General features: G+C 68.8%; 53 protein-coding genes and 7 pseudogenes (1 of these 60 running past the window's edge). 36 read left to right on the forward strand and 24 right to left on the reverse strand.

Annotated features, from left to right (window positions below):
- Positions 1–188 precede the first annotated feature (188 nt).
- A complete protein-coding gene (locus ACFWRV_RS06645) occupies positions 189–2,360 on the reverse strand; it encodes an MMPL family transporter (protein ID WP_384329194.1) in 2,172 nt (723 codons plus the stop codon).
- Positions 2,361–2,865: 505 nt separating this feature from the next.
- Positions 2,866–3,294 carry an ester cyclase gene (locus ACFWRV_RS06650; RefSeq protein WP_384329197.1) on the reverse strand — a complete coding sequence of 143 codons (429 nt, stop codon included), beginning with the start codon at positions 3,292–3,294 and terminating at the stop codon, positions 2,866–2,868.
- 201 nt (positions 3,295–3,495) lie between these two features.
- On the opposite strand from ACFWRV_RS06650, the gene ACFWRV_RS06655 reads away from it, so the two are divergent.
- The gene (locus ACFWRV_RS06655; RefSeq protein WP_384329200.1) at positions 3,496–4,245 is read left to right on the forward strand and encodes a MerR family transcriptional regulator; all 750 of its coding nucleotides are present in this window, start codon (positions 3,496–3,498) and stop codon (positions 4,243–4,245) included.
- Positions 4,242–5,186 carry a hypothetical protein gene (locus ACFWRV_RS06660; RefSeq protein WP_384329203.1) on the forward strand — a complete coding sequence of 315 codons (945 nt, stop codon included), beginning with the start codon at positions 4,242–4,244 and terminating at the stop codon, positions 5,184–5,186. Before ACFWRV_RS06655 ends, ACFWRV_RS06660 begins: the two co-directional genes overlap by 4 nt.
- A 108-nt stretch (positions 5,187–5,294) precedes the next feature.
- Here ACFWRV_RS06660 and ACFWRV_RS06665 read toward each other — a convergent pair whose 3' ends face one another.
- From ACFWRV_RS06665 to ACFWRV_RS06675, 3 genes are read right to left on the reverse strand one after another with little or no spacing between them, the layout of a single operon-like run.
- Positions 5,295–5,927 (reverse strand): FMN-dependent NADH-azoreductase, encoded by a 633-nt coding sequence (locus tag ACFWRV_RS06665; protein WP_384329207.1) that lies wholly within the window; start codon positions 5,925–5,927, stop codon positions 5,295–5,297.
- Positions 5,928–5,980: 53 nt separating this feature from the next.
- Positions 5,981–6,802, reverse strand: coding sequence for an ABC transporter permease (locus tag ACFWRV_RS06670; RefSeq protein ID WP_384329210.1), 822 nt, complete (start codon positions 6,800–6,802; stop codon positions 5,981–5,983).
- Entirely contained in the window at positions 6,802–7,776 is a 975-nt protein-coding gene (locus ACFWRV_RS06675; protein ID WP_384329213.1) for an ATP-binding cassette domain-containing protein, read from the reverse strand. Before ACFWRV_RS06675 ends, ACFWRV_RS06670 begins: the two co-directional genes overlap by 1 nt.
- A 53-nt stretch (positions 7,777–7,829) precedes the next feature.
- Between ACFWRV_RS06675 and ACFWRV_RS06680 the strand changes: the two genes are divergently transcribed.
- Entirely contained in the window at positions 7,830–8,606 is a 777-nt protein-coding gene (locus ACFWRV_RS06680; RefSeq protein WP_384329216.1) for a TetR/AcrR family transcriptional regulator, read from the forward strand.
- 100 nt (positions 8,607–8,706) lie between these two features.
- On the opposite strand, the gene ACFWRV_RS06685 is transcribed toward ACFWRV_RS06680, so the two are convergent.
- From ACFWRV_RS06685 to ACFWRV_RS06695, 3 genes are read right to left on the reverse strand one after another with little or no spacing between them, the layout of a single operon-like run.
- The gene (locus ACFWRV_RS06685) at positions 8,707–9,339 is read right to left on the reverse strand and encodes a TetR/AcrR family transcriptional regulator (RefSeq protein ID WP_384329218.1); all 633 of its coding nucleotides are present in this window, start codon (positions 9,337–9,339) and stop codon (positions 8,707–8,709) included.
- Between the two features lie 49 nt (positions 9,340–9,388).
- On the reverse strand, positions 9,389–9,994 hold the full coding sequence (locus tag ACFWRV_RS06690) for a hypothetical protein (RefSeq protein ID WP_384329221.1): 606 nt from the start codon (positions 9,992–9,994) through the stop codon (positions 9,389–9,391).
- A complete protein-coding gene (locus ACFWRV_RS06695; protein WP_384329223.1) occupies positions 9,991–10,581 on the reverse strand; it encodes a hypothetical protein in 591 nt (196 codons plus the stop codon). The genes ACFWRV_RS06690 and ACFWRV_RS06695 overlap by 4 nt, the downstream gene beginning before the upstream one ends.
- Positions 10,582–11,083: 502 nt before the next feature.
- Between ACFWRV_RS06695 and ACFWRV_RS06700 the strand changes: the two genes are divergently transcribed.
- The 3 genes and pseudogenes from ACFWRV_RS06700 to ACFWRV_RS06710 all read left to right on the forward strand — a co-directional run.
- Positions 11,084–12,166 carry a TniB family NTP-binding protein gene (locus tag ACFWRV_RS06700; RefSeq protein ID WP_384329226.1) on the forward strand — a complete coding sequence of 361 codons (1,083 nt, stop codon included), beginning with the start codon at positions 11,084–11,086 and terminating at the stop codon, positions 12,164–12,166.
- Positions 12,166–13,218, forward strand: a complete 1,053-nt coding sequence (locus ACFWRV_RS06705) for a hypothetical protein (protein ID WP_384329229.1) — start codon at positions 12,166–12,168, stop codon at positions 13,216–13,218. The genes ACFWRV_RS06700 and ACFWRV_RS06705 overlap by 1 nt, the downstream gene beginning before the upstream one ends.
- Positions 13,219–13,374: 156 nt before the next feature.
- Positions 13,375–13,706: pseudogene (locus ACFWRV_RS06710) on the forward strand (transposase); the annotation flags it as partial.
- A 39-nt stretch (positions 13,707–13,745) separates the two neighbouring features.
- Here ACFWRV_RS06710 and ACFWRV_RS06715 read toward each other — a convergent pair.
- Positions 13,746–14,714, reverse strand: a complete 969-nt coding sequence (locus tag ACFWRV_RS06715) for a MerR family transcriptional regulator (RefSeq protein ID WP_384329232.1) — start codon at positions 14,712–14,714, stop codon at positions 13,746–13,748.
- A 433-nt stretch (positions 14,715–15,147) separates the two neighbouring features.
- Between ACFWRV_RS06715 and ACFWRV_RS06720 the strand changes: the two genes are divergently transcribed.
- The gene (locus ACFWRV_RS06720) at positions 15,148–15,693 is read left to right on the forward strand and encodes a hypothetical protein (protein WP_384329235.1); all 546 of its coding nucleotides are present in this window, start codon (positions 15,148–15,150) and stop codon (positions 15,691–15,693) included.
- A gap of 53 nt (positions 15,694–15,746) precedes the next feature.
- Here ACFWRV_RS06720 and ACFWRV_RS06725 read toward each other — a convergent pair whose 3' ends face one another.
- From ACFWRV_RS06725 to ACFWRV_RS06745, 5 genes are all read right to left on the reverse strand, one after another.
- Complete coding sequence (locus ACFWRV_RS06725) at positions 15,747–16,181, reverse strand: hypothetical protein (RefSeq protein WP_384329238.1); 435 nt, start codon at positions 16,179–16,181, stop codon at positions 15,747–15,749.
- On the reverse strand, positions 16,178–17,638 hold the full coding sequence (locus ACFWRV_RS06730) for a hypothetical protein (RefSeq protein WP_384329241.1): 1,461 nt from the start codon (positions 17,636–17,638) through the stop codon (positions 16,178–16,180). Before ACFWRV_RS06730 ends, ACFWRV_RS06725 begins: the two co-directional genes overlap by 4 nt.
- Entirely contained in the window at positions 17,635–18,300 is a 666-nt protein-coding gene (locus ACFWRV_RS06735) for a hypothetical protein (RefSeq protein WP_384329243.1), read from the reverse strand. The genes ACFWRV_RS06730 and ACFWRV_RS06735 overlap by 4 nt, the downstream gene beginning before the upstream one ends.
- A 485-nt stretch (positions 18,301–18,785) precedes the next feature.
- On the reverse strand, positions 18,786–20,534 hold the full coding sequence (locus tag ACFWRV_RS06740; RefSeq protein ID WP_384329246.1) for a pentapeptide repeat-containing protein: 1,749 nt from the start codon (positions 20,532–20,534) through the stop codon (positions 18,786–18,788).
- 951 nt (positions 20,535–21,485) lie between these two features.
- On the reverse strand, positions 21,486–22,286 hold the full coding sequence (locus ACFWRV_RS06745) for a hypothetical protein (RefSeq protein ID WP_384329249.1): 801 nt from the start codon (positions 22,284–22,286) through the stop codon (positions 21,486–21,488).
- A 126-nt stretch (positions 22,287–22,412) separates the two neighbouring features.
- On the opposite strand from ACFWRV_RS06745, the gene ACFWRV_RS06750 reads away from it, so the two are divergent.
- Positions 22,413–22,649: a hypothetical protein gene (locus ACFWRV_RS06750; RefSeq protein WP_384329252.1), complete on the forward strand. Its 237-nt coding sequence runs from the start codon at positions 22,413–22,415 to the stop codon at positions 22,647–22,649.
- 179 nt (positions 22,650–22,828) lie between these two features.
- On the opposite strand, the gene ACFWRV_RS06755 is transcribed toward ACFWRV_RS06750, so the two are convergent.
- Positions 22,829–22,984: a DUF6308 family protein gene (locus ACFWRV_RS06755; protein WP_384329792.1), complete on the reverse strand. Its 156-nt coding sequence runs from the start codon at positions 22,982–22,984 to the stop codon at positions 22,829–22,831.
- 79 nt (positions 22,985–23,063) lie between these two features.
- On the opposite strand from ACFWRV_RS06755, the gene istB reads away from it, so the two are divergent.
- Positions 23,064–23,834, forward strand: a complete 771-nt coding sequence (gene istB, locus ACFWRV_RS06760) for an IS21-like element helper ATPase IstB (RefSeq protein ID WP_384329255.1) — start codon at positions 23,064–23,066, stop codon at positions 23,832–23,834.
- Positions 23,835–23,868: 34 nt separating this feature from the next.
- Here istB and ACFWRV_RS06765 read toward each other — a convergent pair whose 3' ends face one another.
- Positions 23,869–24,243, reverse strand: coding sequence for a hypothetical protein (locus ACFWRV_RS06765; protein WP_384329258.1), 375 nt, complete (start codon positions 24,241–24,243; stop codon positions 23,869–23,871).
- A 7-nt stretch (positions 24,244–24,250) separates the two neighbouring features.
- On the opposite strand from ACFWRV_RS06765, the gene ACFWRV_RS06770 reads away from it, so the two are divergent.
- The 5 genes from ACFWRV_RS06770 to ACFWRV_RS06790 all read left to right on the forward strand — a co-directional run bounded on the left by ACFWRV_RS06770 (position 24,251) and on the right by ACFWRV_RS06790 (position 26,637).
- Positions 24,251–24,652 carry a hypothetical protein gene (locus tag ACFWRV_RS06770; protein ID WP_384329260.1) on the forward strand — a complete coding sequence of 134 codons (402 nt, stop codon included), beginning with the start codon at positions 24,251–24,253 and terminating at the stop codon, positions 24,650–24,652.
- Positions 24,653–24,720: 68 nt separating this feature from the next.
- Positions 24,721–25,218, forward strand: a complete 498-nt coding sequence (locus ACFWRV_RS06775; RefSeq protein WP_384329263.1) for a hypothetical protein — start codon at positions 24,721–24,723, stop codon at positions 25,216–25,218.
- Between the two features lie 183 nt (positions 25,219–25,401).
- Positions 25,402–25,665, forward strand: coding sequence for a cupin domain-containing protein (locus ACFWRV_RS06780; protein WP_384329266.1), 264 nt, complete (start codon positions 25,402–25,404; stop codon positions 25,663–25,665).
- A gap of 78 nt (positions 25,666–25,743) precedes the next feature.
- On the forward strand, positions 25,744–26,313 hold the full coding sequence (locus ACFWRV_RS06785; protein WP_384329269.1) for a hypothetical protein: 570 nt from the start codon (positions 25,744–25,746) through the stop codon (positions 26,311–26,313).
- 108 nt (positions 26,314–26,421) lie between these two features.
- Positions 26,422–26,637 (forward strand): hypothetical protein, encoded by a 216-nt coding sequence (locus ACFWRV_RS06790; protein WP_384329272.1) that lies wholly within the window; start codon positions 26,422–26,424, stop codon positions 26,635–26,637.
- A gap of 273 nt (positions 26,638–26,910) precedes the next feature.
- Here the strand turns inward: ACFWRV_RS06790 and ACFWRV_RS06795 are convergent, their stop codons facing one another.
- On the reverse strand, positions 26,911–27,696 hold the full coding sequence (locus ACFWRV_RS06795; RefSeq protein WP_384329275.1) for a GNAT family N-acetyltransferase: 786 nt from the start codon (positions 27,694–27,696) through the stop codon (positions 26,911–26,913).
- Between the two features lie 456 nt (positions 27,697–28,152).
- Between ACFWRV_RS06795 and ACFWRV_RS06800 the strand changes: the two genes are divergently transcribed.
- The 3 genes from ACFWRV_RS06800 (at position 28,153) to ACFWRV_RS06810 (ending at position 30,173) form a co-directional block, all read left to right on the forward strand.
- A complete protein-coding gene (locus tag ACFWRV_RS06800) occupies positions 28,153–28,566 on the forward strand; it encodes a transposase family protein (RefSeq protein WP_384329795.1) in 414 nt (137 codons plus the stop codon).
- Entirely contained in the window at positions 28,563–29,624 is a 1,062-nt protein-coding gene (locus ACFWRV_RS06805; protein ID WP_384329278.1) for a transposase, read from the forward strand. The genes ACFWRV_RS06800 and ACFWRV_RS06805 overlap by 4 nt, the downstream gene beginning before the upstream one ends.
- 261 nt (positions 29,625–29,885) lie before the next feature.
- Positions 29,886–30,173 (forward strand): hypothetical protein, encoded by a 288-nt coding sequence (locus ACFWRV_RS06810; RefSeq protein WP_384329281.1) that lies wholly within the window; start codon positions 29,886–29,888, stop codon positions 30,171–30,173.
- 526 nt (positions 30,174–30,699) lie between these two features.
- On the opposite strand, the pseudogene ACFWRV_RS06815 reads toward ACFWRV_RS06810, so the two are convergent.
- The 4 genes and pseudogenes from ACFWRV_RS06815 to ACFWRV_RS06830 form a co-directional block, all read right to left on the reverse strand.
- A pseudogene (locus ACFWRV_RS06815) lies at positions 30,700–30,920 on the reverse strand (IS1380 family transposase); the annotation flags it as partial.
- A 657-nt stretch (positions 30,921–31,577) separates the two neighbouring features.
- A pseudogene (locus tag ACFWRV_RS06820) lies at positions 31,578–32,114 on the reverse strand (methyltransferase domain-containing protein); the annotation flags it as partial.
- Positions 32,115–33,160: 1,046 nt separating this feature from the next.
- Positions 33,161–33,820: a response regulator gene (locus tag ACFWRV_RS06825; RefSeq protein WP_384329284.1), complete on the reverse strand. Its 660-nt coding sequence runs from the start codon at positions 33,818–33,820 to the stop codon at positions 33,161–33,163.
- Positions 33,821–33,825: 5 nt separating this feature from the next.
- Entirely contained in the window at positions 33,826–35,043 is a 1,218-nt protein-coding gene (locus ACFWRV_RS06830; RefSeq protein WP_384329287.1) for a histidine kinase, read from the reverse strand.
- A 109-nt stretch (positions 35,044–35,152) separates the two neighbouring features.
- Between ACFWRV_RS06830 and ACFWRV_RS06835 the strand changes: the two genes are divergently transcribed.
- From ACFWRV_RS06835 to ACFWRV_RS06860, 6 genes are all read left to right on the forward strand, one after another.
- A complete protein-coding gene (locus tag ACFWRV_RS06835) occupies positions 35,153–36,076 on the forward strand; it encodes an ABC transporter ATP-binding protein (protein ID WP_384329290.1) in 924 nt (307 codons plus the stop codon).
- 2 nt (positions 36,077–36,078) lie between these two features.
- Positions 36,079–36,816, forward strand: coding sequence for an ABC transporter permease (locus ACFWRV_RS06840; protein WP_384329293.1), 738 nt, complete (start codon positions 36,079–36,081; stop codon positions 36,814–36,816).
- A gap of 1,330 nt (positions 36,817–38,146) precedes the next feature.
- Positions 38,147–40,411, forward strand: a complete 2,265-nt coding sequence (locus ACFWRV_RS06845) for a transglycosylase domain-containing protein (protein ID WP_384329296.1) — start codon at positions 38,147–38,149, stop codon at positions 40,409–40,411.
- Positions 40,412–40,483: 72 nt separating this feature from the next.
- The gene (locus ACFWRV_RS06850; protein ID WP_384329299.1) at positions 40,484–41,770 is read left to right on the forward strand and encodes a hypothetical protein; all 1,287 of its coding nucleotides are present in this window, start codon (positions 40,484–40,486) and stop codon (positions 41,768–41,770) included.
- Positions 41,771–41,920: 150 nt separating this feature from the next.
- Positions 41,921–43,099 (forward strand): amidase domain-containing protein, encoded by a 1,179-nt coding sequence (locus ACFWRV_RS06855; protein WP_384329302.1) that lies wholly within the window; start codon positions 41,921–41,923, stop codon positions 43,097–43,099.
- 646 nt (positions 43,100–43,745) lie between these two features.
- On the forward strand, positions 43,746–43,979 hold the full coding sequence (locus ACFWRV_RS06860) for a hypothetical protein (RefSeq protein ID WP_384329305.1): 234 nt from the start codon (positions 43,746–43,748) through the stop codon (positions 43,977–43,979).
- Positions 43,980–44,377: 398 nt separating this feature from the next.
- On the opposite strand, the gene ACFWRV_RS06865 is transcribed toward ACFWRV_RS06860, so the two are convergent.
- A complete protein-coding gene (locus tag ACFWRV_RS06865; RefSeq protein WP_384329308.1) occupies positions 44,378–44,557 on the reverse strand; it encodes a hypothetical protein in 180 nt (59 codons plus the stop codon).
- A gap of 923 nt (positions 44,558–45,480) precedes the next feature.
- On the opposite strand from ACFWRV_RS06865, the pseudogene ACFWRV_RS06870 reads away from it, so the two are divergent.
- A pseudogene (locus ACFWRV_RS06870) lies at positions 45,481–45,816 on the forward strand (GNAT family N-acetyltransferase); the annotation flags it as partial.
- Between the two features lie 59 nt (positions 45,817–45,875).
- Here the strand turns inward: ACFWRV_RS06870 and ACFWRV_RS06875 are convergent.
- Complete coding sequence (locus tag ACFWRV_RS06875; protein WP_384329311.1) at positions 45,876–46,373, reverse strand: MarR family winged helix-turn-helix transcriptional regulator; 498 nt, start codon at positions 46,371–46,373, stop codon at positions 45,876–45,878.
- Positions 46,374–46,465: 92 nt separating this feature from the next.
- Between ACFWRV_RS06875 and ACFWRV_RS06880 the strand changes: the two genes are divergently transcribed.
- The 7 genes and pseudogenes from ACFWRV_RS06880 (at position 46,466) to ACFWRV_RS06910 (ending at position 50,647) form a co-directional block, all read left to right on the forward strand.
- Positions 46,466–46,939: a hypothetical protein gene (locus tag ACFWRV_RS06880; RefSeq protein WP_384329314.1), complete on the forward strand. Its 474-nt coding sequence runs from the start codon at positions 46,466–46,468 to the stop codon at positions 46,937–46,939.
- 1 nt (position 46,940) lies between these two features.
- On the forward strand, positions 46,941–47,246 hold the full coding sequence (locus ACFWRV_RS06885; RefSeq protein WP_384329317.1) for a DUF3817 domain-containing protein: 306 nt from the start codon (positions 46,941–46,943) through the stop codon (positions 47,244–47,246).
- Positions 47,243–48,208: an ATP-binding cassette domain-containing protein gene (locus ACFWRV_RS06890; RefSeq protein WP_384329320.1), complete on the forward strand. Its 966-nt coding sequence runs from the start codon at positions 47,243–47,245 to the stop codon at positions 48,206–48,208. Before ACFWRV_RS06885 ends, ACFWRV_RS06890 begins: the two co-directional genes overlap by 4 nt.
- Entirely contained in the window at positions 48,205–48,993 is a 789-nt protein-coding gene (locus ACFWRV_RS06895; RefSeq protein ID WP_384329323.1) for a hypothetical protein, read from the forward strand. The genes ACFWRV_RS06890 and ACFWRV_RS06895 overlap by 4 nt, the downstream gene beginning before the upstream one ends.
- A 28-nt stretch (positions 48,994–49,021) precedes the next feature.
- On the forward strand, positions 49,022–49,714 hold the full coding sequence (locus ACFWRV_RS06900) for a DJ-1/PfpI family protein (protein ID WP_384329326.1): 693 nt from the start codon (positions 49,022–49,024) through the stop codon (positions 49,712–49,714).
- A gap of 89 nt (positions 49,715–49,803) precedes the next feature.
- A pseudogene (locus tag ACFWRV_RS06905) lies at positions 49,804–50,025 on the forward strand (polyprenyl synthetase family protein); the annotation flags it as partial.
- A gap of 271 nt (positions 50,026–50,296) precedes the next feature.
- Positions 50,297–50,647 (forward strand): tetratricopeptide repeat protein, encoded by a 351-nt coding sequence (locus ACFWRV_RS06910; RefSeq protein WP_384329329.1) that lies wholly within the window; start codon positions 50,297–50,299, stop codon positions 50,645–50,647.
- 26 nt (positions 50,648–50,673) lie between these two features.
- Here the strand turns inward: ACFWRV_RS06910 and ACFWRV_RS06915 are convergent, their stop codons facing one another.
- The gene (locus ACFWRV_RS06915) at positions 50,674–51,654 is read right to left on the reverse strand and encodes a hypothetical protein (RefSeq protein ID WP_384329332.1); all 981 of its coding nucleotides are present in this window, start codon (positions 51,652–51,654) and stop codon (positions 50,674–50,676) included.
- A 672-nt stretch (positions 51,655–52,326) separates the two neighbouring features.
- On the opposite strand from ACFWRV_RS06915, the pseudogene ACFWRV_RS06920 reads away from it, so the two are divergent.
- From ACFWRV_RS06920 to ACFWRV_RS06940, 5 genes and pseudogenes are all read left to right on the forward strand, one after another.
- A pseudogene (locus tag ACFWRV_RS06920) lies at positions 52,327–52,560 on the forward strand (ETEC_3214 domain-containing protein); the annotation flags it as partial.
- 40 nt (positions 52,561–52,600) lie between these two features.
- Positions 52,601–53,122: pseudogene (locus tag ACFWRV_RS06925) on the forward strand (ETEC_3214 domain-containing protein); the annotation flags it as partial.
- 209 nt (positions 53,123–53,331) lie between these two features.
- Positions 53,332–54,339: an ATP-binding cassette domain-containing protein gene (locus ACFWRV_RS06930; RefSeq protein ID WP_384329335.1), complete on the forward strand. Its 1,008-nt coding sequence runs from the start codon at positions 53,332–53,334 to the stop codon at positions 54,337–54,339.
- Positions 54,336–55,145: an ABC transporter permease gene (locus ACFWRV_RS06935; protein WP_384329338.1), complete on the forward strand. Its 810-nt coding sequence runs from the start codon at positions 54,336–54,338 to the stop codon at positions 55,143–55,145. The genes ACFWRV_RS06930 and ACFWRV_RS06935 overlap by 4 nt, the downstream gene beginning before the upstream one ends.
- A gap of 347 nt (positions 55,146–55,492) precedes the next feature.
- A protein-coding gene (locus tag ACFWRV_RS06940) for a TniB family NTP-binding protein (protein WP_384329341.1) crosses the window boundary here: on the forward strand, positions 55,493–55,928 show its 5' portion. The gene runs 80 nt beyond the window's last position; the window shows 436 of its 516 coding nt (coding positions 1–436); its start codon is at positions 55,493–55,495; its stop codon lies off the right edge, out of view.

Here is a 55,928-nt window from a genome sequence, read left to right on the forward strand (position 1 = left end):
GGTGCGGTGCCAAGTCGCATGCCCGGTTCGGGAAGCGGCTCCGGGGAAACGGGCCGGTCGAAAGACCGGAACCGCGCCCCGGGCCGACTTCACCAGCCGTACCTGGCACGTATGGCCAGGTGCGGCGCTCGGTCTCCGAACGCGGATGTGCTGATCCTGATCACAACCCGGCGGCTGACCGGCACGGGTCAGACGGCGGCAGGCTTCTGGTTGTCGCTTTGCTCTGCCGGCTTCTGCTGGTGCAGTTGTTCGCCCTCGACGTCGACGTTGGGCATGATGTTGTCGAGCCATGGGGGCAGGTTCCAGGCGCGGTCGCCCAGCAGGGCGAGAGCGGCGGGGACGATGGTCATTCGGACGATGAAGGCGTCGAACAGGACGGCGACGGCCAGGCCGAAGCCCATCATCTTGATCATGGCGTCGCTGGAGCCGATGAATCCCGCGAATACGCTGATCATGATGAGGGCGGCGGCGGTGACGACGCGGGCTCCGTGGTCGAAGCCGGTGATGATCGCCTGGCGGGCGTTCGCGCCGTGGACGTGAGCTTCGCGCATACGGGTGACGAGGAAGACTTCGTAATCCATGGCGAGGCCGAACACGACGCCCACCAGGAAGATCGGCATGAGGCTCATGATCGGGCCGGTCTGGTCGACGCCGATGAGGTCGGCGAGCCAGCCCCATTGGAAGACGGCGACGACCGCGCCGAGGGAGGCCGCCACCGACAGCAGGAATCCCAGGGCGGCCTTCAAGGGGACCAGGACCGATCGGAAGACCAGGACCAGCAGGAGGAATGCGAGTCCGACGACGAGCAGCAGGTAGGGCACCAGTGCGTCGTTGAGCCTGTCCGAGAAGTCGACGTTCATCGCAGTCGTGCCGGTAACCATCACCTCATCACCGGTCGTATCGCGGATGTCGGCAAGCAGGCTCTTGGTCTCCTGAGTGTCGGGGCCGGTTACGGGGATGACGGTCAGGACCGCGGTGATCCCAGCCCGGTCGAAGACTGCGGGGGTGACCGCTGCGATGTTGTTCAGGCCGTTCAGTGTCTTGCGGATATCTTCGGCGTGAGCCTCGACGTCGCCGTCGGTGCCGGCGTCGACGGTCACGAGCAGCGGTCCGTTGACTCCCGCGCCGAAGCCTTGGGCCATCACGTCGTAGGCGCGGCGGGGGCTGGTGTCGGTGGACTTCTGGCCGTCGCCGGGCAGGCCCAGTTCCAGGCCGGCGGCCGGGACCGCGATCAGCACCAGGCCGGCGGTGGCGGTGATCAGGACTGCTACCGGGCGCCGCAACACGAACCGGGCCCAGCGTGAGCCCATGCCCGGCCCGGCGGGGGCGGGGCCCTTCTTGCGGTCCTTGCGGCTGAAGACCTTGTCGCCGGCGAAGCCGAGCAGCGCGGGGATCAGGGTCAGTGCGATGACCACGGCGACGGCGACGGTGCCGGCCGCGGCCAGACCCATTTCGGTGAGGACCGAGATGTTCACGACCGTCAGCCCCGCCAGTGCGATGACCACGGCAATGCCCGCGAAGACCACCGCAGAACCCGCGGTGCCGACGGCCCGGCCCGCGGCTTCCTCGTTCTGCCTGCCCTGGGTCAGTTCGCCGCGGTAGCGGGAGACGATGAACAGCGCGTAGTCGATACCGACGGCCAGGCCCAGCATCGAGGCGAGTCCGGCGGCGTCGCCGGACAGGCCGAGCACCCTGGTCAGCGTGGTGATCGCGCAGACGCCGATGCCGACACCGATGATCGCGGTGAGCAGCGGCAGGCCGGCCGCGACAAGCGAGCCGAACGTGACCGCCAGGACGATCCCGGCGATGAGGATGCCGATGGCTTCTGTGCCGCCGCCTGCCTCAGCCTCGTAGGTCGCAGTGCCACCGACCTCGACGGTCAGCCCAGCGTCCCGGCCCCCCTCCAGCACGGTGTCCAGGGTGTGCTTGGACGCCTCGGTCAGCTCAGTCGGCTGGACCTTGTAGGTGATGGAAATGTACGCGGTGCTGGCGTCCTTGCTGACCGCGCCAGTGGTGTAGGGGTCAGTGACGTGTGCGGCCTGGTCGCTTCCCGAGCCGAGCTCCCTGACGGCGGCCGTGACAGCCGCCTGGTTGCCCGACGAGGTGATCTTGTGTCCGGCGGGCGCGCGGAAGACGATGTTGGCCTGAGCGCCATCGGCATTCATGTCGGGGAAGCGCTGCTCCAGCAGGTCGAACGCCTTCTGCGCTTCGATTCCCGGAATAGAGAAGCTGTCGTCGCCTGCGGTGTTCGCGGAAGCGGCGCCGATCCCGACGACAGTCAGGAGCGCCACCCAGAACAGAGCGACGGCCCGCCGTCGACGGAAGCAGAACCGGCCGAGCCGGTAGAGGAGTGTGGCCACGTGAATAGTCCTTGATCAATGAGTTGGCGCGCAGGACGCACCGCGGCACGGCTACATGGCGCGGCGCCTGCTGACGGCCGGGGTGACGGCGCGGTCTCGCCGGGGGTTGCCAGGTGCCGCATCGCAGCGACTCGCCCGCCGGTCGGACCGCTGTCCACAGCGGGCCCCGGCGGGTTCACGCGGGCCCTTGCCACGGAGTTGGGAGCGGGAGCCGCTTCGTCGGCGGCCGGGGCATCGAACCCGCTGGTGATCACGAAAGAGCAGCGCCACCGGGGTCACTGGCCCCCGATCCTGCTGACCTGAGGCTGGGCACCTTGTGCGGAGCGGGCGGCTACCCGCGCTTCAGGTCCGTTGGGCTGCTGCCCGGCCGGACGAGCCGGTTCGCTGCCCGTACGTGCTGAGTCGCCGGCCTGGGGTCGGCTCAGGTGTCAGTGCTGAAAAGCGGCCCGTTCGCCATCACGTCGCCGTGCGGGCGCCGGGCCGCTTTTCGGGAGCGGACGCCGGCTCAGTGACCGGCAGGGGTGGGCGAGATCTGCTGCATGAGGCTCATGAGGTCCGGTGCGACCCACTCCTCGGCGATCTGGCCGCCCTCGAAACGGTAGACCTCGACGCTCCGGTAGCTGACCTGGCGGCCGGTCGCCTCGAACTGCTGGAACGCGCCCTGGTGCGTGGCCTGGAAGTGGACCAGCACGGTCACCTTGTCGCCGACCCCGAACATGTCCTGAACGGTGATCTTCAGGTCGGGAAAGGCATCCTTCATGATCTTCGTGCCGTGAGACCAGATCTCGCGACCGTGCAGCGGGTCGGGCGATCCGGGGACGTTGGCGATGAAGTTCTCGGTCAGCATCTGGGCGGCCTCGTCGAGCTCGCCGCTCTCCACAAGCTGGTACGCGGTGCGCACCGAGGCCATGTTCTGCTCGACAGTGGTCGTCATCTCGGGTCCTCTCGGGTGTCTGCCCCGGAGCTCGTTGACGCTCCGGGTCGGATGACACTCAGTGAAAACCATGACGCTGCGTCAAGGTCAAATGGTCGCAGGGGCCGCTCGGCAGCATCCGCCGCAGGCGGTGCCGTTGCGCTGGCCCGTCGATCAGGTCACTCTTGACCTTGTCGCTACGTCATGGTTTGTACTGGGCTCATGCGAATCGGCGAGCTCGCCGCCCTTGTCGGGGTCACCCCGCGGGCCGTGCGGCACTACCACCACCTCGGGCTGCTGCCCGAGCCCCTGAGACTCAGTAACGGATACCGCGACTTCGGCATGCGCGAGGCCGTTCTGCTCGCCCGGATCCGGCGGCTGACCGAGCTCGGGCTCGGTCTCGACGAGGTGCGGGACGTCCTCGCGGACGACCAGGGGCGCGAGCTGGCCGAGGTGCTGCAGGAACTGGACGAAGATCTCGAACGACAGGAGAGCGCCCTGCGGGAGCAACGGGTGCGGCTGGCTCCCCTGCTGGCCGAGGCCCTCGCTGGCCGCCTCGACTCCGACGGGCCGGTGTCCCCGGAGTTCGCCACGCTGCTGCAAGGGCTGGGCGAGGTGACGCGCTCCCCGATAGCCGCACAGGACCGCGAACACCTGGCCCTCCTCGACGCCCTGGTCCCTGAGAGCGACCGGCGTCGGCTCATGGCCGCACTCCACGGAATGAAACAGCACGCCGACGAGGCATACGGCCTCCTGGACGCCCTCGCGGACGCCGAGCCGGACGACCCCCAAGTCGCCAGCACCGCAGCCGCACTCGCGGACTTCTTCCCCGACGACCTGGCAGCACATTTCCCCGACAAGAGCGCTGGAACCTTGGCCGACGGCATCTTCGCGGACCTGGCCCCGGCCCAGTCAGCCGCCATCGCCCGTGCGATGGAACTCGTGACCGAAAAGCAGAAAGGACCATCATGACGACGCTGGAAGGCCGGCCGACCGTGCCCCAGACCACCGCCCCCCGCCGCGGCCCGGCACTCCAGAAGCTCCGCGGCATCGCACTGGGCGCCCAGCTCGTGCTCCTCGCCTGTCTGAACGGCGGAGTGCCGATACCCGGCGCCGTCCTGCTCGGCGGCAAGCTGCTCCTGCTCGTACTCATCGGCGCCGAGGCATACTTCTGGCTGCGGCTGCGACGGCACGGACTGTCCCGGCGGGAGGCGCTCAAGCAGCTCGCGCCCGAGTCCGTTCTGCGCTTCGTCACCCACGAACTGCGGATCATGGCGAGCCTGCTCCGGTGGATCGGCCGCCGCCCGCACGGCGTCAACGGGGCCGACGCGGTCTTCACACACGGCCGCGACCAGGCCGCCATGATGTACGGCCTCACGTTCGCCTGCGTCATCGAGACCGTCGTGGTGTCCTTCCTCCTTGCCAACTGGCCTCTCGTTCACAGCATCTTCCTGGTCGTCGACGTCTACACCGTCCTGTTCGTCCTCGGCATGCACGCGGCCTCCGTCACACGACCGCACATCCTTGCCCACGGCGCCCTGCGCGTCCGGCAGGCAGCCCACGTCGACTTCCTCGTGCCGCTCGGCCAGATCACCTCCATCCGTCGCGAGACCCTGTTCACCCATGTGAAGAAGGACAACGAGCTGAACATGCCCATCGGCTCGCAGACCTCCATCACCCTCGAACTGACCGAACCGCTCAACGTGCCCAAGTTCCTCGGCGCCCCCCGCCCCGTACAGCTGATCAGGTTCCACGCCGACGACCCGAAGTCTCTGTACGACGCAGTCGCGCAGGCGCGAACCACACCCACAACCGCTTCGGACGCACAGGAGCCGTCCGCATCGACGACCAGGAGCACCAGGCCCCCACAGTCGGGGAGCTCCTCACCGACAACGGCAGGCGCACCGTCCTGAACGCCGACAGACCCGTCGCGCGTGCCCGACCGAGCCCGCAAGCCGAGCAACCCCCGGGGAGCGGCCCCGTTCCAGCACACGCCATCGAGTGCACCGAAGCGGGCAACGTCACTTGGCTGCGGTCTCACGGCCGGCGTCGCGGGCCGCGGCCAGGGCTTTGGCCTGCGCGTCGGCGGCGAGGTCCTGGAGGTGTTCCATACCGGGCGAGGTGGCGGCGAGGGTGAGCTCGCGTTCGATGACGACGAGGTCGGCCTGCCATACGTCGGCGAGGATCCGCTTGAGGTAGGGGGTGGAGTGGTCCCAGCCTTCGCGCGGAGTACCGGGGGCGTAGCCGCCGCCTCGCACGGTGGCCAGGACGGTCGGCTTGTCCTTGAGAACCGGGCTGCCCAGGGGCGCCCCGGCGATGACCAGGTCGACCCAGGTCTTGAAATGCTGGGAGATGCCGAAGTTGTACAGCGGCACGGCCAGTACCACCGCCTCGGCGGCCTCGAGTTCCGCGTTGAGCAACCCAGCGAGGGTGAGCGCATCGCGTTGGGCGGGAGTGCGGTCGGGTTCGGGCGTCAAGTTGCCGGTGTGGGCCTGCGCCCAGGCGTCGGCGGGCAGTGGGTCGGTGCCCAGATGGCGGCGTACCACGGGCACGTCCGGGTGGACTGCGGTCCACTCCGATACCACGAGGTCGGCGAGTTCGGCGCTGGCGGATGTGCCGGGAAGGATGCTGGCGTCGAGTCGGAACAGGCTCATGACGTCTCCATGGTGCTGGTCTTGGTGTGTGTGGCAGCGCGGTTCCGGAGCATTCAGCGCCCTCTGCGGATATAGGCGCGGAGCGACAGCGGGACGAAGATCACCAGCAGCGCGGCCGACCAGAGCAGGACCGTGTTCACCGGATGCTCGAGTGGCCAGGCCACGTTTCCGGACGGGGCGCCCGGGTTGCCGAACAGCTCCCGTGCGGCGGCGGTGAGCGCGCTCACTGGGTTCCAGTCGGCTAGAAAGCGCAGCCAGACCGGCATGCCGTCGGTCGGGACGAACGCGTTCGACAACATCGTGAACGGCAGGCCCAGCGGCACCATCGCGTCGGCGACCTGGTCGTTCTTCACTGCAAGGCCCACATAGACGCCCACCCAGCTCAGCGCGTACCGCAGCACGATCATCAGCAGGAACGCCTGGACGGTCGGGATCAGACCGCGGTGCGGCTGCCAGCCCACGAGCAGGCCCGTGCTCACCATCACGGCCAGCATCATCAAGCCCGTCAGCATGTCGGCGCCGGTCTGCCCGTACGGCACCGCCAAGCGCGCCATCGGCATGGAGCGGAACCGGTCCATCACACCGCGGGAGGCATCGGCGGCCATCCGCGTCATGACCCCCAACCACGCGGAGAACGTCACCATGGCGAAGAGGCCAGGCATGAGGTACTCGCGGTAGTCGCCGCCTTCCGGCACCTTGATCGCGCTGCCGAAGACGTACCCGAACAGCACGACCATGACAGCCGGGAAGATCAACGCCGCGACGATTTCGCCGGGAGCTTGCCGCAGCCGTCCCAGCTCGCGGCCTACCAGGGTCAGCCCATCGGTGAACGTCCATCGCAGGCGGTGGCCCAGCGGCGGGGCGAGGTCGTTCATCAGACCAGCTCCTTTTGGCCGGTGAGGCGCAGGAATACCTCGTCGAGGGTGGGGCGGCGCAGCTGTACGTCGGCCGCGGCGACACCGGCTCGGTCGAGCTCGCGCACGATGTCGGTGAACCGCAAGCTGCGGCCCGGCAGGGCGACGCTGAGGCGGTCGGCGCCAGTCACCGTGGGGTCGATCCCGGCCAGAGCCTTCAGCACGGACGCCGCCGGATGGAGGGTGGCGGGGTCTTCGAGTTCGACGTCGAGGCGGTCGCCGATGGTGGCCTTCAGTTGGTCGGGGGTGCCCGTGGCGATCACCCGTCCGTGATCGACGACGGCGATGTCGTCTGCCAGCTGGTCGGCCTCGTCCAGGTACTGCGTGGTGAGCAGGACCGTGGTGCCGTCCACCACCAGCTCGCGGATACTGTCCCAGATATCGCCGCGGCTGCGCGGGTCCAGGCCAGTGGTCGGCTCGTCCAGGAAGAGCACCTCGGGGCGCAGGATGAGGCTGGTGATCAGGTCAAGGCGCCGCCGCATGCCGCCGGAGTAGCCGGCGACCTGCCGATCGGCAGCGTCCATCAGGCCGAAGCGTTCGAGCAGCTCGTCGGCCCGCCGACGCGCCTCGTGCCGGGACAGGTGGGAAAGGCGCCCGAACATCCGCAGGTTGCCACGGCCGGTGAGCTTCTCGTCCACGGCGGCATGCTGGCCCGCGAGCCCGATCCTGGCGCGCACCTTGCCGGCCTCGCGGACGACGTCGTGTCCGGCGATGTGGGCATGCCCGGCATCAGGATCGGACAAGGTCGCCAGGATCCGCACCGCGGTCGTCTTGCCCGCTCCGTTGGGCCCCAGCACACCGCAGACCGTTCCTCTCGGGACACTCAGGTCCAAACCCCTTAGGGCTTGGGTATCGCCGAACGACTTGTGCAGCCCTTCGGCGACCACGATCGGATCAGGCATAACCCCTCCACTGGGTACCTTGTACGCGGTCATGGCGGCCACGGTAAACGACTGGGTACTATGTACGCAACCAAGGAGGCGGAACGGTGGCTGACGCCGAGTACGTGAACATCTGGATGCGGCCCGAGCGCGCGGCCTACGGGCCGACTCCCGTCTACAGCCGCGCGAAGATCACCGAGGCGGCCGTCCGGATCGCCGACACCGAGGGTCTCGAGACCGCCACCATGCGGCGGATCGCCACCGAGATCGGCGCCGGCGCGATGTCCCTCTACCGGTACGTCCCGAACCGCGAGAACTTGGTCGAGCTCATGGCCGACCAGGTGATGGGCGAGATCGACGTCACGGACATGCCCTCGGGTGACTGGCGCGCTGACCTGACCCACTACGCCGGCGAGCATCGGACCATGTGGATCAGGCACCCGTGGATCACCACCGTGCAGCGGTCACTTCCCAGCTTTGGTCCCAACCAACTGCTCTTGGTCGAACGGCTGATGGGGGTGCTCGACCCCTTCGTCCCCATCGACGAGAACCTCGGCCTCGTGGCCCTGCTGAACAGCTACGTCGAGGGCACCGTCCGCGAGGAGATCAGCACGGCCAGGGAAGTCCGACGCAGCGGGCTCAGCGAGTCGGAATGGATGGAGCGGAGCTACCCGTACGTCGACCGGCTGGTGAAGAGCGGGGAGTACCCGATCTTCACCAAGATCGTGATGGAGGCGCGCCAGCCGCACCTGAGCCGCGACGACCAGTTCCGGTACGGGCTCCAGCGTGTTCTCGACTGCATCGCCGCGGCCCTCCCATCAACGGCGGAGTCCGAACGGGACGGGCCAGGGCAGGCTCGTAGTCGACCATCCGAGGGGGCATGAACACGGGTGATCTCTGGTCGTATCCGCCACGTCGCCGGCGGGTGCCCCGATAGCGCGAAGGGGCGTGTGGGTCCCTTCCTAGATGAACTCGCTCATGTTTCTACGTGACAGCTTCCTGACGTTCGACGATGGAAGTAGGGCCGTCGAGGATTGCCTTGAGGCCGAATTCGAAGAGCGCGTCGAGACGCAGGTCGTAGCCGTCCTCGAATGCTGCGACCACCTTGGTGAAGGTCGAGAAGCGGCCGGATTCCACCAGTTCTTGGAGAGCGGGGGCGCGGCTGTCCATCCATTGGTCTTCCGACTGGCCCGTGGAGGCTTCGGCATCCGCTTCCATCTCCAGGTGCACCGCCAGGCCCTGGACAGGGCTGTAGAGCAGGACGTGGATGTCGAACAGCGTCGTGGGGTCGAGGCCGTGGCCGTCGAGGGCGCCGAGCGGGCGTGTGCGGGAGCCGAGCCGGGCCAGCCACGGGTGCTTGCGGTACAGGCTCCACAGGGTCCTGGAACCCAGCTCGATGCGGGCACGCCAACCCTCGGGGGCGTCCGCGCGGTAGGGCTCCTCGCCGAACGCGGCGTCGGCCATGTGCGGGACGAGATCATCCTTGCTCGGGACGTACCGATAGGTCGACATCGCCGCGACGCCGAGCCGGGCCGCGGCGCCACGCAGGGAGAGCGCCGAGAGCCCTTCGGCGTCGGCGATCTGGATGGCGGTACGGACGATCCGGGCGAGGCTCAATGAGCCCGGCGACCCGGTCCAGCAGAACGTTCATCTCGGCCCGGGCCGGTCACCGGCCCGGCGCAGCTCCACCCGGGCCGACGTCGTCCCGAGCAGGAAGAGGCGGCTCAGGGATCATCGGCTCCCGCCCGCTTCCCTCGGCCTCCGGGGCGAGATCGGCAACCGCCTGCTTGTACCGAACCTGGTTGGGGTTCGACCGCAGAGGCCCAAGGAGAGGCAGGACGGAAACCACCAACCAAGCAAGGGGTGTCACGCCGACCCATACGAACCCGATGACCAACGCCACGAAGCAGAACAGAGCCACGCCAGGACTGGGACCGGGGTCCTCCTTCACCAGCCAACCGAGCGCGTAGAACTCCGCCGAGCAGAGCAGGGCGGCCAACACGTTGGACAGCAACAGGTACACGGCCATGCCGAGCAGCCGCCACTCCCCATTCCGCAGCGCTTCCAACTCACGCTCTGTCTGCTGGATCTGCTCCCGCGTCGGGGTGGCACCATCGGCGTAGAGGGCGTCCACCGCCTCGCGACCTCGGGCCGCCCGCACGTATATCTCCCGAATCCGGGCCCTGTGAGTGGTGAGCTCGAAAGCGGCGACAAGAATGATCACGGGCGCGACAGCCGCCACCGTGGTTGCGTAGCTCTCAGACATCCTCATTGCCGCAGTGTCGCTGAAAGTCGTCCCCCCAACTGGCCCTTTCCAGAGGGGACCTGTGTCGCCGAACGGACTTCCCTGGTCGGTGAACAGGTTCTGCCGACGGTAGCGCCGCGCCACAATGTCGGCGGCCAGGCGATGACGTGGTCCAGCAGCGCCCAGATCACGGCCAGCTCGCTGCGGATCGCCGTGCCCGGGTCCTGGACCAGCACCCGCACCGCCCCCACCACGAGGGAGGCGACGGCCACCATGCGCACCTGCTGGTCGGGAGTGAGCCAGGTGGCTGCCGGGGCCGCGCACGGCACCGCAGCGAGCACGGTCATCGCTTCCGAGTCGGCCCCGCCCTGGCCCTCGATGAAGGTCCAGTCCGGGCCCGGCCGGTTCTCGTCCCTTGGATCGAGACCGGCCGTCACGGACTCGACGGCGGCCGCGAGGGACTCGCCCAGGATGGTGTCCGGTGGCGCGGGCAGCGACCGGAGCCAGGCGGCCGCGCGGCGCCCCACGGCAGCAGCCGCCGCCAGGGCCTCGGCCTCCCCCTCCCACGGCTCGTACGGAACATCGCTGGGGGCGGGGAGGTGCGAAAGCGTCATGCCCGGCTAACCGCCCCGGACGCCGTACGGGCACAGCCCACAAGAGGCTCCTGGCCGTGGCAGCCCCGGAGACGGGCCACAGCGTGACGTGCCGGGCGATGAGGCGTTTGACCGGGCATGAGCCGACTTCTCCGCGTCCTGGCCGTGGGCCTCACCGCCACCGCCTTAGCGATCAGCCTGGACGTCCCCGCGCACACCGCCGCCTCCGCCTGCACCCACCACTTCTCCGGCCCGCAGGTCTGCATCTCCACCAACGGCCCGTCGGGCAGCGAGAACCCCGGGCGGGTGACCACGGCCTGGACCAACCCCCCACGGGACAAGGCGTCCGCGACGGTGCACATCACCGAGCGCGGCGGCCAGCGCTACACCCTCACCGCCAGCCGCCAACGCGGCCAGCTCATCGCCACCTTCACCCCCGGCGCCCTCCCGGACGGCAAACTCTGCGCCCGCTACCGGTGCCCTTCGGGGTCTTCGACCCCCACGCCGAAGCCGAAAGGTGGCTATGAGCACGCCCGCGAGCATGACGCCGCAGCCGGACACCGAGGACCTGGCCCCGCCGGACTCCCCGCTGACCACCAAGGAGGGCTGGCGCCGCTACCTCGAGCACGAGACCGCGGCGCCCACGCTGCTGGGCGCCGCCGAGCGGGCCGCCCTGACCGCGCGGGAACGGGGGCGCCAGGATGATCAGCGGCGGGAGTATCACGCGGACCTTCCGCTGGTGAACACGCCGACGATCCGCAAGGTCATATCCACCTCCCGCCTGCTGGTTCAGCTCAACCGCCATCAGGTCTCCGCCCGCCGCGGTGTGATCCTCTCCGGCGCCTCCGGCACCGGGAAGACGACGGCGCTCACGCAATTGGGCCGCGCGCACGAGCTGGCCACGCGCAGACGGCACCCGCGCGACCGCTCCCGGCTGCCGGTCCTCTACGTCACCGTCCCGCCGGCCGCCACACCGAAGATGCTCGCGACGGAGTTCGCCCGCTTCTTCGGGCTGACGTTCCCCGCCCGCGCCACCCACACCGACATCGTGGACGCGGTCTGCGCCACCGCCGCCCACGTCCACGTCGACCTGGTCCTGGTAGACGAGCTGCACAACCTCAACCTCGGCTACCGGGCCGGGGCGGAAGCCTCCGACCAGTTGAAGTACTTCGCCGAGCGCCTGCCCGCGACCTTCGCCTACGCGGGCATCGACGTCGAGAGTCAGGGCCTGTTCGCCGGCACCCGGGGTCGGCAGATCGCCGGGCGCTTCGTTGTCATCCCCGCCGCTCCGTTCTCCTACGCCACCAACGCCGACAAGGACGCCTGGCGGGGCCTGGACAGCACCCTGGAGACGATGCTCCGCCTCCACGAGCACGCGCCGGGCACGCTCACGGCGATGAGCGACTACCTCTTCCACCGCACCGGCGGAATGATCGGCAGCCTGTCCCAGCTCATCCGCGGCGCCACCGTGCTGGCCATCGAGGACGGCAGCGAGGCCGTCACCGAGGAAGTGCTCGAACTCGTTCCCGTCGACTTCGCCGCCGAGCAGTCCGAACAGCTCACCGCCCCGGCCAAGGCGACCGGGCGGCGGAGGCGCGCGGCCTGATGCTCCTGCGCACGCTGCCCGACCCCGTTCCTCCCGCCCGGCAGGAGATCCCCCCGTCCTACATCAGCCGACTGGCCATCCTGCACGGACTGGACGTCGACGGTCTGTGGTCGCAGGTCACCCGCCCCGCCTATCCCGGCGCCGGTCGCCGCGTCGTCGTCCCCGAACGGCTCGCCGCGCTGACAGGCCGCAGCGTCCACGCTCTGCCCGGGGCCATGCCGGAACTACGCGATGCGCCGCCGAACTGGGAGATGTTCCGCCATCAGCCGCAGACCGGCTGCCACCTCTGCGACGCCCGCCACCCCGGCGGGCGGGTCGTCCGGCTCCTGCCCCACCACACCTACGTCTGCCTGCGGCACCACACCTGGATCGGCCCGCCCGACATCGACCACCCCGCCGTCGACCTCACCCGACTCCCGGACATCGTCGACGCACAGCGGCGCCACCTGCTCATGCTGCGGCGCTACGGCTGGGCCGCTACCTATGACGCGGTGCTGACCGGCCTCATGCTCTGCGCGCACATCTGGTCCCCGGACGGGCGCCCGGTTGCCTTCGGCACCTGGGACACCTGGGACGCCTGGGACGACCGCCTGGACATCCTGATCCCTTTCGACCAGGAGAAGCAGGACTACGCCGACTTCAGCACCTCCCGCCTGTTCGCCGCGGTCTATCCCGAGGCCGTCTCCCTCGCGCCGCTCATCGCCTCGGCCTCCTGGCGGCGCCTGGCCGGCGGCACCGAGGCGGAGCAGAACCGGTTCTTCGCGGAGGTCGCCCGCCGCGTCACCTACCCCTACAAGCCGCCCGACCGCAGCAGCGATGCCGTCGCGCACTGGGCCCTCGCCGACTCCTGGCGCCCGCCCAGCTGGCCCCTGATCACCTACACGCCCGGCCGCGTCCGCGGCACCCTCCCCGGCCTCGCGGCCAACCGCCTCGCCCGCACGAGAGGAGTGCGAAGTGGTTCAGCCGCAGCCGCCGCAACCAAGGTCGTTACCTCCTCTTCCATGGACACCTCAAGCCGGTTCTTCTCCGCGAGCGCGAAGACCAGTACGTGAAGTGGGAGGGCACCGTCTGGCACAGCGAGCGCACCGACGACCTGATGAAGGACGCGGTCGCGAAGATGCGCCGAGCGGCCGACGAGGAGCAATGCTCATGACCTGTAAATCGGCTGGGGTTGGACGCGAGAGGCGTACGGAAACGCCGAAGACCGCGACCATGGGGCCAGGTTCCCCAAGGCGGTGAAGAAGATCACCGACAATGTCAACGAGCTGCTGACGTTCTGCTACCAGCCCGCCGAGCACTGGATCCACCTACGCACCACGAACCCAATCAAGTCGACCTTCGCCACCTTCCGCCTGCGAACAAAGGTCAGCGAGGCGCCAGCAGCGCGGGCGCCGCCCTGGCCATGGTCTTCAAGCTCGTCGAGTCCGCACAGGCCCGCTGGCGGGCGGTGAACGCTCCTCATCTCGGCGCCCTTGTCCGCGCCGGAGCCCGGTTCGAGGGCGGTCTCCTTGTCGAACGCTCCGAGATCCTCGCGGCATGATCGAAGCCGCGAGGATCGGAGCGACGGTCAGGCGTGGGACTACTGCACGCGGGACTGCCGTGGGGTGTGGGGCCTTCCCCCGTGAGCGCGCAAGGCTTCTGTGAACCACGTGAACACCGGTGCCAGGCTGGGCGGGGCGGGCCATCCGTTGATGACGGCCAGCAGGTGCCAATAGCGTTCCGCGCGGGGGTCGCCAGCGATCTCCAGGCGAGTCAGCAGCCAGTGGCGCAAGTCGGCGTCGTCGGCGCGGCTGAAGGTGTGCGCGTAACGGGCGGTGAGGGCGTCAATGATGGGTGCGGCCTCGGCCGAGGCCGGAGCGATGCCGGCCTCGAGCGCGCGGCCGACGCTGTCGCGGACGGTCTCGGTGAGGTCGTGGTGCAAGCCGGTGACGTCGCCTTGGGCGCGCTCGGCTGCCTGGTACTCCGCCATGCGGCGGACGGCGGCGCGGAAGTCGGGATCCTGGGTGAGTTCGGCGAGTTCCACCCAGGCGTCGACCTGATGAGGTTCGGGGTCGTCCGGCAGTTCGGGCATGGCCGAGCGAATCATGTCGACGAAGTCGGCGTTGGCGTCGAACCCGCCGAAGGTGTCGTCGATGAAGTCGGTGATGAGGCGTCGTCGTTCGTCGTCGGAGAACTTGGCAAGCTTGTGCATGAGGTCCATTTCCTCGGGGGTGGAGTCCCGTTTGGCCACCGCTCGCAGCACCGCGCGCCGCAGTCGGAGAGTGCGGATCTGTACCTCCAGGGCGTCGGCGTGTGCAGCCGCGACCTCGGGCACCGAAACCTCGCGGTCCAGCACCTGCCGGATGACAGCGAGGTCGAGCCCCAGGTCACGCAGGGTGCGCACCAGATCCAGACGCGCCAGTGCGCCGATGTCGTAGAGACGGTAGCCAGCCGGGCTGCGGTCCGTCGGCGGCACGATTCCGGTGTCGGAGTAGAACCGAATGGTCTTGACCGTCAGCCCGGTCCGCCGGGCCAGGGCCCCAATCGTGAAGAGCGTGTCGCCGTCCATGCCTGCACCTTCGTGCCTCCCCCTACGGGAGACTCAAGCCCAGTCTCCACGCTGGTGCTTCCACCCCACTGGGTCGCCAATCCACAGGTCTTGACAATGACTCGCCGACGAGAACGATTCCGGCCTGCCGCACCGACGCCCGGAAAATGCAAGACCGACTGACACACGTCGGGGCCGCCAGCCTCGCGTCAATCCTTCATCTTCCAGCTGGCCGCCGGACGTCACTGCAACGTCGAGTGGGAAGGGACACCTCGCACTCTGCTCGATTCGGCCGTCGCGCCACTGAGCAACCTGACCCACACTGTCCTGAGCCGGGCGTTCGATGACCTGGGCACACCACAGATTCCTCAGAGTGCCGGCAGCAAGTCGATGCGGGTTGAGATAAGTCTTCGCCAAATACCCGACGCGGGCAGGCGCAGCGGGCCTAGGCGACGTGGGTGGCGGCCAGCGCAGCCAGGAGGTGGCGCGCAAGGGCGCCGTGGGTCTGCTGGAGCAGGTCGGGCACCATCTGGCCACGCCGACCGCGCGGGCCCGGTTCGTGCGCATCATCACCGAACTGGGCAACAGCAAGGCGCTGACGGTGCGTGGGCGGGCCGAGCTCCTGGACGCCGTACGGGACGTGATGGAACCGGAGTCGGTGTTCGCCGCCAGCGGCCTCGTTCGCGCGCTCGGGCCCGCGCAGACACCAATGACCGCCGAAACGGTCGTGACGCGCGTCGAGGCCCTGCGTGACGCGCTCAGCCGCACCCTGGACGGGAAGGTGGACGGCGCGCTGCTGGAGCGGGCCATCCACCGCGCTTGCACGGCCAACTACCTCGCCCAGCACTCTGGCCTCGTCGCAGAGGCCGGCCAGCTAGCCCACCTCTTTGGCGAGCCCACGCTCCAGGAGCAGTTCGACCAGGCCGGGCGGCAGCTGCTGCTCGTCCTCGGCATGGAACTGGTCCACTACCGCACCCGGACGCGCTCTGACGCGGTCTAACGGCGGGCCCCGGGAGGGGTGTCCCGCCCGAGGCCCGCAGCACGGGTCTTCGGTCAGCTCGTGGGCGGCCGGACTGCTCGGCCTGTGCGGTGTGCCTGCGGGAGCCGCCGAGAGAGCCGCGGTCTGCCTAGCAGACGGCCGACTTCCCCTTCGGCCTGTTCCGCATCGGCGTCGCGCTGTATGGGGAGCACCAGTACCCAGGTGACCTCGGCTTTGCGCGGGTCCCGGCGGTGCTCGTCGACCCGCGCCCTGACAGTGCCGAGACCACGGCCCGTGGACCCCGTGTAGAGCAGGTCGAACGTTCCCGAACCGAGGAGGTAGACCGCCTGATGCTCGTCGCCCGCGTAGTCGGGTAGAGCCCACAGGGCGATCTTGGCCGGTTGCCGGCGCAGCAGCCGGTCTCCCAGGGCGTCTGCGGCCAGGTCGTAGGACCTGCGCAGGGGTGTGCCTGGCAGCAGTGGGGCGGTCCCTGGGGGAAGCGTCGTCACAGGGTGTCCCCTTCGCCTGGTTCCTCGGGTCGGCTGAGGTTGGCGTCCGCCTCCTTCTGCTCCCGTTCCTGCAGATTCATCTTCAGGCCCTTCAGTCGGAAGGCCACTGTGTCCGCATGCTCGTGGAGCGCGGCCATCAGCGCCGCCGGGCATGTGATCTTGGAAAGGCTCGCCTTGTGCAGCGTCTGAACGGACGTCTCGGCGGCCCGCAGCTGGCTGGGCAGGACCTCCAGCGCCTCGGCCACCGGGTTCGCCTGCTTGGCGCGCTCGTGCAGCCTCTTCTGTTCCCGCTTCTCCGCCTGCCCCTTCTCGATGCTGGCCGCGAAGGTGCGGATGTACGCGCTGTCGGCGTCTGAGTCCTCCAGCGGGCCGTACGGGGACTGTGGGGAGATCCGACGGGGGTTGGCGCGTCGGCGTTCATCGAAGGAGGTCACGAACGCCGTGATGTTCTCTTCCAGCTGCGCGGGGCCCCACGGTGAGGCGTGCATCATCTCCAGGACAACCGACACCGGGGCCGTGGTGAAGGCGGCCGGGATGTCCTCCTCCGGCAGCTCCTCGGTCTGGCGGCCGGATCCTGTGTCCGTGCGCAGTGCCCCCGTGAACGTCGTGGCGATGGCACCGACGACGAGGAGGAAAGCGATGTGGTTGCCAAGCGTCGCGTCGTCGGTCTCGATTCGCTTGTCGTCGTTCACGAGCCCCTGGGGCGCGGCGGCGGCTGCCTTGCTGACAGCCTCTGCGGATTCCTTCAGCTGCTCCTTCGTCACCCGGTAGTCCGGCAGGCGGTCCTTTCGGTTCCATACGTGCTTGGGGACAGCATCGCGGGTCCACGCGCGCTGTCCGATCTCAAGTCGGGACTGCTGGTGCTCGTTTCCCTTCCAGTGCTTGCGGTCGAGAGACTGCAGGGGGCGGCTGATGACGGCTCCGGCCAGCTCGCTGAACTGCTTGACATTGCACCGGCTGATCTTCAGTTCGCGGCGCAAGGTCGCGGCGATGTGCGGGCGCCATGTGGGATCGATCAGATCGGCGATGGCCTGGTAGGCCCAGTCGAGGTAGTCCCATCCGCTGCGGAGCGGGCCGCGATCCTGCTGGCGCTGGCGCTCGATGAGGGACGGTGGCGCGGCCTGTGTCAAGTCGGACAGCACAGCCTCGTGGATGGTGCGGCGCTTGGAGGTGTGGGAGTGGGCCTGCTGCTGGTGGTGGATCAGGCTGACGACCTCCATCACGAAGCGGTGCACGTCCACATCAAGGGCTGGGCTCCAGAGCTCGACATCGCACTGCAGGGCGCGCCAGCGGGCAGCGGTCTCGCCGACGCGCGTGGCGAAGCTAACCTCGCCCTCACTGCGGGCTTCCTCGGGCTGAGCACGGAGACGGGTCGACTCTTCGCGCAGGTCGCACAGTTCCCCGTTGACTTCACGGGCTTTCTCGCGGATGAGGTCGCCGACGCTGTCCTGGGTCATGACCGCGCATACGCGGGATCCAGGCCCAGGATGGCGAAGGCGGCAGTGGTGCGCGAGATGCCGTCCACGGTGAGGAAGCGTCGGGTCTCCTTGCCGTCATGCCGGATCACGAGGGGGACCATGATGATGCGGTCCGAGATGCCCTCGGTGGCGATCATAAAGCGTTTGTCGTTGCGCTCCTGGGTCTGGTCGGTGATGCGGCGGACGGCGACTTCGAGTCTGTCCTGACTGTCGACATCGAGGACGAGCCAGCCGTCCTCACTGCCGAACCTGCCGGCGCTGATGACGAGGTCGTCCAGGTCCGGCAGGGTGTCACCGCTCTGGATCGCCTCGATGAGCTGGTCGTAAAGCGGGTCGGCGGGGGATGCCTCGGCATCGGCCAGGCGCGGTTGCAGAACGAGAGCGCCAGCGAGGGGGCTCGACTGAAACATCCGCAGCTCGGCCCTGTCCCCGCTGGGCAGCGTCTTGGGGAACTTGGCGCGTATGTGCTTGGCTGCCTCGGGGCCGAGGGCGGTGGCGGCGACGAGCTCGCCGAGCGGGTCGCCCTTGAACTGCTTGACGAGCGCGGTGCGAGCCTGGCCGGTAGGGGGCTGAATCGGCTGCAGGCGGTTCAGGAGCCCGTGCGGGTCGACGGCGGGTGGCGGGATGAAGGCCTGTGCCATCGAGGTTCCTTCCAGCCAGCTCCGCAGCAAAGGCGGCGGGGCGGCAGCGGGTACGGGAGTACGCGGCTACGGCCCCAGGCCTGGATGGCAGGCAGGAGTCCGACAGGAACGACACGATGCGGAGGCGGTCGGTCGTCTGTTCCCGCTCGGAGCACCGCACACCCGTTCCGGATGCCGGTCGGGCAGCGGAAACGGCTTCACACGCCGACCGTGACCGAGGCGTGGGAGAGCGTGCGGCACTACCCGGGCGGGCAGTCTCATAACAATTGAACCGTCAGAAAGGACCGTCCGAGCCTCTGTTCGGGATTTGCCCGGAAAAGTACCGCTGCTGTCTCGTCGCGGCCCCCGGGGCCGACCGCGTACGGCCGGGAACGGTTAGGCCGAACCATTTCCGGGACTCCTATTCGATTGTGGCGGTCCTTGAGGAGTACCGGCGCCGGGTGGCCGTTGGGTGTTCGGTTTGCTGCACCCGGGCCGGGGGTGGGTCAGCGTTTGATGCGTGAGCGGATGGCGAGGACCCCGAGGGCTAGGAGGGTGGGTTCGAGGAGGCGGGAGGTCATCTCGATGTAGGTGCCGGCGGTGGTGAGGTTCTGCCCGCTGGAGCGGAAGACCACCGAGTTGACGGCGACGCGGGTGGCTTTCTCCGCGCGGGCCCACGTCATGCGCTGCGGCAATCCCCCGTGCAGAGCAGGGGTGGGGGTACTGGTGTTGAGGCTGATCTTGCTGCCGTTGAGGGTTCCGCTGGTAGCGGGGTCGGGGGCGTTGGTGGGCAGGCCGAACCCCATCAGGAACAGCACGGTCAGGGACATGGCGGCGAGCAGCCAGGTGAAGGCGCGCCAGGCGCGCAGGCCGTAGCCGGACAGCAGCCAGTACCACCACAGCAGGCGGCGTTCTCCCTTCGTGGTGCCGGTCGGGTCGTGGCGGCGCATCTCGCATTCGCCGTAGTAGAAGTCGGCGGCACCGGGTTCGTTCTTGCCGTCCTCGAACGCCTTGCGCAGCTGCCGGTACAGTGCGGCAACGTCTTCCGGGCCAGGGGTGCGGGCGGGGCCGGTGTGGTGTGGTCCGGGACGCCACAGGTGGGGCTCGGGGTCTTCGCCCGCGGAAAGGGCGGGCTGGCCGGCGGTGTAGGCGCGCCAGTGGTGTTCCTCGGCGAGGACACGGCGGCGGGTGAAGCGCCCCGGCCGGGTGCTACGGCGGTGCCAGCCGGTGGGGGCGGGGGCGAAGGTGGTGCGGCCTTCCAGACGGATCTGGTCGAGGTGGAAGGCCCCGGAGAACAGGCAGTCGGTGAGGTCGGTATCGGTCAGCACCAGGTGCGCGGCGTCCACGCCCTGCACCGAGACGACCCGTGCCCGGTCGGAGCTGCGAGGCGGCGTGACGGGGCCTGTCAGCAGGTCCTCCCCCACCGTCCTGCCTGCGTGGGTGAAGGGGGCGGTGTGGGTGATGACGGCTGCGGGGGCAGTCAGGACCGCGTGGCTGAGGTCCACAGTCGCGTACCGCACCCGCACGGTGGCTGTCGACTCCCACCGCGTCCGCTCACACACCACCTCCCTTGCGGCTATCTCCAGCGTCACTGGCGGCACAAACACCGCTCCGGACAACACCACCTGCCCCGCACACACCAATGGTCCCAAATCCGACGCACCCTCAAAGTGCGTCCTGTCGAATCTGGCGGCGCCGGAGAACTTCGTCCCGACGAACCACGCGTCGCTGGAGAACTGCGCCTCGACGAACACGGCGTTGGCGGAGAACCGCGTCCCGCTGAACCGGGCGTCGCTGGAGAACTGCGCATCGACGAACATGGCGCGGCGGGAGAACTGCGCCTCGACAAAGCTGGCGTCGCCGAGGAACTGCGCCCTGCTGAACCGGGCGTCGCCGAAGAACTGAACTCCGTGGAACTGGGCGTTGCCGGAGAACTGCGCACCGATGAAATTGGCTTCGCCGAAGAACTGCGCACCGATGAACAGGGCGCGGCCGAGGCGGCGTTTGCCGGTGGAGGGGTCGTGGAGAGCGTGGAGAAGGTCCTCCAGCAGATCTTGAGTGAAGGGAGTGCCGCGGTGGTCTATGTCGGCGCCGGGGGCCAGGCCGGTCAGGTAGTCGGTGCGGGTGGTGTCGGTAAGGTGGGCCAGGCATACCGTGTGGCCGGGGACGTGAGAGCCGCGGCAGCCGACCGGGTCGCCGGCCGAATCCGCGCCGTGCCCGCAGGGCTGCCGGGACAGCAGTAGAGAGGTACTCATGGTGCGGCGGCTCCAAGGACATTTGGCAGATGCCCGTATGGACGCTCTGCGGGCCGGTGCCGGTTCAGGCCCGGGGGCCCACAACAGGCTGGCCGCCAACGCGAGATCACCGGCGAGGTCGAACACCTCCACGCCCCCGCACTCCGGCGCACATCTCGTCAGGTCCACCACGCTACGAAGACTCGGTCCCGTGCCACGTGATGGCGGGCGAGACCAAAGGCGTGTACGGGCACGGAACGACTGCGGTACCGCCAGTGTTCTGAGCGGCTCAACCGCAGCGCCCGGCGGTGCGTGGGTCTCGCGGTGGGGTCCGGCCCGGGGAAGGCTCGGCGTCGTACGAAGCCGATGGTGGGCAGCGGGGGGGAAGGCGGGTGCTGCCCCGTGCCGGGTGCGGCGCGGGGCAGGGGGTCCGTTGGCGCGGGTCAGGCGGCCGGACGGACGGTGAGGTCGGCGGCGGTACCCGCGAAGCCGGGAAAGACCCGCCCGCCCGCAGCCCTCCAGCCACGACGTCGCCACCCCGACGGTCGAGCCGACCCTCCTCCTCCGGCAGTCGCGAAGGCGCGCCTTGCTCATCGACTGCGGTGCGGCCCTGCCCGCCCGCGCTGGCAGCCGGGAGGTGAAGGCGGAAGGCGTCACACTGGGCGGCCGTCCGGTGTTGGCGCAGTGGGCGCGGCCCAGGCCGTCGGGCTTGTCGGTGAAATTCGAGGACGACGAGGAAGTTCACGGGTTGGCCGTTGACCTGCCAGGCGATGGCCTGCGGCAGGAAGGCTTTCAGGGTCTGCGCCAAATCCCGGCCTCTGGCACGCGCCGGGTGCCCTGGACCGGACGGTCTGTCCAACGGCATGGCGGTCCGTAGTCGGGCGGCCGGCCCTCGGAACCTCTTCAGGTGGGCTTCACCGCAGGTGGGCGGCGGGCGGTGAGGAGACGGCGGCACAGGGCGGGTTTTCGTCGTCACTGCCGGGGCAGGAACCGGTCGATCAGGTATCGGACCGCGCTCGTGATTGCCTGGACCCGGAAGTACGCCTCGCCGGCATCCGACGTACCCGGGTGAGGACCGTTGGTGTGAGTGATCCACCACAGCCCCCTGATGAAAGCACCGCCGTCCCGTTCGGGAAGGTGGTCCTGATCGATCAGGTACGCCAGGGCGAGGCCCCCGTCGCCCTGTTTCCTGGAGGTGAAGCCCCGGCTCGCGGCAACCTGGACGATGACAGCCTCGAACGTGGAGCGAATCTGGCCGTTTGCCGCTTCGAAGCGCTGTTCGACGAGATTGTCCACCGCCTGCTGGTAGGAGTTCTTCGCCACCGTCATCCCGAGCTGGTCGAAGTCGGCCTCCAGTGCCGTGATCTGGTCGCTGAGCGGAGTCTTCGGCTCGTCCAGGGGCAGCAGGCGGACACTCGCCAGCTCTCCTGTGTAGTCGGCGCGCAGGTCGATGCCGTCGGCGCGCAGGGCCTCGCGCAGCTGCCAGAAGGGGGTGGCTGCGGCGATATCGTGCGGGTCGACCGGAGCCACGCGTTCGGCGACCAGTCGGACGAACTCCGCGAGTCCTTGGCGTGCGGCCGAGTCGCTGGGCTCGGCTTTGCGTTTGGCCTCGTAGATCGTGTCAGTGATCAAGTCCTGCTTGCTGTAAGAATTCCGGGGGGCGTAGACGTCGAGCCCGGCTTTCATCAGAAGCAGTCGCAGGTCGGACTTGGAGAACACGTCCTTGGCGATCTCAGCGGCGCAGCCGAGAGCAGGCGAGGAGAGCAGGCGCATGCCGCAAGTCTGCCTAGTGGCTGCTGTCGTTGTCCCCTGCTTTACTCCGGAAGCCCGCACAGATGACTCAAGGTCTGCCACCTGAGACGTGGGGTGGCTCGGTGAACTGACTGTGCTACTCATTGAGTGAAAGCGCCGACCCGGGGGGAAAGGGCAGCAGTTCTACCACCCCTACCCGGCCGAGCCCACCCCGGGCTGCACCTGCACATCCAGTTCGTCACCCACAACCTCGACAACGCCCGCATCGCCGACCGCATCATCGTCCTCGACCGCGGCCGGATCGTGGAGACCGGGACCTTCCAGTCCCTGCTGGATACGGCGGGCCTGTTCGCAGAGCTGCACAAACTCGCGCAAGACCGGTGAGAACCACGGGCCAGCACGCTGCAGGGAGGCACCCCGGCCCTGGCAGCCGTCGGTCTCGACCAGCTCTGCTGATCGTCCGCAGCACACAGCGGGTGGTTCCAGGGGCTCGGTGCCCGGCCGCTGGGGAGCGGTGAGCTCATCGTCTGAAGATCGGCAGCCAGTGTCTTTCCGGTTGGTACTCAGGGAAAGCGGTGGCCGGAGGCGGGATGGGCCATCCATATCGCGACGTGGGCGACGCGCAGCGCGCTGACCGTCTGGGGCAAGCCCGCGCTCTGTCGCAGGTCGAGGAGCCGGTGGTGCAGGGCTCCGTCGTTTTCTCGCAGGGCGGTGCGCAGCTCCGCGTCCGCTGTCGGTCTATGACGAGCTGACCGGAACCCGTCCCTTCACCACCCGTCCGAGCACAAGGGAAACGTCTTGAGCGAGCTGTTCTCCACCCGCATCCGCAACACGGCCGGCAAGCTCGGCCTGCCCCACCTCGCGGAAACCATCAGGGAATACACCCGGCGGGCCGACGAGGGGAAGATGGGCTACCTCGACTTCCTCGACCTGGTGCTGTCCGAGGAACTGGCCGTCCGTGACGACCGCCGCTTCCGCCAGGGCCTGATACTGTCCCGGCTGCCGCACCACAAGACGCTCGACGAGTACGACTTTTCGTTCCAGCCGGACCTCGACCCGCGCAAGGTCAAGGACCTCGCCACCCTCTCGTTCGTCGACGGGAAGGCGAACGCCGCCCTGCTCGGGCCGCCCGGGGTCGGCAAGACCCACATCGCCGTCGCTCTCGCGGTCGCGGCCTGCCGAGCCGGCTACTCGATCTACTTCACCAGCCTCGACGACATGGTCCGCAACCTCAAAACCGCTGAGGCCGCCGGCCGTCTGACGAACAAGCTCGGCACTTACCTGCGGCCCAGCGTTCTCGTGGTCGACGAGGTGGGCTATCAGCCCCTCGAACGAGCCGAGGCGAACCTGGTCTTCCAGGTCATCTCGAAGCGTTACGAGAAGGGCTCGATCATCCTGACCTCGAACAAGACCTTCAGCGAGTGGGGCCAGGTCTTCGGCGATGAGGTCCTCGCCACCGCCATTCTCGACCGCCTCCTCCACCACTGCGAAGTGATCTCCATCAACGGCCCCAGCTACCGGCTCAAGAACCGCCTCAAGGCCATCGAGCGAGAGAACGACGTGGCCTGACGACCCACGCCACGTCCGACGACCGAACACTTGATCAGTCGTCGATCACCGGCTGAAAGATCTCAGAGAGCTCGCCGTTCCCGATCAGTCCGGCGATCACGTCGGTCATGTTGTCGATGCCCGGGTCCCTGACGATCAGGCCGTCCGAGACCCAGAAGTACCGGCCCCCGAGGGCCTCGTCTGTCCCTGCCCAGAATTTCATCAGACGCTCGACTTCCACGACAGTGAACACGGTCGCGGTCCAACGAGATCCATCCTTCAATGTCACGAAGACATCGACATTGCAGCCCTCGTCCAAGTCCTCGCCGTCGCTGGGCAGGAACGACGCTTCGAAGCCCTCCATGCGGACCCGATACCAAGGCTCGTCCCACCCTCGCTCGATCGGTTCAGGCGACGTGTCGTGACTCATCGCGCGAGTGTCCCTGGTCGCGACATCGATCTCAACCGGGATCCTCTACCGCGCGGCCGCTGCCCGCACCCAGACCTGGGGATGTTCACCCGTACGCAACTGGGGAGAAAAGTCCGTACGCCGACAGCTGGCCAACTACCGCCTGCAGGTCTTCGACCACGACCAAACCCTTCTGGCCTGCAACTACGGTCCAGCGAAGACACTTTGCGCGATCGACAGGAACGGCACCGGCAAGCAGGCCCAGACCACGCCGAGCCACAACCGCTCCCAGAAGGGATGCGCGAACATCTCCCGCACCGGTAGCCACATCCACCGGATCCGCGAGGAGATCACCCACATCGACGAAGAACTCGCCGCTGACCCGACGCCCCTGCCCATTCGCCAAAGACTCCAGCAGCGACGAGCCTAACTCGAACAGATCGCCGCCGATCACCATGCCACCGCCGCCCGCCCGCTCCCGGCACCGGAGAGCCTGCCGTGACCGAGACCCAGGCACCAACCCAGACCGCCGCCTTCAACAAAGCGGATCTTGCCGCCGTCGTCTATGCAGTAGCCACCCATGCCGGACCACTCAAGCCCGAGGACGCGCTTGAAGTCCAGCAGATCGCCCAGGCGATGATCCGCCTCCTGATCTGCCTGCCACTGCACTCCGACGGCCAGTTGACGGTCAAAACCCTGGCCGTCGAGGCGGGACTGAGACGCAACAAGCTCACGCATAAGAACACCGGGCTGAAAGACCTGTTCTATGCCCTGATCAAGGCCCAGGACCGCCGCCCGAAGATCGCGGACCGACTGCAGCAGGAGATCACCGCCCTCACCGAGAAGCTGAAGGAGGCCCAGGCCGACCGGAGCGAGCTCGCCAATCGCGTCGACCAGTGCGCCAGGATCATTCACGTCCTGCAAGTGGAGAACCACCAACTGCGCGAACAGTGCCAACCCGGGGGCGTCGTGCTGCCGCTCCACAACCGGGAGTGAGCCGCCGGCAGTTCCTCCTAGGTGCTGCCATATTCGCCGTGATTCCCCGCGACAGCCCGAGCGTCGGCAGAATCACCCCTGAAGATCCTCAACTTCAACGCGATCGCTGGCACGGAGACGAGCGCCTACGGCAGCAGCGGTGTCCGACGCGTCCGTGTCCACGGCGGAGGCGGCCCTGCCTCCGTGAACATCATGGACATCGCCCCAGGGGGACGCCTTGGCCGGCATGTCGCGCCAGTTCCCCAGGTCCTCATCGTCACGGACGGCCAGGGCTGGACAAGCGGCACGGACGGCGAACCCAAGGCTCTGGCTCAGGGCCAGGCCGCCTGTTGGGCTGCCGGCGAGGAACACGAGACCTGGACCGACACGGGCATGACCGTGCTCATCATCGAAGCCCAGCTTCCGCCGCAGGACAGCCTGCTCGGCGAAGCCGCCCGGCATCAGTAGCAAATCGCTTCCTTCGATGATCAACCGCAGACATCATGCTTGCTGATGCACAGCCGGGCGAAAGGATGAGTGCCGCAGGTGTCTGGGAACGAACAGATGGCGTTGACAGAAATGTGGCAGCAGCGCTGGCCCGCGTGTCCTCCCATCGGCTACATGCTCCGCGACTGGTATCGAGATGTGTGGGTGCGTTTCCACAGCCTGCCAGGCTCGAAGCGGTACGCCGATGACGAGAACGAGTACGCCGTCATCCTGGAACGCTACAACACTGTCCTGGACGAGCTGTTCGCCAGCAAAGACGTCTTTGTGATCACGTCCGCTTGGACAGCGGAGCCCGACGTTCCTGAGCACCAGCCGGACGCGGACTACTGGCAGACCTTGCTGACGCAGGACGATCCAGACCCGGAGTTCCGTACCTACTCTCACCTCTTCGCCGCCCGCCGGCCCTGGCAGCACGGATGCGTCGACGCCCTGCTTCGTGAGGTTGCGGACTACAAGACGGCTGGTGTCCTCATCGCCGACGCCCGAATGGAGCGCATCTACCATCCCTATGACGGCGGTGCAGACGTTCTCCTCCCCACGGCCGAAGAGCGGGACCGGCTTCGCGACCGGCACTCCTCCTGGCTCTCCAGCCACCCGGCCGGGCTCTGAGGGGCTACCAGCACAACACGCTCGGACTTGACACGGAACACCACTTCTCCGGCCCGCAGGTCTGCATCTCCACCAACGGCCCGTCGGGCAGCGAGAACCCCCGGGAGGGTGACCAGGGCCTGGGCCAACCCCCCACGGGACAAGGCGTCCGCGACGGTCCACATCACCGAGCCCGGCGGCCACAGCTACACCCTCACCGCCCGCCGCTCACGCGGCCAGCTCATCGCCACCTTCGCCCCCGGCGCCCTCCCGGACGGCAAACTCTGCGCCCGCTACCAGGGATCCAGCCGCACGGCGTGCGTACAGATCATCGACCGCCCCTGAACACCCCGGCCCCGCACGGATGCGGGCGGCCGGTCAGCGAATCCCCACGACGGTCAGCATGCCGTGACGGCCCTGGGCCGCACCTGACGAGCTAGTAAAACAGGTCAGAGGCTCGCAGCTTCCCGCCGATCGGCGGGAAGCTGGGGTTACAGGGTGCTCTGCTCACCACCGGGCGTTCCGTCGAGGTCGGCGCTGGCCAGAGTGACCGGGCGCGAAGTACGGCACGGCGGCCAGGCACAGCTCGGCCGCCGCGCTCGGGGTGGCCGGCTGAGCTCAGGGCGACCACACATACGGCGTCGTCGTGGTGACCGCATGCAGTCCACTGCGGGTGAGGATCGGGGCGCTGTCGGCTGAGGCGTCGACGTAGACGTAGGGGACATCGCGGGCGGCAGCGAGTTGGGCTCGGTGGGCAACCATGGCCCGGTAGATGCCCTGTCCGCGCCATTCCTTGAGCGTTGAGCCGCCCCAGAGGCCGCCGAAGTCGATGCCTTCCTTGAACACCAGCCAGGCGGCGCAGACGACTTCGGTGCGTGCCTCGGCGACAAGGACGATGGTGTTCTCTGGCGCGTTCTCGATCCGGGCGGCCAGGTCGCCGGCGAGCCAACTCCAGTCCTCGCCCCAGACGGCGCTTTCCATAGCGGCGATGCGCTTAAGGTCTGATCTGGCGGTGACACGGCGGAGGGTCACGCCTTTGGGCAGGACGGGGTCGGCGGCCAGGTCGGCGGACTGCCCGATGAGTACGGTCTCGCTGTCCTCGGCGACGAAGCCGGCCGACGTTAGTCGGTCGGTGAGGTCGGTGGGGAGATCATGGGCGCGAGTCTTCCATTCGACGGCCTCACCACGGGCAGCGTAGAAGTCACGCTGCCGCGCTATGAGTGTGTCGAGTTCTGCCCCGCACACGCCAAGGTCGCGTGGGCCCGTGACGAAACCACGGTGCCACCCGACGACACGGGTCAACGGGCCGTCCATTTCGATGCGAGCGTTGCCGCCAGGCGGGGTGACACCACGGAGTTGGGCGTCGTACGCGGTGCGCAGTTCGTTGATCAGAGTGTCCTTCACCCGAACACCGTATGGACCGGGTCAAGTGATTAGACGTCAGTCGAAACCGCGCGAACATCAGGGCTGCGCTCTCCCACTGTTGCTACCCGCCTCGCCGCCCAGCCGCCCTGCGGGTTCTGGCCGGCTCCATGTCGCATTCACACAGTGCCGTCATTTCTCGGTTCTGGCACAAGACTTGGGGAACCGTCGCGGAGCGTGACATCGGTGTTCGATTGCGAGCGACTGGCTCATGCGAGACGGCGTACGCCTTGGTGTCCGACGGCCGGAAGTGACGCTCCCTCAGGTGCATTTCGTTCGTTGCTCTGGCTGGCCGTGGACAGCGATGGTGCTGGTCATGCAGACCGATGCACCGTTCTGGGATTCGCTGGTGTTCGACGGGATCGACGAGGTGGAGGTGTCGAAGCGGTTACGGCCGCGTTCGGCACGGTCGAGGTGGTGGCGAGAGGTCGCACGGCCGTGGCGGCGTGTCCCAACTGCGGCTGCTTCGCCGACCGAGTCCACGACCGTTACCAGCGCAGGCTGAACGACCTTCCGCTCGCTGATCAGGGCTTTGTGATCCGGCTGACGGTCCGGCGCTTCATCTGCGGGTCGGCGGACTGTCCGCGCCGGACATTCGGCGAGTCGTGCTCCCGGCTGGCCGCGCCGTACGCGCGGTTCACCACACGGCTCAACCACGCCCTGGAACGAGTGGGGCTCGCCCTGGCGGGACGAGCCGGCGCTCGGCTGGCGGCCCAGCTCGGCTTCGGTGCGGGACGGATGACCTTGTTACGCAGGGTCATGGCATTGCCCGATCCACGGTTCAGCACACCGCGTGTGCTGGGCGTGACGACTTCGCGATCCGCCGCGGCCAGACCTACTCCACGGTCTTGACCAGCGTCGAAGGCCATCGCGTGGTCGATGTGCTCCCGACCCGCGAAGCCGGGCCACTGGCCGCCTGGCTGATCCAGCACCCAGGCGTGAAGATCATCTGCCGGGACCGGGCTGGCGCCTACGCCGAGGGCGCCCGGCGCGGTGCACCCGACGCTTGGCAGGTTGCCGACCGGTTCCATCTGTGGCACGGCTTGAGCCGGGCCGTGGAGACCTGCGTCGCCGCCCACCGCGACTGCCTGCGCACCCCGGCGCCCACCGGCACGCTGCCCGAGGCCACCCGACCGACTTCAGGGCGATCGCAAGACGACGCGGAGCCCGCCCGTCGGCGGGCCGCGCGAAAGAAGGCAGCACACGCCCTGGTCCACGAGATGCTCGTCCAGGGCCACTCACGTCGGGCGATCGCCCGGCACCTGGGCTGGGGCCTGAACACCGTGCTCCGGTACGCGAACGCAGCACGCTGGCAGGACACCATCCGCGAGAACCGGCCTCGGCCCAACAGACTGGACCCCTACAAGCCCAACCTGGAACGGCGATTCGCCGAGGGACGCACCAGCGTCACCCAGCTCCAAGGCGAGCTGGTCGCCGAGCAGGCTCCGGTCACCTACGGCATGGTCCGCGCGCACATCGCCACCTTGCGCGGGGCTCCGCCCGCCGCACCGACGCGGCCGCCGACGGTGCGGCAGGTGACCGGCTGGCTCACCCGGCATCCCATGCCCCTGAGCGAGGAGGACCGAGCCGGCCTGAAGGACGTCCTGGGCCGCTGCCCCGAACTGGACACGGCAGCCGGACACGTCCGGGACTTCGTCGAGATGCTCACCGGCCGCCGCGGCACCACGCTCCCTGCCTGGATCGACGCCGTCGACGCCAGCCGGCTGCCCGGGCTCACCGGTTTTGCACTCCACCTGAACCGAGACCTCGACGCCGTGACCGCCGGCCTCACTCTCGACTGGAGTTCCGGCAGCATCGAGGGCGCCGTCAACGGCATCAAGAAGATCAAGCGGCAGCTCTACGGCCGGGCCGGATTCGAACTCCTACGCAAACTGATCCTGCTCCAGTAGCGCTCCAAGACGCCCCTCAAGATTTGCGCGAGAACCGAGAAGCAGGAGCATTTGACGCAGGCGAGCGTGTGGACGGGGGCCATGCAGGGGCCCAGCCGTGACAGGATGACCTTATGTTGATCCGAAAGGGCAATGCCGCGTAGGCGTCCCAAGGCCGTCCGTGCAGAGCAGTGGCGGCCACGATGGCAGTATCCGGTCCTGAGGGTCCCCGGCGTCTCCGCGCGGACTCGTGCAGCAATCCGCCGGGTCGAAGACCAGGAGATGCGGCCCAACGCGGTCGCTAACGCGCTCTTTCGCTTCGAGTGGGTCTTCAAGCAGCCTGGTCGCTACCTGAACGCGTCCGAGGTCTGTTCGCCCGGGATAGAGGTGGAAGACGCTCGTGACGATCTGGAGCGGGCGATGCTGCACCTTCCACCTGGAGCCCAGAGGGACTTGGGACGGCTGATCACACGCATCGACGCGGAATTCAAGCGCCGTACCCTGCCGGAACCCAACTACATCGAACTGGCGGTGTTCGGCTGGTGGTGGACCAGAATGCGTGAACGCTGACGGGCCTCGGGCTCGCGCCCCCCGGCAACCGAACAAAGAGTCACTCTCCGCGACGGTTTCCCAAGATCTGTGCCAGAACCCGTAACTCGCTGACAAAGCCACTCACCGATAGTCCCGCGGCAAACCGGGCGAGCGACGGCCTCACCACGGCACGCAGACATCAACATCAGCCTCACGCGGCCTTCCGGCGGGCATCGGAAGGAGCAACAGCATTCACCACGACCCGTCCTCCGCGCCGGTCGCCGCCTTCCCCGCCACAGGTTTGCGGGGTGCCGCGCAAGCCCCCGATCGAGTGCCGCACGTCGCCAACCACTCGAACGTGTGAAGTCACAAGTGACCAGGCAGGTGACTCCTGCCGCAGAGCGGGACTCGTATTCACGTTCGAGATATTCGCCCGTCCGGGGCCGTAACGGCCCGGGATCCGGCGCATTCTCAAGCACCAGTAGCAACTGGCCGCCCAGACGGAGGACACCGTGAACACGGAGCCCCCTCCCACTCATCGCCCCGGATTCGAACTGCGACGGCCCTCCCCGCCGAGTGCGACCGCGAGCGCCACGTCCAGCAGGATCTCGCCCGGATCATGTACTGCCCGCGGCTTGCGCCACGGTGCCGACGCCGCCGAGATCGCCACGTCCAGGCCAACCCTGCGAGCCGTCTCCACCAGCCGCACGGACATGGCTTGCCCCGCCACTCCACGACCGCGCCCCCGACACGCACACACGGGTACGACCCGACGCGCTTCTTCATCTGAGGAGTGCAGCTCTCTCTGCGACGAACAGGACCCTAGACAAGTCCCATCTTCCCAGGTCAGCGCCGCTGTTCGCTCCTTCGACCAAGCCTCGGGCTCTCACACTCGCGATAGCGGGAGGCTAGGTTGGTACGTCTGCACCCAGCCGGGCGCGCTGCATGGCCCGTGCGCATGTCGGAGGCTGCGGATGCACCATCCACCGCGAGAGCCGTAACCCGAGGCTGAACAGGCCGCGCCGGGACTGCGGGAACCTGCAGACAGTTGCCGCGCCAGCAGGGTGGACTTGCGACGCTGCCGGGCTCCCGGACGCTGAGCGCGCTCGGACCGACGTGGCGGCTCGCGGCCGGGAGTTTCACTTTTCGGCCGAGGTTACCTCTTCGATGCTGATTCGGCCGGGTTCTCCCGGGCGCGGGCCAGAGAGCACCGCGGGCGATGATGCGCACCCGCCCGTGGCCGCGCGCCCTCAATCGTGAAGGTGGCCACAGCGCTCTGCGGCAGCGGGCCGCGGTGCGCTGTGGCCACGTCGGGCAGGGCAGGACCCGTTCCATGGCCTGCCCGACGTGGCCCGGCGGCCGGGCCGCCTCGTGCCGGACTCGACATGGCCGGTCGGCGCCGGGAGGCTCCCTGGTGCCGGCCTGGCCATAGGCAGGGAACCGTCAGACGCGGTCGGCCGCGATGAGGACGTACTGGAAGGATCCGTCCCGGTAAGAATTGATGAACGCGTCCTCGATTCCCGTGACCAGTGAGGACGTGGCCCGCAGCTCCCAGTAGGGCAAGGTGTCGGGGGTGAGGTCGATCACCGCCTGCGGCACGAGACGGTTGTCGGCCATGGCGCGCAGGTACTCCCGGCGCGAGTGGATGTTGCACTCGAAGTGCGCATTGATCTGCGAAACCCACTTCGACGGCTGACCGTAGCGCGGGTTCCAGCAGCCGGTGATGGTCACGTAGCGGCCGCCGACCTCCAGGACGCGGGAGTGCTCGGCGAACAGGTCGTCCAGGTCCACGTACATGCTCGACTCGTTGTTCCACGAGGCCGCGGCCGAACCAGTCGCGAAGGGCATGGAGAGCATGTTGCAGACCGTGGCGCGGACGTGGTCGTCGATGCCCAGCTCCGCGGCGCGCCCATTGGCGAAGTCGGCCTGTTTGGCCGACAGGGTCACACCTTCCACCGAACAGCCGAAGCTCTGGTGCGCCGTGGCCACGATCCAGGGGCGCTCGAGCAGCATGGCCGGGGTAGTCCACCGCAGCACCTCGTCCACGGCAGTGCCCGTCCCCACCTCCCCCGCGCGCAGCAGCTTCCACTGCTCCGGGTGCTCCGCCAGCGCGTGGACCGAGCCGATCATGGAGAGTCGGCTCGTCTCGTCCCCGCCGATGACGAGGCTGTAGCAGTTGAAGGCGATCTCCTCCGCCGTGAGCGGCCGGCCCCCGACCGCTCCGTCCGCGAGGGCGGCGATGGCGCCCTCGCGGGGCGTCTTCCTGATGCCGTCCAGGAGGTCCAGGAAGTAGAGGAGGATTTCGTTGCGCGCGCGTACGGCGGCCTCTTCGGTCCCGTCCTCGTGCTCCGAGCTCAGCGCGGACTTGGTGAGGGTCAGCAGGTACGCCTGGTCGCTCTCCGGAACTCCCAGCAGATGACAGATCGTCCCCATCGGGATCTTGTCCGCAACGTCCGTCGCGAAGTCGCCTCCCCGCGCCACCACTTCACAGATCAGCCGGTCGGCCATGTCCCGCACCCGGTGCTCCACGGACCGCAGGAACCGGGGCGAGAACGCCTTCAACATGACGTTGCGCAGCTCCCGATGGCGCTCGCCGTCGCTGACCGCGAGCATCTTTCCCGCCGCCGAGTCGCCGCCCACGAGCAGCGTGGTGAGCACGTTGCCGCGCTCGGAGGTGAACCGCCGGTTGTCGCGGTAGACGCGCTGCACGTCCTCGAAGCGCGTAATCGACCAGAATCCCGGCCGGCCCTCGCCGGGCTCCGTCCAGAACACCGGGTTCTTGGCCCGGAGTCGGCGCCACAGCTCGTATTGGTCGTGGAGCTGGAAGAACAGGGGTCGGCCAGATCCACCGTGGTGCAGTCCTCCGGGAGTTCCTCCACACCGCTCATCTGCTTCCTCGTGTATCGCATCGTGGGCTCGATGGACAATGAGGCCAGCCCCGCGGGCGGGCGCGGTTCTGTCACCGGACTACACGGTCAAGTGCCCCTCCCGGCGCTGCCCGTGGGCCACCGCGCGGCCGGGGGCCGCTACTCGTCCGCCCCCGCGGTGATAAAGCCCGACTCGTACGCCGTGATCACGGCCTGGACGCGGTCGCGCGCGCCGAGCTTCGCCAGCACCGCGCTTACGTGCGTCTTCACCGTCTCGGTGCCCAGGTGCAGCTCGGCGGCGATCTCCGCGTTCGTCAGGCCGCGAGCGACGAACTGCAGCACCTGGCCCTCGCGTTCGGTGAGCGCGGCCTTCTCCAGTGCGCGCCGCGCCGATTCGTTGCTGTGCGCGGCGGCGAGGGAGCGCAGCGCGGGCGGGAAGAGCAACGACTCGCCTTCGGCGACGATCCGCACCGCGTGCACGATCTCGGTGGGCCGGGCGCGTTTCAGCAGAAACCCGTCGGCGCCGGCGCGCAGCGCCCCGTAGACGTACTCGTCCTCCTCGAACGTGGTGATGACGAGGATCCTCGGCGGGTCGGTTACCGTCCGCAGCACGGCCCGGGTCGCCTCGATGCCGTCCATCAGCGGCATGCGTACGTCCATGGCGACGACGTCCGGCTTCACCTTCCGCACCAGGGGAATGACGGCCGCGCCGTCCGCCGCCTCACCGACGACCTCGATGTCGGGCTGCGCCTCCAGGATGGCGCGCAGCCCGGCGCGTACGAGCGCGTCGTCGTCGACGAGCAGGACGGTGATCGGCATGCCGGTCACTGTAGCGGCAGGGTGACGTGCACCCGCCACATCCCGTCGCACGGCCCGTACGCGGCCGCACCGCCGAGCAGGAGGGCCCGCTCGCGCAGCCCGCGCAGCCCGGAGCCGCCGCCGCGGGACCCGCCGGACTCGGCCAGCTGCTTGTTGTGCACCTCCAACTCCAGCAAGCCGTCGAGGACCTCGATCCGCACGGTCACCGGCACCGAGCCCGCGTGCCGCAGCACATTGGTGAGGCACTCCTGCAGCATCCGGTAGCCCTCGCGCGAGACCGGCCCGGGCACGGCGTCGAGGTCCCCGCTGATCCGGGAGGTCACGTCGGCCCCGGCCCCGCGCGCCGACTCCACCAGCCGTCCGGCGTGCGCGAGCGTGGGCCGCTGCGCCGTCGGGTCGGCGTCCTGGCGCAACAGCCTGAGCACCCGGTCCAGTTCGGACAGCGCCTCGCGCCCGGTGTCCTCGATGGCGGCCAGTGCCCGGTCGGTGAACTCCGGCGTCCCGGCCGCGCGCGCCGCGCCCGCCTGAACCACGGCGATGGTGAGCGCGTGCCCGATGGTGTCGTGCAGCTCGCGGGCGAGCCGCGTGCGCTCCAGCAACCGCTCGGTCCGCTCCTCAAGTTCCGCGAGCTGCTCCGCCGGGGACGGGCCGAGCAGCCGGGGTGCGAGGTCGGCCATCAGCGCGCCGGCCCCCCATACGACGGCGACCAGCGCGGCGCCGGACACCGGGGCCAGCAGCGGGTACCACCACCCCCATCGCTCGGGCAGCAGCATGGGCGCAGGCCCGAACGGCGGCCAGAGGGGAGGCATCAGCAGACCCAGCGTCAGTACGATGCCGTTGAGCGTGACCACGGTGACCCCGAAGCCGAGCCACAGCCGCAGGGTCAGCCACACGAAGACCCGCCACCGGTCGCCCCACGAGGCCGAGGGCGAACCGGCGATCTCCGGCGCCGGATACTCGTGCGGTGCCCGCGGCCCGGGGTAGAGCAGCAGCCGCGCCTGCATCGTCTCGGCGACCCGGGTGCCGGGGATGAGCGCGGCGAGCGCGAGCAGCGGGAACGGCACGAAGAGCAGCAGCCACATGTCCGCGCTGGGGTCATCAAGGCCCGGGAAGACCACCCCGAGCACCGCCACGGCGGCCACCGCGCCCATGAACAGGTGCAGCCACCGGGTGTACGTGACCGCACGCGACACGGGCCGCAGCAGCCGATCGAGACGCCTCATGAGGGCCATGATCCCAGCGAGGTAGAAGAGTTGCCTCCCCCACGTGGGGGAGGACGTTCCCTCCGCCGGGGGAAGCAGACACCCTCCTCTGGACGGCATCGTCGTCACCATGACAGCCATCGATGTGGAGGACCTGACCAAGGTCTACGGACAGGTGCGCGCGGTCGACCACCTCACCTTCTCCGTCCGGCCCGGCCAGGTCACCGGGTTCCTCGGCCCCAACGGCGCGGGCAAGTCCACCACCATGCGCCTCATGCTCGGCCTTGACCGCCCGAGCTCCGGCACGGCGACGATCGGCGGCCGCCCGTTCACGCAGCTCGACGAGCCCCTGCGGCATGTGGGCGCCCTCCTCGACGCCCAGGCGCCGCACGGTTCCCGCACCGCCCGCAGCCACCTTCTGGCTCTCGCCGCGAGCAACCGCATCCCCGACCGGCGGGTGGACGAGGTCCTGGAACTGACGGGCATCGCGAGCGCGGCGTCCCGCCGGGTGAAGACGTTCTCCCTCGGCATGCGCCAGCGCCTTGGCATCGCCGCGGCCCTGCTCGGCGACCCCCAGGTGCTGCTGCTCGACGAGCCGTCGAACGGCCTCGACCCCGAGGGCATCATCTGGATCCGCGAGCTGATTCGCCGCCTCGCGCGGGAAAACCGCACCGTGCTGGTCTCCAGCCATCTGATGGGCGAGACGGCCTCCTTCGCCGACCACCTGATCGTCCTGGGCAAGGGCAGGCTGCTGGCGGACACGCCGACGAAGGACTTCATCGCGGCCCGCGTCAAACCGCGTGTCCGCGTCCGAACGACGGAGCCCGCACGGCTGCGCGAGGTGCTGCTGCGGCACGGCCACACCCCCGTCGAGTCGGACGACGGACGCATGCTGATCGACGACGCCGAGATCGACGCCATCGGCCCGCTGGCCGCCCAGGAGGGCATCATTCTTCTCGAACTCGCTGCCGAAGAGGCTACGTTGGAGCAGGCCTACCTCGACCTCACCGCTGCCGCCACGGAATTCTCCGCACGAGCCCCGCAGGAGGCCTGACCATGTCCACCGCAGCCGTAGTCCGCTCCGAGTGGATCAAGATCAGGACCCTGCGCGGAACTGCGTGGTCGCTGCTGGCCGTCTTCCTGCTGACGGCCGGCTTCGCCGTCGCGGCCAACGCGGCGACCGGCGACTCCGAGACGGGCAGCGCCGACTTCGACCCGCTCTTCTCCGTCTTCCTCGGCCTCAACCTGGGCCAGATCGCGGCGATCTCCTTCGGCACGATGGCCCTGTCGTCCGAGTACCAGGGGGGAGCCATCCGCGCGTCGCTGACGGTGGTGCCGAACCGGGGCCTGTTCTACGCGGCGAAGCTCGCGAACGTGGCCGGTCTCGCGCTGGCGATGGGCCTGGTGACGACGTTCGTGTCGTTCCTGGGCGGCAGCGCCTTCCTGGGCGACGCGGCGCTGAGCCTGAGCGACGGGGAGGCGCTGCGCGCCTGCCTGGGCGGGGCCGTCTACCTCGCGCTGATGGCGCTCTTCGCGGCCGGCCTGACGGCGGTGCTGCGCAGCGGCCTCGCCGTGCTCAGCATCCTGATCCCGTTCATCCTCATCGTCTCCATGGTCCTGGGCGAGACGTCGGGTTCCGTCGCCGACTACCTCCCCGACCGCGCAGGACAGCAAGTCCTGTATATGGACCCGCCGAGTGACCTGGCGCCGTTGGCAGGCCTTGGAGTGACGGCACTGTGGGCGGGCGCGGCGGTGGTGGCAGGGTGGTGGTCTCTGAGGCAAAGGGACGCGTAGGTCGCGCGGGGCGGGAGGCGCTCGGTGAGACCTGCGTGCCTCTGGCCTTCCACATCCTGTGGCAGGCCAGAGGCGTTATCTTGAAGATCAACTCAACCGGGCCAACAGCCAGTTGACCTTCCGCTCGTTTCCAGCCCAGTACGGGGGCGGCAGGCTCAGGACGGTGGCTGTAGCCAGCGCCGCGCTGCGGCGAGATCTACCTCGACGTCATCGCTCCAAGAGCAGACCTCCAGCCATGAGAGGTAGCCGCCTTGCGCGAAGACCAGGACCTCGCCAGGGCACTCGCCCGTTTCGCCCGCCGCCTTGGTGCAGTGATTCGTCTCCGGAGCTGTCATCCGCACGCCCTGAGAACGACCAGCTGTCCGAAGCGACCGCCGAACGTCTGTCAGTTCACCCTGATTCGACCGCCCTCCATGCCTCGCTGGGCCGACATTCGCCCCGGCGCACAGGCCACCCGCTGCCGGAGGCCCCACTGCCTTGGAACTGGAAGGAGAACATCGAGGACCACGAGCACGAAGGGCTGTGACGCAGATCACTCAAGGTTGACGAAAGTTGTTGCCGGGACGCCCAGCTGCCCTTACCGGAGAGCAGGAAAGGAACTTCTGGCCCAGGGAGGCACTCGTGCCCACCCTCCCTCCGCTCTCAGCAGACGAGTGGTCAGGCGAACCGTGCTTAACGGACGATGGTGTCCCCGCACGAACCCTCGCCGCGCACCTTCAGCGCCTTCAGTTCATGGTCATCCGCGGTGCACTCCCAGCGGAGCGCGGTTGCCATCACTCCCCCACGTACCGGCACTGGGCTTCCGGGTTGAGGCGACATCCAGTCGGCCGGGTCTTGGTCCGACTTTTGTCGATTGGATGGCCGTGGCGGCACGCGGACCCTGTCGGCCTGGGTGGTGGTACGGCCGAGGTCGTCGTAGACGATGCCGATCGCTTGAATCGATTCTTCGGCCCCTCCAGCCCCTCCGGCCCCTGCCGCTCGTCGCGCCGGGGAAGGGCGCCAGGCGGGGCCGACAGGCAGCGGTCAGCCATGATGTGATCGGATTCGCCCGAACATCGTGTGGAGATCGTGCGAAGCGCGCTGGTAATTTGAGAGCCGCGATCCCGTGAGGTCGGGGGGAAGTCAGGGTTTGCGACCGCCATAACGGTAACTGGGTCAAACCCTTGTACGTCTGTACTGCCTGCGCGCGCGTAGGGAGTACGGAGAGAGGCCGATCGTGACCCAGGCAGGGCAGGGAGCGCACGCTCAGGGAGGTGAGGGAGACTCCTCGGAGTCGAGGCCCTCGGCACAGAGGCGTGCCCCCGGGCAGCGGCTCGTACCCGACGAGACGATGCAGCTCCGAGTACCCGAGGGCGGCATACCCACCACCCCCGCCGAAGAGCCGTCGATACCCGGCGGAGGGCGGCCCGAGATGTCCGACGACATCGCCGACACACCCTCCGACACGGACGAAACCGGACGGACCGCACCAACCGGCGACTCCCCGGCGGCCACCTCCGGATTCCGCGCGTCCCGCCGCGCGGACGCCAAGGACGCCGTACCCGGCAGGTCGGGCACCCGGCGCAGCCGCAGGGCGCCCAAGTCGGCGCCCACCGCCCGCCTCACCGCCGCGTTCGCCGCCGCCTCCGCCGTCGTCGTCCCCGTGCTCGGCCCCTGGCTGCGCCGCGTGCGGCCGCACTACCCCCGGCCCGGACAGAACGGCTGGAAGCGCTGGGTACCCTCCTGGCGGCAGACCGGGGGCGCGGCCCTCGCCTCGTTCGGGCTGAGCGTCCTGACCCTGACCGTCGCCTACGCCGTCACCGACATCCCGGACAACCTGAACTCCTTCGCCACCCAGCAGGACACCGTCTACTTCTGGGCCGACGGCACCCCCATGGCCCGCGCCGGCTGGGTGCAACGGCAGGAGATGGAGCTGGACGACGTCCCCGAGGACGTGCGCTGGGCCGTGCTCGCCGCCGAGAACGAGAGCTTCTACAGCGACCCCGGCATATCGGCCAAGGGCCTCACCCGCGCCCTCCTGCGCACCGTCGGACAGGGCAGCACCGAGGGCGGCTCGACCATCACCCAGCAGTACGTCAAGAACGCCTACCTCAGCCAGGAGCGGACCTACAGCCGCAAGTTCACCGAGGCCATGATGGCTCTCAAGCTCGACAACAAGATGAGCAAGGACGAGATCCTGGAGGGCTACCTCAACACCAGCTGGTTCGGCCGCGGCACCTACGGCATCCAGCGGGCAGCCCAGGCGTATTACGGCAAGGACGTGAGCGAGCTCAACGCCAGCGAGGGCGCCTTCCTCGCCACCCTCCTCAAGGGCGCCGGACTGTACGATCCGACGCTCAGCGCGGCCAACCGCGCCCGCGCGGAGGAGCGGTGGCGGTGGACGCTCGACCGGATGGTGAAGATCGGCAAGATGTCGCCGGAGGAGCGCGCCGGCTACCGGACCTTCCCGAAGGTGCTGGAGAGCAACCCGCTCTACAGCACCGGTGAGCAGAGCGACTACCTGGTGGAACTCGCCACCCGGTACGCCAAGAAGGCGGCGCACATCTCCGACAAGGACTTCGACCGCGGCGGCTACCAGATCTACACGACGTTCGACAAGAGGCGCGTGGACCAGCTCACCCGGGCCGTTGGCACGGCCCGCGACAAGGCCCGCAAGGACAACCCGAAGGCCGCGAAGCACATCCATTACGGCGCCGCCTCCATCGCCGTCGACGGGCGGATCCTGGCCATCCACGGCGGCCCCGACCACCGCAAGCAGGGCTACAACGAGTCCAACGCGACCACAGTGCCCGCCGGATCGGCTTTCCAGCCGTTCGTCTACGCCGCCGCCCTGGAACACGGCGTGCGCAAGAGCCGGGAGAGCGCCCCCGCGCCGGTGATGGGCGAGACGGTGTACGTCGGCGACGACAAGGTGCCTGTCACCACGCCGGAAGGGCCCTACTGGGACCGCAGCGGCCGCAAGGTCGCCGCGAAGAACGACGGCGGGCGATCCTACGGGCAGATATCCCTGCACCGCGCCCTCGCGAACTCCGTCAACACCACCTTCATGCAGCTCGGCATGGACACCGGACTGGACAAGGTCCGCGCCACCGCCAAGGCAGCCGGACTGCTGCCCTCCAGCCTCGGCGCCCAGGTGCCCGCACTGGCCACCGGCAGCTCCAGGCCCAGCGCCATCCGGATGGCAAGCGGCTACACCACCTTCGCCGCCGAGGGCCGGCACACCGAGCCGTACACCATCCTCAAGGTCACCCGCAACGGCCACGAGGTCGCCACGGACGTCCCGGTGGCGCGCCGGGCCGTGGACGCCGACACCGCCGCCGAGGTGCAGTCCGCCCTGACGGACGCCTTCCGCACCGCCTATCCGGAGACCGCAGCGCAGGCGGGCGGCACGGTAGCCGGAAAGAGAGGCACCACCGAGGACGACACCGCCGCCTGGTACGTCGGCACCGAGAAGAAGGTGTCCACCGCGGTCGTCGTCTACCGCATCGACCTGGCCAAGAGCCTCGAACCCCTGCCGCTGGAGGGACTGGGCGGCACGATCGCCGACAGCGTCCCGTACGGCATCTGGTCAAAAGCCCTCACGCCACTGGGCTGACCACCGGCGCGACCGACACCGTCCCCTTCCACGCCTCCGGCAGATCGAGGCCACCGAGAGATTGAGCCGCAGATGAACAAGCCGTCGGGCCGACGCCGCAAGGACCCCGCACCCCGCCGTCTCCCCGCCCGCCCCCGAACGCTCGCCCTGGCGGCACTCGTCGTCGTCGCCTCCACCCTCGGTGGCTACCTGGCCCTGTCCGGGACCGACGACACCACCCCGACCGCGTCCGCGACGAACCGCTCGCCACGCCAACCGCTGTCCGGGGCCTCGGGGGAACCGGCCTGGGACGGCAAGGTCAAGGTGATCGGCGACGGCTCGACCTCCTACACCGGCCCGCAGAAGGGGCAGCTCAAGCCCCGGCCCCTCAAGCCCGGCGAGAAGCCGCCGCAGTTCGTGGTCTTCTCCTGGGACGGCGCCCTCCAGGGTGATGACGGGCTGTTCGCGCACTACCGAGAGATGGCCAACCGGCACAACGCCCACATGACGTTCTTCCTCACCGGCATCTACCTGCTGCCCAAGGGCAAGAGGGACCTGTACGACCCGCCGCAGCATTCCCGGGGCAGCGCGGCCATCAGCTTCCCCACCGACGAGCACGTCTACACCACCCTGGAGCAGCTCACCGGGGCCTGGAAGGACGGCAACGAGATCGGCACCCACTTCAACGGGCACTTCTGCGGCCCGAAGGGCGGCGGCGACTGGAGCGTGCCCGAGTGGAAGAGCGAGATCGACCAGTTCTACGGCTTCGTCGAGAAGTGGAAGACGAACACCGGCAGGACCGACCTCGACCCGCTGCCGTTCGACATACGCCGCGAGGTCGCCGGCGGCCGCGCCCCCTGCCTCGAAGGCCAGGCCAATCTCCTCCAGGCCGCCAAGGGCTACGACTGGCGCTACGACGCGAGCTCCGCCGGTGACTTCCAGATATGGCCGAAGAAGAAGAACGGCATATGGGACTTCCCGCTCCAGATGCTTCCCTACGAGGGCGGCAAGTACCAGGGCCTGTCCATGGACTTCAACTTCCTCTACAACCAGTCCGATGGCGAGACCGACGGCGACCCGGCCATGCACCCGAAATGGCAGCAGGAGACCCTGGACACCTACATAGCCGGGTTCAACCGCGTCTACTACGGCAGCCGCGCACCACTGTTCATCGGCAACCACTTCGAAGAGTGGAACGGCGGCATCTACATGAAGGCCGTCGACCGGATGATAGAGAAGGTGTGCACCAAGAAGGACGTCAAGTGCGTGTCCTTCAAGGAGCTCGCCGACTGGATGGACGTCCAGAAGCCCGCCACCCTGGAGCGGCTCCGCAGCCTCGACCCCGCCCAGTCGCCGGACTGGTCCACCGTCGTGAAGTGAGCGGCCAACCGCCGTTGATCCCACCTGCGGTGACAGTTCGGAAACCTCTTCGCATCAGTCGCCCCACCTCCTTCACACCAGCTGCACCAGGCATGCCAAGATGCCGCTTAGCTCGGCGGTCCCATGCCGGGAAAAGAGGGAAGAACGCCAGTGAAGTCAAGAAGACTCAAGCACACCCGACGCCGGGCGACGATACTCACGGCGGCCGCCGCATCAGCCGTCGCGGGGGTCGCACTGCTGCCCAACTGGAACGCGGGTGCCTCCACGGCGGCCGAGCCCCAGGTCGACGCCAAGACCAAGGCCGCCTTCCAGAGCCTGGCCGACGCGGTCTTCACCGACCGCACCAACGCGCTGGTCGACCAGCCGCGCCACGGCGGTAAGAAGGCACTCGCCGACGGCTTCTCCGGCAAGGTGGAGCTCTCCGCCGGCATCGGCCGCACCGAGAGCGCCGCCCGCAAGCAACTCGACGCCCGCAAGAACCGGCTGGCGAGCAACGGCGAGAAGTACAGCGCCGGCAGCACCAAGGTCACCTTGGACCGCACCGCCGTCAAGGGCCGCACCGCCGTCGTCATGGTCACCGAGAACACCACCCTGACCTACGCGAAGGTCGCCGGCGGCGAGCCGGGCACGACCGGTTTCCAGGCCCGCCACGAACTGACCTTCAAGGCGGACAGGGAGGGCTCCTGGAAGGTCACGAAGATCCGCGAGACCGGCGACGGCTACCTCGCGGTCAACCAGCTCGCCCGGCCGATGACCACCACCGTGGCGGCCAAGGCCACCAACACCACACCGTCGGCGCCCCGCGCCGCCATCACGAAGCGCCCGCCGGCCGCCCCCAAGAACCTCACCGGCGGCGCGTACGACTACCAGGCGATGGCCGCGTACGCGGAGAAGCACTGGACGAACTACAACCCGGCCTACCCCGATTTCAACGGGGCCGGTGCGGGCGGCGACTGCACCAACTTCGTCAGCCAGTCCCTCAAGGCCGGCGGCTGGAAGCACGTGCCCGGTTACGTCTACGACTACACGCGCTGGTTCGGCACCGCCGACATCCAGTCGCACTCCTTCGTCGGCGTCAACGAGTGGTCCTGGTTCGCGCAGAACTCCAAGCGCACCACCAGCCTCGCCAACGTCTACCAGCTGGACGTCGGCGACGTCCTCCAGGTCGACTTCGACAAGGACGGGTCCAAGGACCACACCATGATCGTCACGTCCCGCCGCAACGGAGTGCCGTACCTGACGTACCACTCCACCAACACCCTGCGCCGTTCGATGACGAGCATCATCTCGTCCTACCCGAACGCCGCGTACTACGCCTACCGCACCTGACGGTCGGCCACCCCCGAGCAACAGCGCCCCGCGTCCGTGAGGACGCGGGGCGCTGTTGCTTGTCGCCGACCCGGAGAAGCGCCACCGGGCCCCGGTCTTTCTCGGGGAGTTGCCCGGTGACGCGAGATGCCGGTCGGCGTACTGACGGCACTCATCGGCGTGCCCACCTTGTCGGCGCTGCTGAGCCGATGGGCGAGAGCGACGTGAAGGGCACCGACGCAGGTGCCAATTGCCAAACAAAGGTGGTGGAGGGGACGGTGAGCGGCCTCGCGGATGCGCCGGTTGTTGGCGTGGACGGCGGTCCACTCCTGTCCGGATTCCCGTAGAGCCCCCGCGTCCCTGGACGCGGCAGATGCCACGCCAACCGGAACACTGCCTGAACCTGGTCTTCCATCGCCGCGACGGTGCCGGACGGGAGGTCGCCGTGGTGCAGGGACTCCAGGTACACCCAGAGTTCCGGGCTCGCCGATCCATACGCGCAAACCCTGGCTCACCGAAGTCATGTGATCGTCGGTGCGTGCGGTGTGGTCACCCTCGAACCATCCCCCGCCAGCGCAGCCCGCGGGGGGTGCCCCTATGTGTTTGGTCAAGGTCCGACGCCAGTAGGTTCGTGTGGTCAAGGGCAGGCCGAGCCGTAGAGGTGTGCATGAGTGATAGCCAGATCACGATCAAGCTCACGAGTGACGAGGCACTGGTGCTGTCGCACTGGCTGGAGAAGCTCCAGATGACGGACCTCAGCCGCGTTGTCGACGATCCGGCGGTTTGGGCACCGATTCATCGAATCGCCGGAACCCTCGACAAGACCCTTCCCGAGTTGTTCGCGCCTGACTATGACTGCGGCCATGGTCCAGGAGTCCAGTGCCAGCGCGTCACCGAATAGCATGCCGCAACGGTCGACCGGCAGGTCGCCAACGATGATCGGCCCGTCCCCGGGCGGCGCCGGCGCGTGGCGGACCGAGATTGACCTCAAGGACCCGCGATGGCTGGTCCCCCGTCGAAGGGCGGCGCCGCCGTGCTGGCTCGCAACTTCAACGGCCTGTCACAGCGGCGCGAACTGCGTCCATCTCACACATCCCATCGTGGACGTGTCCGCCGCCGACCCATGCCGCGGCAGCGCCCTGTCCGGCGGTGCTGGGCTGATTGCCGTGCTGGCGCTCCAGGCCCTCGTGGCCACCGTGATCATCGCTCTGCACCTGTGTGGCGCCTACGGCTCGCCTCGCTGGTCGTCACGGCCACCTTCTCCTCGTCGCCCGCGGATGCGGCCCTTGCTGCGACCATTCACCCCTTCCGCTTCTTGTTCGCGTCCCGCCGCTGGCGGAACATCGTGCCCACGCCGACTCCGACCACGGCGATGACACCGAGGACGATAGTCGCCAGGGCGGAGTCGCCGATCGGGGTGAAGGCCAGGTCGGTTAGGTGAAGGGAGGCGGAAGGAGCTCCGCCGAGTGCGATCGTCAAAATCCTGCTCCTAGGGGGCGATGCCGCGAAGCGGCATTCCGGGCGGCTCACTGGCTGTGGACTTCTTGCTCTTCTCCCAGGCGATCAAGAAGACGGCACCCTGGGTCCCGAGGACGAGCAGGGCGGTACTGCCCGCCGGGGAGGCCGAGTTGTACGCCGCAGAGGGATACCCGTCTCCGCGAGACCGTGGGCCGACTCGGGCGAGCGGGCCGACGTCGTGAGGGCTGCAGGTGTTGCGTTGGGGTCGTCAGGGTCTTTCACGGCTCTCTGACTCCTGTGAGAGAGCGTCGGTCGGGGAGGGGCAGAACCCCTCAGTGGTCATGCAGTTCACGTGCCCCCGGACTCGCGGTTGAAGCCGTGTCCGTCCCGGCGGCGCCTCCGGGCCTGTCATGGAGGCTAGGTCCGCGAGAGGTACCCCGATGTCATGGTCCCGTTGCAGCACGGGCCCCGTATTTTTCCCCGCGGGTGGCCAGCTTCTTAGGCACGACCGCCGCGCGCCCGGTTGCGTACCCTCGCCGGAGCGTGTCGTCGCGGCGGGTGAACTGGCCGACCGCGTTCGTCCGTCCGAGGGTCACCGCCCGATCGACGTAACGCAGGGCGTGCGGCTTGGGGGTGTGACCCTTGGCCAGCCGAGACAGGATGTTCGCTACGTGAGCCGCCTGGGGGGGCGACGCACGCGAAGGCGAAACGGGCTCCGGGTACGGCCGCGCCGTCACCGACGGCGAAGATCTGCGGGTCGCCGACGCAGCGCAGGTACGGGTCGACGAGGACTCGGCCTTCTCCGGCGACCGGAGGACCGCTGCGGGCAACGAGGTCGGGGACTCCGGGACACGATCGCCCACAGGGTCAGGTCGGAGGGGAAAGCGTCGCCCGAGCGCAGGGGGACGACGCCTTCTGCGGCCTCGGTCACGCCGTCGTGCACGATGTCGACCTTCAGCCGTTCGAGTCCGTTCCGGACTCGCTCGTTGGCGCTCGGGGAGAAGCTGTCGGCGACCGAGGTGCCGACGTACGCCCTGGCCGTCGCCGCCGCCACGGGCGACGGTGACGGGCGGCTGATCGGCTTCGGCCGCCTCGCCCCGGACCCCCACCAACCCAGGGCCGCGACCTTCGGCTTCGCTCTCAACCCGGACGTCTGGGGCAACGGCTTCGGCACCGAGACCGTACGCCTGCTACTGGCCTGCGCCTTCGAAGACCTCGACCTCCACCGGGTCTGGGGAGCCCGCTTCCCCCACAACACCGCCTCCGCCCGCACCATGAAACGCGCAGGGCTCACCGAGGAGGGCTACATCCGCGAGCCGTCTGTAACGCTGCCGCGCAGTCAGGCGTCCCGCGCCCGGCCATTGATCTCCTCGGCGGTCCGCCGGAGCACGCTGACAAGGGTCTTCCGTGTCTCGGCGGGCAGTGCGCCCAGCAGAAGCTCGTCGAGCTCGGCGGCTCGCTCGCGGGCGTCGGCAACAGCCTGCCGGCCCTTCTCGGTAACGCGCAGGCGTGCGGTGTTGCCGCGCCCGGTCGGTGACGCCCGTTCGATGCGTCCGTCCTGCTCCAGGCGGCGGATCGTGGCGTGCATGCTGGGGACGCTGACCCCGGCTCGGCGCGCCAGTTCACTGATCGACGCCTCCGGGTTCCGCGAGAGATGACCGAGCGCGCCGAGGTGGCGCATGGTCAGCCCCAAAGGAGCAAGCGCAACCTCCAGTTCGGCGCGGACCTGCCGGCCGAGCGCTGCGATGAGCAGGATTGGCTCCCCTTGGGCGGGGGCGGCAGAGCGTCCGCCACCAGCCGTTGGTGAATTCGCGCTCCCGTCGGGCGTCAAGGTCACTAGTTCTCTCCCTCTCGATGGTCACACCGTACGGGCTGCTACGCTGACCCAAGTTTTAGCTAAGCTAATACTAGTGGAGTGAGTGATCCCCTATGTCGAAGTTCTTCCTCAGCCTGCACGTGGTGGCCGCCGTCCTCGCCGTCGGCCCCGTGACAGTGGCGAGCAGTCTCTTCCCACCGAGAATGCGGGCGGTTCTCGCAGGCAACACCGCGCGGATGCCCGAGGTCCGTCTGCTGCACCGGGTGACCCGGACCTACGCGTGGGTAGGCATCGCCGTGCCCGTACTGGGAGTGGCCACGGCGGTGTCGATGGGCGTCCTCAACGACGCATGGGTCATGGTCTCGCTTGTTCTGACCGCCTTGGCCGCAGGGCTCCTGATGGCGCGGATCCTGCCCGGACAAGCCGAGGCGCTCGCCACCGCCGACGGAGAGACCGGAGCGGAGGACCGCGCAACCGCCGAGGCCTCCACGCGCTCGCTGGCCATGATGACCGGGGTCTTCTCACTGCTGTGGACCGTGGTGCTGGTCCTGATGATCATCCGTCCCGGCTCCACCACGGGGGCCTGAGTTGACGTCGCTGCACCAGCCCCGCACCTATCAGCCCCCGCAGGCTGTTCGTATCGCCGCCCTGACCGAGGCGCTCACGCTGCCGGTTCTCCTGGCCAACAGTTTCCTCCTCGAAGCCGAGTCACTTCCCGCCGTGGTCGGCCCCCTGCACGGCATGACGTATGTGCTGGTCGTCATGTTCGGATTCCTCGTACGACATCTGCGCCCGGGCCGCTGGTACGCCCTCGTGCCCGGTATCGGGGGAACCCTCATGCTCCGGCGGGTGGCGAGGGCCGCACGGCCCGACCGCCGGGATGGTGCCTCGTGAGGGGCCACCTCCCGGACGCGCCGCCCGGGAAGGACGCTGTCGTCGTCGAGGGTCTGGGAAAGGACTTCGGGGGTGACCGCCGAATCGGCCCGCTGCACTTCCGGGTCCCCGCCGGAAGCGTCACCGGCTTCGTCGGCCCCAACGGCGCGGGCAAGACCACGACCGTCCGCATGCTGCTCGGGCTCGTGGCCCCGACGTCCGGAACCGCCCGCGTACTCGGGCATGACCTCGCGGACCGTGCCGCCCACCTCCCCTCCGTCGGCGCCCTCGTGGAGGGACCCGCCCTGTATGACGGACTGTCCGGACGACGAAACCTCCTTGTCCACGCCCGCCTCGGCGGCATTCCTACCTCCCGGGTCGATGAGGTCCTGGATCAGACGGGACTGGGAGGGCGCGGGAAGGAACGAGTACGCCGGTACTCGCTCGGCATGCGCCAGCGCCTCGCGATCGCCACCGCCCTGCTGCCGCGACCGAGACTCCTCGTGCTGGACGAGCCGGCCAACGGCCTGGACCCGCAGGGGATCATCTGGCTGAGGGGCCTGCTGCGCGACCTGGCCGCTGACGGCGTCTCCAGCCTTGTCTCGTCCCACCTGCTGGGCGAGATCGAGCACACCTGCGACCACCTGGTCGTCCTGCACGATGGCCGCGTCCGCTTCGAAGGGGCCAGCCATGACCTGCACCGCGCTGCTTCCGGAGCACTGCTGCTGCGCCCCGAGAACCCCGGCGACCTGGGGCCTCTCGCCGCTCTTGTCGCCGGGCTCGGCCACCAGGCCCGGCGCGGCGAGCGGGACGGCTGCGTGCACGTCACAGCTCCTCCGGCGGCGTCGGCGGAGATCAACCGCGCGTCAGCGGACGCCGGAATCACCCTGGCCGAGCTCGTCGTCCGCTCCGGCCTGGAGGACACCTTCCTCGCCATGACAACAGCCGACACCCATACCGGTAAAGACAGGGCCACCCGGTGAAGAACTCTTTCCTCGCCTCCTGGATCATTCTCTCCCGCCCTCTGACTCTTCTCTCAGCGTCGGGCGCGGCAGCACTCTTCGCGGTGGCGCTCACCGCGGGCACCTTCATCACCGCCGCCCGCCCCGGCGGCTCCCGGCTCAGCGATCCACCGCTGCTCGTGGCAGACATGGGCGCAGCGAATGTCCCCGGCAACCTCGTGGGGCGTCTCGCCATGGTGCTCGGCGCCGTTGCCCTCAGCGTCTGTGCCGCGTCCATTGCCACGGAGTTCACCTCCGGCACCGTCCGCCACCAGCTCATCCGGCTGCCCTCGCGCGCCCGATGGCTGGCAGGGCGCGCCCTGGCACTCGCGGTGCTTGTCGTCGCGGTGAGCGCACTGGCCACCGCCACCGTCCTGGCCTCCGCCTATGTCGCCGCGGCTGCCTGGGGCGTCCCCACAGACGGGTGGGCGACCGCCGCCGGCCTGCGGGCCACACTCCGGGCCGCGGGCGGAGTTCAGGCTTCCACCCTTGGATTCGCCGCGATCGGGGCGGGGCTGGCACTTCTGCTGCGGTCCTCCATCGCAGCGATCGGCTTCGGCCTCGTCTATGGCCTCTTCGAGAGCCTCCTCGCGGCGATCGTGCCGGGCGCCGCGAAAATCCTGCCGGGCCAGGTCCTCGCGGCCGTCGCCACCGGCGGTTCCGACGAACTGTCCTTCTCACAGGCGGTCCTGCGCGCGACGGCGTTCGTCGTCGCCGTCTACCTGACCGCCGCCGTTGTCTTCCTCCGCCGCGACATCACCGAGTAGCGGCGACGGAGAGAAATAGGGAGATCCCATGAACGACCAGGTCACCGCATACACCGCACTCGTCTACCTTCCAGAAGGCTTCAACGCGCTGGAGGCCGTCGGGTTCACCGAGGCCATCGGGCTCGTCCCGGGTTTCACCGTGCTGACGGTCGCCGACAAGGCCGGACCCGTCGTCTCCGATTCCGGCACGGTCGTCCTGACCGCCCAGGCCGGCATCGACGACATCGACAACGCCGACATCCTCTACATCCCCGGAGGCCGGATCGTCCCCTCTCTCAAGGACGAGCGGCTGCTGACGTGGATCCGCAAGGTCGACGCCGGCACCCGCTTCACCACCGCCCTGTGCGTCGGACGGGCCCTGCTCGGGGCGGCGGGGCTCCTGCACGGCGTCCGCGTCGCGGCTCAGCCCGTGCCCCTGCCCGAGCAGGGCGCGGTCGAGGTTCCGGACCGGCTCGTCGCCCACGGCAAGTACGTGACGGGTGCCAACGCCGTCTCGTCCCTGGACGTCGCCCTGCACGTGGCCGCTCAATTCACCGACGCCCCCACCGCCAGGGCGATCCAGACCGCCCTGGAGTACGACGTCGACGTGTGGGGCCCTCCCTTCCCCGCGAGGCCCCTGCCCCACCCGGCCCCTGAGGAGCTCGCGGTCTTGATGTCGCTCATGTCGGGTGGCATGCGCGAGCGCATCCTGCGGGAGCTTCAGTCGCTGTCCGTCAGCTGAACCGCGCACGGCCGCAGGTCGCCGATTCCGGCGAAGACTGGTGAACCCTTGTCAGGGGCTGTCCGAGCGCACGCCAGGCAGCTCCTTTCGCTGGCCGGTGCGCCGGAATCGTTTTCCAGTTGCGAGACGATCTGCTCGGGGTCTTCGTCGATCCGGAAGTAGCGGGGAAACCGTCGTGCGACGACATCCACGAAGGCAAGCCGACCTACCTGCTGGCTGTCGCCCGGACGCGAGCCGAAATGGCGGGTGACGAAGCAGCTTTGGCCGCTCTCAGTCGCGTCACGGGGAACGCCGACCTCACGGAGGAGGAAGACCTGGCTCACGGCACTCGACGACCACCTCGCCCGGGCCGTGGACGCGGTCGCGGGTATGCCCGGCCGGACCGGATGGCCAACCCCACGCCTTCTCGCCCCTCACCTCTCAGCCCACCTCGACCGCAGCACATCCCACAACTTCGTTGGCGCCCGCAACACCCTGGCCGATCTCGCTTACATCCTCAGCGCCGCAGGGGCGTCATACGAGGAGGTCTCTCCCCGTCGACGTGTTCTTGACGCCGAGAATGATCATTTCGGACCCGACGATATGGACACCCAGGCCAGCTGCAACAACTTCGCCAACGCATTGCACGATCTCGAAAAGCACCGGCAAGCCGTCGACCTCCACCGCGAGAACCTCGCCAGCCACGAGCGGGGCCTTGGCCCCGACCACCCCGACACACTCGGCATCCGCAACAACCTCGCCGTCGCACTGGACCTGCTCGGCGAACACCTGCAGGCCGCCGATCTATACCGGCACTTAGTCGCCGATCGTGAACGCGTCCTTGGCGATGATCACTCCGACAGCCTCGCCAGCCGCAACAACCTCGCCATCGCAGAGGCCCGGCTGGCCGAGGTCGGACGTAGGCGGTGGTGGCGTACGCCCCGCCGTAGGTGAGGGCATCTCCTTGCTCCCCTACCCATTCACCGCGAACGCTCCGGGCCGGAGCCGGATTGCAGGTGCGGCCCCGGGTTCAGGTGCTGCCGGGTCGGCGCCCGGTAGCGGGCGGGGCGGGGCCATGCCCTGCGGCAGGCGTCACCCGTACGGTGCGCGGCGCGGTCCGGGAGGGTGGGGTGGGTGGCGGTGCTCCGGTAAGGGTGGCGGCTTCGCGGAGCAGGGCGGCGGCGCGGGTCTGGGCGCGGTGTTCCTGTGCGCGGTGCCAGGCTTTGGCGGCCTCGACGGCTTCGGCGAGGGCGATCAGGAGGGTCAGGACGGCGGGTGCGCCGACGCCCCGGGCTGTTCTGGGGGCGTGTTCCAGGACGGGCGGAGGCCTTGAAACTGGCGCTGGCGGCGCCTTGCAGGGTGCGGGCTCCGGGGGCGCGGGAGGCCTGCTCGAACGCGGCCGCCGCCGCACGGATCTGGTCGCGGACCGGGGTCGGGGACTGCACGGCGGCGACGGTCAGGAGGTCGCCGAGGGCGGCGACTTCACCGGCACCTTCGGCACGGCCGGCCCGCGCTAGAAGGTACGCGGCTTCGCGGATCCGGGTGTGCGCGCGGGCGAGATCGGCGGGCGCCATGGGCGGGTGGAAGCGTTCGCGAATCCGGGGCAGGGACAGGTCGTGGGCGAGGGTCCGGCCGGAGAACCAGACGGGCCTGCTGCCGCGGTCGGCGCGGTCGCCGGGCAGCGCGACCGCGTACCCGTCCAGGGCGCCGTTCGCGTCGTGGTGTTCACGCACCCGCATGCCTGCGTCGCGCAGCCGGGTGAGGAAGTCGGTGGTGTTGGTGGCGCGGGCGGCGGCCTCGCGGACGGTGCGCTGGAGGCTCTCGCGGGCGGCCTCTGGAAGGCCGCGGCGGGAGGCCTTCTCCTTCTCCCCCGTGACCGGGGCGCGGCACGCGGTGCGGTCGAGCGGCGACATCGGTGCCAGCCCCCAGGCGGCCTCGAAGGCGCGGGCGGCGGTGTGCATCTTGGGGATGTCGCCGCGGACGCATGAGGGTCTCCTGCGCGACGGCCATCAGCTTCCATCCGGCCCACGCCCCGGCGGCGAGTCCTTCGCGGCGTGCCGCGGTGGTGACGACCTCCAGCTCGGCGTCGGTATAGGTGATGTAGAGGCGCCGGTTCCGGGTGGTACCGGTACGGCGTTCCCGTCGTCTGATGGTCGTGTTCTCGCCTGTTCCGGATGTCACCGGCGTGCCTCGCTTTCGTTCCTCCAGGGGGCGCTATCCGAATTCCCGGATCGGTGCTATTGCACCCAATACCCACTAACTGGCTCCCCCCTTCTAATGTTTGAAAAAGCGCCCCCGGTTCGCCTGGGACGCGCACGGCACCAGCCCACGGCAACCGGTGAAAGCCCACCGGATACCGGACCGCCAACCACACCACCGAGCCACCACACCACCCCACACACCACCCCCACACCACCCCGACACCGAAGCGACGACCACCCACTGGACAACCCACGAGCAACCCCCACCGCGACGGCGGCGCACACCGGGAAACCCCGAAACGGCCGAGTGACGGAGAACAGCGGAGTGGTCTGCCACGTGCGCGCGGGCGGGGCTGGTCGAGAGCCGCCGTCGCGTCCGGCCGCACCGCAAAGCCACCTCTCCGAGGGGCCAAACCGGCAACCTCGGAGCACGTGGACTACCTCACGGAGCAGTTCGGCGAGCCCGCCTGGCAGCACAAGAGGACGGTACGGATATACGGGAGCGGCATCGAAGGAGGTGAGTCCGAGCCCGTCCTCGACGACGTCGAGCTGACGGTGCGAACGTGGCCGCTGGGCCTGCTCGGCTACCTCGTCACCTGGTGCAACGAGCACGACGACGTGCTGATGTACTCCCTCACCACCCGCAGTCGGCTCTTCCGCCCGCGGGTGTCCATCGGACCGCACCGAACCACCACGCCGCTTCAGCTACGCCGAGGAGCACTACTTCGGGAACCCCGGCGGCTACCTCCGCTGGGCGGTGGGATTGAGCGACGCCGGCTCCCCACTCGCTCCGCCGATCGGATGCCAAGGAGACTCCTGGGCTACCGAAGACGTAGCCGCCTACCGCCGCACCGCCCGTATCAACTCCGTACTCGTCATCAGCCCCGCGATAGACCTGGAGGGGGCGCTCCCCCGCGGCATCGCACCCGACCTCGACACCGTCCGGCTCCTCGAACTCCGCCACCCCGCACGCATCGCGCTGACCACCAGGCACTACAGCGCCTGGCTGCGGTCGAGCGCTGGAAACATCGCAACCGAGAGCTCCGGGAAGGCCTTCTCCCGTAGCCTCCTCGGCTCGTTCGCACGAAGGCCGACATCAGTCTCAACCGCTCCTGCCCTGCGGGAGTCCGTGGGGCCAGGAACCCGTGGAGTCACAGCGTCATGTGCTGACTCTCGCTTCAGCGCCCGAGCGCGTCCTCGCTCCGGTGTCTGCGGCAAGGGGATCTGAGCGGTGCTTCCTCCGCACGTGGCGACACGACAGCGGGCGCCTCGTGAGAAGGCCCAGCACAGGGTAAGGAGAGTCAGCACCCTGCGGCTGTGTGGCGAACCTGCGTGCCCTCTGGTGGGATACGAAAGCACCTATCACCACCGTCGGAGTTCCGGACCCCGCGGTCGGCCCACCGACAACCGAGCGCCCTGGAAGACGGGAGTACGTGCATGGTCTCCTCTGAGATCGCCATCTCGGCTGAGGGCGTGGTGCGGCGCTTCGGAAAGCTGGTCGCGCTCGACGAGGTGGATGTCGCCGTGCGTTCCGGTGAGGTGTACGGCTTCCTGGGCCCCAACGGTGCCGGCAAGTCCACCTTCACCCGGGTGCTCTGCACGCTGATCAACCCCTCCGGCGGCCGTGCCGAGGTCGCGGGCTTCGACGTCACCACCCAAGCCGACGAGGTGCGGCTGCGAGTCGGCGTCGCGTTGCAGGAGGCTGCTCTGGACGATCAGCAGACCGGCGCCGAGATGCTGGCTCTGCAGGGCCGCTTCTACGGTCTGTCACGCGCCGCCACCCAAGCCCGGGTGGCGGAGCTGACCGAGCTCATCGACATCGGTGACGCCCTCGGGCGGCGCGTCGGCACGTACTCCGGCGGCATGAAGCGACGTCTGGACCTGGCGCTGGCCCTCGTCCATGATCCTGTGGTGCTGTTCCTGGACGAGCCCACCACCGGGCTGGACCCGGTGAGCAGGTCCCGCGTCTGGCAGGAGGTACGCCGTCTGAACAGGGAGCTCGGCATGACGGTGTTCCTCACGACTCAGTACCTGGAGGAGGCCGACGAGCTCGCGGACAGAGTGGGCATCATCAACCGCGGCAAACTGGTGGCGGAGGGTACCCCTGCCGAACTCAAGCGGGCGATCGGGACCGACGTCGTCGTCGTGACCTTCGAAGGTCCGCTCCCCGAAGCTCGCCGTGCCCTTCAGCGCCTCGACGTCGTCCAGCGCATCGACACCGGCGACCAGTCGCTGACCGTGAGCGTCTCCGACGGCCCGTCCGCGATCAGTCCTGTAGCTGTCGCGCTTTCCGAAGCGCCGGGAATCGTCGTCCAGGAACTCTCCTTGCGCCGGCCTTCCCTGGACGACGTGTTCCTCTCCGTCACCGGAGAGCGGATCGCCACCCGCAACCGCGCGGCCATCCCGGTCGACGCCGATCGCCGGTCCACCACGGAGCCCCGATGACCACCACCCGCGAGCAACATCACCCAGCGCGCGTCGAGGGCCGCCGAGCCGGCTTCCCCCGGGACCTGGTTTCCGTTGCGATCCGCGCGCTGCGATCCATCCCCCGGGACCTGGAGACCGTGATCCCGGCGCTGATCATTCCGGTGTTCTTCTTCGTTGTGAACATCGGCGCCCTCGAACCCGTCGCCGAGGCCACCGGAGTCAAGGATTTCCGGGCCTTCCAGCTCCCGGTCGCGATCATCTTCGCCGTCACCGGCGTGTCACGCGCCAGCGGGCTGGTCACCGACATCAGCAGCGGCTACTTCGACCGGTTGCTGCTCACCCCGATGCGCCGCTCCGCCCTGCTGCTCGGCCTGATGATCGCTGATCTCGCCCTGGTCATGGCGCTCTGCGTTCCGGTCCTGATCCTGGGTGTAGCCGTCGGAGTGGGGTTCGACACCGGTCTGCTCGGCGCGGTCGTGTTCGTCTTCATCGCCGGCCTGTGGGGCCTCGCATACACAGGCTTCCCCTATGCCATCGCCCTGCGCACCGGCAGCCCCGGAGCCGTGAACTCATCGTTCCTGCTGTTCTTCCCCTTCGCCTTCCTCACGACGTCGTTCCTGCCGCAGGACGCGCTCACTGGATGGCTGGCCACCATTGCCGACTACAACCCCGTCACCTACATCCTCGCCGCCCTGCGTTCGCTCCTGAGCAGCGGATGGGTATGGGCCGATCTCTGGCCTGGACTGCTCGCCATCATCGGCGTGGGATCGGCGAGCTTCACGCTTGCTTTCACCGCCCTCCGCGGCCGGGTTTCGCGCGGCTGATGCCGCTCAGCTCCTCAAATCCGGCTCAGCAGTCCGATGCGCCGCAAACGCTGCGGATCACGACACGGAATCGCTCCGGACCGCACAGCGTCGCGGCCTGGCCACCGCACGCCGGACAGCCGGGGACGCTGTCGTCAGATCGTCGGGACAGCCGTGGGGCCATAGACGCTCACACCAGGTCGAGCGAACGCAGCCCGCGGTGCCGGCTCCCTTCCGGCCAAAGCGCCGGGCGGTGATGGCGGCTGCCCTGGCGCGGACCGCTCCATCGAGGAGCTGTCGCGGCTGTCCAGGACGGCCTCTTTTGGCCCCGGGAGAACAGGCTTGGCTGGACCGGGGTGAGCCGGACGGTGGAGAAACTCCTCAGCGGCCGCTTCGAGACCAACGCGTTGGAGATCAAGCCCACCACCCGGGCCGGGGCGATGGTCTCCGGCGGCGGCTACCAGGGCAAGACCGAACACGTCTGCGAGATCGCCGCCGCCTTCGAGGAGCGGTGGCTCGCCCTTCACGACTACCTCAACCCCGACGCCCGCCCCGGCAGCCGCGACCTGCACATCGCGGTCGCCTACGTCCGGACCCCGGTGACCGCGAAACCGAAGAGCACCTGCAAAGCGATCCTGAACTTCTTCGACGCGCCGATCGACACACGCCCGGACCTGCCCGGCCTGATCCGCCAGGTCACCGCCTCCCTGCGGGACCACGGCACCAAGGTCCTGATCCTGGACGACATCACGAGGCCTCGCATGCACCGGGCCGACGACCGAACCCTCGACCTGATCCGCGCGT

It is taken from the genome of Streptomyces sp. NPDC058576 (assembly GCF_042718715.1).
Lineage (GTDB): Bacteria > Actinomycetota > Actinomycetes > Streptomycetales > Streptomycetaceae > Streptomyces.

What these genes read in the sequence shown, in the direction of transcription:
- ACFWRV_RS06655 (WP_384329200.1), top strand. Translation starts at nt 3,496, where the DNA reads ATGCGAATCGGCGAGCTCGCCGCCCTTGTCGGGGTCACCCCGCGGGCC.
- ACFWRV_RS06850 (WP_384329299.1), top strand. Translation starts at nt 40,484, where the DNA reads ATGAACAAGCCGTCGGGCCGACGCCGCAAGGACCCCGCACCCCGCCGT.
- ACFWRV_RS06765 (WP_384329258.1), bottom strand. Translation starts at nt 24,243, where the DNA reads ATGAGTCACGACACGTCGCCTGAACCGATCGAGCGAGGGTGGGACGAG.
- ACFWRV_RS06860 (WP_384329305.1), top strand. Translation starts at nt 43,746, where the DNA reads ATGAGTGATAGCCAGATCACGATCAAGCTCACGAGTGACGAGGCACTG.
- ACFWRV_RS06670 (WP_384329210.1), bottom strand. Translation starts at nt 6,802, where the DNA reads ATGAACGACCTCGCCCCGCCGCTGGGCCACCGCCTGCGATGGACGTTC.
- ACFWRV_RS06810 (WP_384329281.1), top strand. Translation starts at nt 29,886, where the DNA reads ATGCGGCCCAACGCGGTCGCTAACGCGCTCTTTCGCTTCGAGTGGGTC.
- ACFWRV_RS06675 (WP_384329213.1), bottom strand. Translation starts at nt 7,776, where the DNA reads ATGACCGCGTACAAGGTACCCAGTGGAGGGGTTATGCCTGATCCGATC.
- ACFWRV_RS06910 (WP_384329329.1), top strand. Translation starts at nt 50,297, where the DNA reads ATGGACACCCAGGCCAGCTGCAACAACTTCGCCAACGCATTGCACGAT.
- ACFWRV_RS06665 (WP_384329207.1), bottom strand. Translation starts at nt 5,927, where the DNA reads ATGAGCCTGTTCCGACTCGACGCCAGCATCCTTCCCGGCACATCCGCC.
- ACFWRV_RS06845 (WP_384329296.1), top strand. Translation starts at nt 38,147, where the DNA reads ATGCAGCTCCGAGTACCCGAGGGCGGCATACCCACCACCCCCGCCGAA.
- ACFWRV_RS06700 (WP_384329226.1), top strand. Translation starts at nt 11,084, where the DNA reads ATGAGCACGCCCGCGAGCATGACGCCGCAGCCGGACACCGAGGACCTG.
- ACFWRV_RS06705 (WP_384329229.1), top strand. Translation starts at nt 12,166, where the DNA reads ATGCTCCTGCGCACGCTGCCCGACCCCGTTCCTCCCGCCCGGCAGGAG.
- ACFWRV_RS06715 (WP_384329232.1), bottom strand. Translation starts at nt 14,714, where the DNA reads ATGGACGGCGACACGCTCTTCACGATTGGGGCCCTGGCCCGGCGGACC.
- ACFWRV_RS06695 (WP_384329223.1), bottom strand. Translation starts at nt 10,581, where the DNA reads ATGACGCTTTCGCACCTCCCCGCCCCCAGCGATGTTCCGTACGAGCCG.
- ACFWRV_RS06900 (WP_384329326.1), top strand. Translation starts at nt 49,022, where the DNA reads ATGAACGACCAGGTCACCGCATACACCGCACTCGTCTACCTTCCAGAA.
- ACFWRV_RS06825 (WP_384329284.1), bottom strand. Translation starts at nt 33,820, where the DNA reads ATGCCGATCACCGTCCTGCTCGTCGACGACGACGCGCTCGTACGCGCC.
- ACFWRV_RS06735 (WP_384329243.1), bottom strand. Translation starts at nt 18,300, where the DNA reads ATGGCACAGGCCTTCATCCCGCCACCCGCCGTCGACCCGCACGGGCTC.
- ACFWRV_RS06880 (WP_384329314.1), top strand. Translation starts at nt 46,466, where the DNA reads ATGTCGAAGTTCTTCCTCAGCCTGCACGTGGTGGCCGCCGTCCTCGCC.
- ACFWRV_RS06745 (WP_384329249.1), bottom strand. Translation starts at nt 22,286, where the DNA reads ATGCGCCTGCTCTCCTCGCCTGCTCTCGGCTGCGCCGCTGAGATCGCC.
- ACFWRV_RS06930 (WP_384329335.1), top strand. Translation starts at nt 53,332, where the DNA reads ATGGTCTCCTCTGAGATCGCCATCTCGGCTGAGGGCGTGGTGCGGCGC.
- ACFWRV_RS06835 (WP_384329290.1), top strand. Translation starts at nt 35,153, where the DNA reads ATGACAGCCATCGATGTGGAGGACCTGACCAAGGTCTACGGACAGGTG.
- ACFWRV_RS06935 (WP_384329338.1), top strand. Translation starts at nt 54,336, where the DNA reads ATGACCACCACCCGCGAGCAACATCACCCAGCGCGCGTCGAGGGCCGC.
- ACFWRV_RS06690 (WP_384329221.1), bottom strand. Translation starts at nt 9,994, where the DNA reads ATGAGGATGTCTGAGAGCTACGCAACCACGGTGGCGGCTGTCGCGCCC.
- ACFWRV_RS06840 (WP_384329293.1), top strand. Translation starts at nt 36,079, where the DNA reads ATGTCCACCGCAGCCGTAGTCCGCTCCGAGTGGATCAAGATCAGGACC.
- ACFWRV_RS06650 (WP_384329197.1), bottom strand. Translation starts at nt 3,294, where the DNA reads ATGACGACCACTGTCGAGCAGAACATGGCCTCGGTGCGCACCGCGTAC.
- ACFWRV_RS06830 (WP_384329287.1), bottom strand. Translation starts at nt 35,043, where the DNA reads ATGAGGCGTCTCGATCGGCTGCTGCGGCCCGTGTCGCGTGCGGTCACG.
- ACFWRV_RS06740 (WP_384329246.1), bottom strand. Translation starts at nt 20,534, where the DNA reads ATGAGTACCTCTCTACTGCTGTCCCGGCAGCCCTGCGGGCACGGCGCG.
- ACFWRV_RS06915 (WP_384329332.1), bottom strand. Translation starts at nt 51,654, where the DNA reads ATGCACACCGCCGCCCGCGCCTTCGAGGCCGCCTGGGGGCTGGCACCG.
- ACFWRV_RS06660 (WP_384329203.1), top strand. Translation starts at nt 4,242, where the DNA reads ATGACGACGCTGGAAGGCCGGCCGACCGTGCCCCAGACCACCGCCCCC.
- ACFWRV_RS06730 (WP_384329241.1), bottom strand. Translation starts at nt 17,638, where the DNA reads ATGACCCAGGACAGCGTCGGCGACCTCATCCGCGAGAAAGCCCGTGAA.